Genomic DNA, 54,568 nt, shown 5'->3' on the forward strand with positions numbered 1-54,568 from the left:
AGGGGAATTATGCTTCGAATATAAGAAAAACTGGAAAAAAGTTACAAAAGAGGCTTGACAAAACCTAACATGGAAGGTGATGAGGTCGAACCCGTCAATTTTGTCCGGCTGGGTGAACGTGATGTTTTCGCTGACATTCTGCCGGCGGGGCTCTGCTATCTGAATTGCTCCATCAGCTCAACGGGATCGAAGTCGGTATGAATCGATGGCCGGGAAGAACAGAGCTTGGTTTTGATCCGCAACCATCTTCCCCATGCGACCAGCACGCCTGCGGAACTTCTATTCCATGCGCTGAATTTTCAGAAGAAGCTTCGGAGAGAACAAGCCGCGAAAAAGCTGTTGACAGGGGCTCCTGTGGTGGAGATTCTCAAACTTTCCGGCGGTCAGGACAATGCGGCTGCCGAAGTGTAAGTCCCGCCTCTGGCGCGAACTAGCGGCGGGACGCGCGGAACGCGGCGGGCGGTGTCCCGTAGAAGCGTTTGAATGTGCGGGAAAAGTGGAAGCGGTCCCGGACGCCGATCTCGGCGATGATCTCGTCGATGCCGAGATCGGTGGATTCAAGCAGCCGTGCCGCCTGGATGTAGCGCAGATTCAGCAGATACCGGTGCGGCGTGCATCCCGTGACTTCGCGAAAACGCCGGATGAACGCATTCGGGGCGAATCCGGTGCGCGCCGCCAATGCCGGAATATCGAGTTCGCGTGCCGTATGACTGCGCATCCAGTCGCAGACGCGCGTGATGCGGCGGTCCCGGTCTAGTTCGCACAGCGCCTCGGGGGGCAGCCGCGTGAGGGACACTGCGACAAGCGCAAGGGCCACAAGATCGAGCCGCCCGGAGTCCCGGTTGCCTGCGGCGAGCTGACTGGCCTCTTCCAGCAGTCCCCGGAGTTCCGGAGTCAGGTCGAGCCGGTTGAGTCTTGCATCAGGACTCCCGAAGAGCGAGGCGGCTTCAAAGTGGATGTAGAGCTGATTGACCGTCGCTCCATCCCAGAACGTATAGAGTTCCGGAAACGGCGGCAGCACGTAGAGCGCGTCAGGCAGGAGTTCGATCTTTCTTCCGTTCAGAATCACCCCCGCGCCCGGAGCGTCATTCCAGTACAGCCGCCAGAATCCGCCGCTCAGCAGAAAGCCGTTCCAGAATTCCCGGAGCGGGAGGATTCGCACCTCTTCGAGCTGAATCTGCCTGTCGGAAAATGACGGCATGTTTGTTTTATTCATATCTCATTCCACTTTATTCATCGAGCGAATGTTGCAAAAAGTCATGAAATATCGTAAAATATAATCGACCGCCCGATTTTTTTCAAACGGCAAAGGAGACGAAAAGATGGGAAAAGGCGATACGAGATGGTTCGTGCATGACCGGTTCGGGATGTTCATTCACTGGGGACTCTATTCGCTTCCGGCGCGGCATGAGTGGGTGCGCCATGCCGAACGGATTCCGAATGAGGCTTACGAGATCTACTTCGAGATGTTCAATCCCGATCTGTTCGATCCGAAAGCGTGGGCGAAGGCTGCGCGCGAGGCGGGGATGAAATATTTCGTCATCACGACCAAACACCACGAGGGGTTCTGCCTCTGGGATACGAAATACACCGATTACAAGGTGACGAACACGCCCGTCGGTCGTGACCTTCTGCGCGAGATCGTCGACGCATTCCGGGGGGAGGGGCTGAAAGTGGGATTCTACTATTCGCTGCTCGACTGGCATCATCCGGATTTCACGATCGACCGGATTCACCCGCTGCGGGATCTTCCGCCGGAGGAGATCGCGAAACTCAATTCGACACGGGACATGAAGCGGTATGCACAGTACATGCGCGACCAGGTGACGGAGCTGTTGACGAACTACGGCAAGGTGGAGATCATCTGGTTCGATTTCTCCTACCCCGGCGAGAACGGCAAGGGGCGCGACGACTGGGAGTCGGAGAAGCTGTACGAACTCGTCCACCGGCTTCAGCCCGGGATCATCGTCGACAACCGGCTCGATCTGCCCGGCTCCGGCGACATCGAGACGCCCGAACAGTTCACGCCCGACAAAGGCATGGTGGACGCGCAGGGGAATCCGGTGGTCTGGGAGGGGTGTCAGACGTTTTCGGGTTCATGGGGATATTTCCGCGACGAGATGAGCTGGAAGATTCCGCGCATGTGCATTGAGATGCTGATCAACCATGTTTCACGCGGCGGGAATCTGCTCATGAACGTCGGTCCGACCTCGCGCGGTTATATCGACCGCCGGGCGCTCGACCGGCTGGCGGCTTATGGGGAGTGGATGAAATACAATTCGCGTTCGATTTACGGCTGCGGGACGGCTCCGGCGGAGTTTCCGGCTCCGGCGGACTGCCGTTACACCTGGAATCCGGAGACGAAGCGGCTCTATCTGCACTGCCTCGTGTGGCCGTTCAAGCATGTTCATCTGGAGAATCTGGCGGGCAAGGTGAAATACGCGCAGCTGCTGGCCGACGGCAGTGAGATCCGAATCCGCGAAGAGAAGACGGATAACCTCAACAGCCATACGCCGCAGGGCGCTTTGACGCTGGAACTCCCGACGCTGCTGCCGGGGCAGGGGTGCGAAGTCCCGGTCATCGAACTGGTTCTGAAATAATCTTCGACACGCAATAAAAAGCGGCGGAGAACCCGGGAAATCCGGGCCTCCGCCGTTTTTTTCGTCCACTCAGGGACGGGCGGTTATTTTCGGAGCCGCTCCCGAATCCACGGGAATGAAGTTGACCCGGGTGCCGTTGTACAACTTGCCGTTGACTTCGCACGAGCCGTCGGCTGTCGTGTTCCAGACTGCGAGAATTTGCCGTCCGTCTTCCGTGCGGCGGAAGAGCAGAGCCCGAACTTGCGGCGCGGGGGAGAGATCCTTGAGAAATTCCGGATCCGAACCGAGTGCGGTCGTCATCTCCCGGTAGGCGAAAAACGCTTTCTTCGGGGAGAAATCCCGGCGGACGATTCCGAAATTATCCTCCCGCTCGGCCAGGTTGGTTCCCTTGTTGCGCAGATTGTAGACGAAGAGCTTCGAGACGCCTCCGGCGATGTATTCGAGGTAGTTGCGTTGAATCATATTCGCATGTTCCTCTTCGGACAGGCCGCTGTCGAACAGCAGCGTGCAGCCGAGGATCGCCCCTTTCCAGTCATGGAACGTGTAGAGCGCGAGTGCTTCACCGATCGGTTCGTTCCGGCCGTTCAGAGCCTGCACGATCGGAGTGTAGGTGTCGCCCGGCTGCAGATTTTTCGGTGAGAGGAAACGGGTCACGTAGACATCGCCGAGCTCTTTGATCCCTTCCTGCGTCATGCCGGGGACGGTTCGGATATGGAACGTGGATTGCGGCAGTCCCTTTTTCGTCCACCACGCCTCAAAACCGATGCGCAGGAACGGATGGAGTTCACCGGCGGCATCTTTCTGCCCCCAGGTGCCGTTCGGCTGCCGGTAATTTTTCACGTAATACGGAACCTGCCCGAATGCCAGAAGAATGCCTCCCTTTTCAACGTATTTGCGGGACGGTTCAAGATAGTCCTCTTCGATTCCGAGATTTTCGCATCCGATGTAGACCGGAACTTCCTGCGGATCGAGTTTGGAAAGTTCTTCCGGCGTGAGTTTCACATACTCGACGCCCGGCAGCCATTTTCGCGGCGCATCGACGATTTTGCCGGGGGTGCGCAGTCCGACTGGTACGCCGACTTTGAGCTTTGACTGCGGCTTCCGGCCGATTTTTTTTCATCGCCAGATCGATTGCGCGCAGGAACACATCCGGCTGCTGTTCCAGCAGACTCGAACGGAAGGTCGATGTTCCGAATTCGGTGATCCAGATCTCTTTCCCCTGATCGCCGTTTTCGGCGAGGAGCTGTTTGAATGCCTGGAACTGGGCGGCAACTCCGGGACTGGCATCCGGTCCCCAGCCGTATGGATGCGTGGCGATCGCATCGAAGTAATCTTTGCCGCCGTTCAGGTAGATGTCGCGCAGAAAGTCGACGTTCCAGCCGCAGAGGCCGCCGACGATGACAGTCGCTTCCGGATCGACTTTTTTGATCTCTTCAAAGGCGATCTTCAGCAGTGAAACATACTGGGCCGCATTCGGTGACGGTTTCCAGAAACCGCCATCCTGCTCATTCCAGATCTCATAGGCGTGGATTTTCCCCTTGTAGTGTTCCGCGACGGCGCGGATGTAGGCCCGCCACTCTTCCGGATGACGGTAGAGCGGGACCGCGTCGGAACGTTTTCCGGCCACTTCCCAGTCGTATCCCTCCAGAATCGGCAAAATCTCGATTCCGGCCGCTCCCATCTTGTCGACAAGATTGTCGTAACGGGTAAAATTGTATTTCCCCTTTTCCCCGGCGATGGCTCCGAAGCCGAAATCGGTGCGCATGCAGGTGATCCCGGCTTCTTTGCATCTTTTGATTTCCATCTCAAGGTCGGCGGGTTTGTTTGACCAGAGCGGATGGGACATGATGCCCCACGGGCTGCCGGCAATCAGGGTGACACTCTGCAGCAGGGCGCAGAAAGCGATGAGAAGGCGCGAATGATTCATGTTGCAATGGGTTCCTTATTTGAAAAATTGGCGGAATTTTCCGTCAGTGGATCGGCATGACGCCGTTCGCAGCGAACGAATAGGTGTCGTTCTGCAGTGTGGCATTCGCAGAGACCACCCGTCCGTCGTTCATGAGGAAGTTCTGGCGGACCGGGCGATGGGGACGACTCCCGTTGGTCTCCTCCATGCCGTGTCTCCACCGCCAGCCGACGTTGCGGTACCAGAGGTGCCCGTCTCCCATGATGGCGTTGGAAGTTTTGGTGATCTTGCGGGGAGGGAGATTCCGGCTCCAGGCGCCGCCGCCCGGATAGCTGGAGGGGTAGATCCGATTGTAATAATCGTAGCTGACTCCGACCTCGTAAACGAGAGTTGGAGTTTCGCCCTTCCAGAGTTTCTGAATGTTCTCCGGGTTGGTGGCCATGTCGGGGGGGCAGATCATCAGTTTCCAGGTGCCCATGTAGGGTTTCATGATTTTGATGGTGGGGGTGGCATTGTTCCCCCAGCATCCCCACTCGTATCCCCAATTCTCCACCATCTGGTAGTTTGGGCTGCCGGTCGTGGGATAGTAATCGTTGAAATCTCCGGCGTAACTGGCGAGAACTGTGCCCATTTGCTTGAGATTGTTGACACACCCGGTCTGTTTGGCCCGGTCGCGCGCCTGATTCAGTGCCGGCAGCAGCATCGAGGCGAGGATTGCGATGATCGCTATTACGATGAGCAATTCAATCAATGTGAATTTTCTAGAGTCGGAATTCATGTTCAGCCCTCCTGGTTTGCGGTTTTCTTACGATTGATGACCGAGTCCCGTTCGATGAGGCTCGGTCGAACTGAAATGTTGATGATTTCCCCGGGATTTTCCAGCAGATGGTCGATGGCGGCCGCCAACTGCGCCGCGCACTCCTGCTGCCGTCCGGAGATGGTGGTCAAATGCGGGGTGAAGAATTCGGCGTTGTGGTCGTTGCCGTATCCGATGATGCTGACATCCTCCGGAATCCGAATCCCGTTTTCAGCGAAAGCGGCCAACGCCCCCTGAGTGGATTCATCGCTCATCATAAAAAGCGCCGTGAAATTGCATCCGTGCTGAGCAAGATAGTCGCAGATGGCGTCGTGAGCGCATCGTATGGAGTAATCCCACGGGTGGACGACACACGGAATTTCCGTCACTCTTGCACCGAAAAGCCGGGCGACGCCGGTATAGCCGGCGATTCTGTTGATGATGTCTCCGTTGCGTGGTTCCGACGGCAGAACCGCCAGATTCTGATGGCCGTTCCGGATGAAATAGGCTGCGGCCAGCATCCCGCCGTATTCGCTGTCGGCGTGCAGAGAGTGCAAAGAGACGTCGGCCAGGTCGCTCCAGAGAAAGATCACCTCGGATGGGAGGGCCGCGTATTCAGCCAGTTCCCGCCGTTCGAGTGGATCTCCCGGGCGCACGACGATGTGCACATCTGCGGGAATCTGCGTGATTTTCCGCACCAGATTTTCCTGATATTCATAGAGAATGGTGGAAAAGACATATCGGTCGGCGCGTTTCTGAAACTCTTCTTTGAGACACTGTTGAATTTGTTTATTTCCCTCGCTCGGCCAATCCGGCATGAGCAGTGCCACATGCTTGCGGAGACGATTTTGTTTGACGTAGATTCCACTTTGAGGGCGGGTCTCGATGGCGCCCTTTTGTTCGAGCTGTGCGAGGGCTGCGTCGATGACCCGGCGGCTGACCCGGTATCTGAGCATGAGCTGGCGCACCGAATAAAAACGGCTCCCCGGTGAAAAGCTGACCAGTTCGTCATTCAACCGGTCGCAAAGTTCGCTGGATTGTTCTTTCAACTGCATTGTGTCTCTCTGAAACTGTGTCTGGTTCTGTTAATATTATATCTCATGTGCACAGTTGCAGCGAATGATGTGCACAGTTATTGAAAAAAAAACCTGTTGCCGTCGGCATCCCGGAGATCGGGCCGCCTGAATCTGACGGGCATTTCATCACATGCAACTTTTGTTTGAGACAAAGACGGTCATGGCCGTTTTTCCGCGTCGTGCTCCGTCGCTCGGACGGTTCCGGAGTTTCCGAATCGGTCAATTCGATTCCGGATTCAGAGACTCTGATTTGCAATCAGGCTCCTCCATGCTATCTTACTCTCATTGACAGTCAATATGGAGAAAAAGTCACTTTTTTTACGGAAAACCGGAACCGTTTATTCCTGCACATGACAAAATTAATCCAGACGCTAAGGCTTACATGCGTATCCGATTGATTGATATTTAGAGGTATAATGTGGATGATTTAAGTGATATCATTTTACGTCATATTGAAAAAAGAAAAACAGATAGTGACATAGAAATAAATCATTTTGAAAATAAGAGTATTCAAGTGATTTATTTTTATGATGTACCAGATTATTATGCGGATAAATGTCTTGCTGACGACGGATGACGTCCGGAAAATTGCGCACATTTGTTTTGAATGATTGCAGGTGATATCGGCTTTTACTCCAATCTTTCAATAAAATGTTGTCCAGGCGGGGGGAGAAGCGCATTCCTGTAATTTTGAATTGGTGTTAAGGCTATGCTCTTGTCATAGTTACAGTTATAAATGTGCCGAGATAATTGGAGTTCCGTATATTAGCAAATTTCATATAAATGGTAAAATTGTGACGGATATAAAAAAACTGGAAAATCAATAATCAAAAAAAAAGCCAGTTATAAACGAGCAATAAATACGGGAGAAATCAATTCAAAAGAATTGTATGATCGTCGAAAGTGTGCTGAGTCGCGAGAAAATGGTTTGAAGAGTGATTGAACCGGTGATCGGACATTGTAAAAGCGAACACCGGATGGAGCGCAATCAACTGTGCGGCAGCCGGATTCCATATCCGGAAACAGATGCGGGCATTTGCTCAGTTTTTATCCGATTTTCAAGCTTGCACTGGTTTGGAACGGGAAGTGCGCGAGAAGAAAAGAACCTTTCCTCAAAAGGTTTTTCCTTCCCGCATCCGATTTTTGCGTAATCGACTATTTTTCCGGGGCGAGGATTACGAATGCCGGGAGGCCCGGGATCTCACAGCGGTCGAGCAGGGTTTGCACCTGCGGGTCGCTCAGCTGTTCCGCCTGAAACTTCACGACGATATACCCTTTCAGCAGATTTTGCACCTCCGGATCGGGAAATACGTTGCGCTCCATATCCTTGCAGTTCTTGCACCAGGTCGCCCAGAAATCGATGAGCACGGGTTTCCCCGTCGCGCGCGATTCGACGAGACCCTGTTCGAGTTTCGCCATCTCCGCCTCCGGAGAGAAACTCCCCGGCAACAGCGTGAAACCGAGCCACCCGTACCAGAGCGCAGCGAGCAGAATGACCACGCCGAAAGCGTTCTTCACGTAAACCATGAATCGTCCGGGTTTCGGCAGCACGCCGAGTCCCGCTCCCGCCGCAGGCCACGGCAGCGCCATCCCGACCCCGAGCAGGAACGGCAGTCCGAGCGCAAAATAGTTCCCGCCGGAATAGAGCTCCGCCGAAAACAGCAGCACCCCGATCACGACCGGAGCTACACAGGCCCCCGCCAGCAGTGCCGCCACCGCCCCCATCACGAAAGCAACCGCGGTTTTCCCTCCTTTGAGCTGTTTCGGACTGATCCGGAATTTTCCGGAGAGATCGATGTTGAACACTCCGAACATCGCCGCCGCAAGAATCAGGAATACCACCGCGATCACGAAATTGAATATGCTCGAGGAGTTCAATTCCCCGAAGCGCGCGCCGGTCAGGATCACGACCACACCGAGCACGCCGTAGGCCGCCGCCATTCCGGTGCCGTAGGCGAGTCCGCGCCGGAATCCCATTCCGCGTCCCGCTCCGTCCGCGCCGATGATCGCAAGATTCACCGGGATCATCGGCAGCACGCACGGCGTCAGATTCAGCCCGAGTCCGCCGAGCAGCGCGAGCAGCATCACGAGCCAGATCCCGGCGGAGTCGAACATCCCGGAGGACTCTTCCGCTTCAGAGCCGCCCGGGGAATTCCCCGGCGCGAGAAAGTTCCGGAATTCCGCCGCGTTCATGAGCCCGACCGCCTTGCGCTCAATCGCAAATCCTTTGAGAATCTGGTTCCGGTCCGGTTCTTCCAGTTGGGGCCGGGCAGGGGGAGCCGCCGTTGCCGCCGGGGCGATCTCGAATGTTTTCGGCAAAAAACAGAGAGCCGGTTCCCCGTCGACCGCCTTGCGGCAGCCCTGATACCGGACACTGCCGGAGAAAGGGGGAGTCCCCCGGAATTTCCAGACCCATTCCCCGGCGGGATAGATCGCGACCTTGCCCATGAATTCGTCGTCGATCTCCTGCGACTGCGGGGAGGAGAGGGTTTCCACTTTGCCGCCATCGCGGCCGGAGATATTCAGCCGGAACGAGTTGTCCGCATAGAAATAGTGATCCGGAGCGACCGTGACCGTCAAGGTCAGTTCGTCTCCCGAGACCGAACTTTTCCAGTCGAACGGCTCCGGCGCGGCGGCAGTCCCGTTCAGTGCGGCGAAGAGCGTTGCCGTGAGCACGGCGGCGAAAAGGGTGATTTTCATCGTTTCGTTTCCTCTATTTGGAATCGAGAGCTGTTTTCAGCTGCCGGAGATAAGCTGCCAGATCGCCGCCGCCCTCGAATCCGCCGATTTTTTCGCCGGCGGCGTTGAGAATCAGAGTCGCGGGCAGGTCGGCAGGCTGATACTTCTCCAGCAGTTCGCTGTTCTGGCGGAGAATCGGGCGCGGCAGAAGCACCGAACGCGGAAAATCGATGCAGACCAGCACGGCTTTCCCCGCGGCGAATTCGTGCAGAGCTTTGTTTTCAAGCACGTCGGACTTGAATTTTCTGCTCTCCGGGCTCCAGTCCGAGCCGGTGAACACGAGGACGACCGGGAGTTTCTTCTCCGTCGCAAGTGCGAGAGCCTTGTCGAAGTTGTTCATCCAGCCGGCGGCGGGAATGTAATCCGCCTCTTTCGCCGGATTCAGAGCTGCTTTGAGCGTGGCGATGAAGTCTCCCTGGGGAGTGTAGCCGAGCCGGTCGATTTCGCGGCCGTCGGCATCGACCAGAAGCACGGTCGGAAATCCCTCGACCCGGTAGCGCGCCTGCCACTCCTCGTTCTGGCGGGCGAGGGATTCCGGGAGCTGCTGCTCCTGCGGAAAATCGAGATAGAGCAGAACCACTTTCCCCTTTGCAAAATCCCGGAAGCGCTGAGTCTGGAGCACTTTCTCGGAGAAGATCTTGCAGTACGGACACCAGTCCGATCCCGTGAAGTAGGCGAATACCGGCAGATTTTCTGCTTTCGCTTCCGCCAGTGCGGCTTTGGCGTCGGTGAACCAGTTTCCGTCCGGCGGCGACGCGAACAGCACAGTGCAGATTCCGAACAGCAAGACGGACAAGGCAGACAGTTTCTTCATGGCAGCTCCTGTAATTTTTCTGAACAGCTCGATCGTTCGGTTGACAATTTCTCCTGTACAAGCAAAATACAACGTTTCGGCCGCTCCGTCAATCCCCGGAGTCGTTTTATCGATCATTTTCCGAAAAAAAAGCGTTTTTTTCTCTTTCTCTCTTGACTTTTGGTGTCGGATTTGTCATAATAAAATCATATCGATATGCGATATGTTTTTTTAAGGATGCGGAATGATACAGACGAATTACAAACATCAACAGCTCTGCGAGCAGCTGCGGCGGGAGATTTCGTCCGGGGCGTTTGCGGGGAGGCGGTTCTACACCGTCAAGGCGATGATGGAGCGGTTTCAGGTGAGCCAGGCGACTTTGACGAAAGCGCTTCAGCCGCTGTATGATGAGGGGCTGATTTACAGTGTGAGCGGCAAGGGGACGTTTGTCTCCGGAAACACGGGGCGGAGCGGCGGGGAGAAAAGGGAAGTTCTGCCGACGGTCTACTGCATTGCCGCTTCCGAAGAGATGTTCGACCCGGCCCGGACTTCGCCGGACTGGTGTTTTACGCAGTTGATCCTCAAGGGGGTGGTCGCGGCTTCCCGCAGGCGCGGCATTCCGGTCAACATTGCGCCGATTTCCACGGGGATAGAGGCATTCCGGAATCTCGCTGACCGGGAGGACACGATGTTCATCTTTCTCAATTACGAATCCTGTGAACAGCTTGTGGAGTACGTGGTGCGGAAAGGTGCGGCTTATTCTCTCTACACGAACGAACCGTTCGGCCGCAAGTTGAATACGGTGTTCTGTGACGTGGGGAAAGCGACGGAGGACGCGACTTCGGTTCTGGCGGAGCAGGGGCATCGCGAGATTGCGTTTTTCGGAGACTATCCGGATTCGGCGCGGCACCGCGGCTACCGGCGGGCGCTGCGGCGGTACGGCTTGCCCTGCCGGGAGGAGTACGGCTGGTTCGTCTACCGCGGGTTGCCGGTGCCGGCCCGGGAAGAGGCGCTCAAACATCTGCCGGAGTGCCCGGAGGTGAGCGCGGTTGTGACCGCCACTGACTACCGGGCGATCGGGCTATTGCAGGCGCTCCGGGAGCAGGAGCGCAACTGTGCGGTCATCAGCATCGACAACATGTGGAAATATTACCCGTCCGCTCCGGCGCTGACCTCGATCGACATGCACCTGGAGCAGGCGGGCGAGGCGCTGTTTGAGGCGCTGATGCAGAAACATGAGGACGGACTGGACCGGCAGAGGACGATTCCGCACACCCTGGAGTATGGAAGTGAGCAGAATAAACAATTTTGATATTCAATGAGATAGAAAGGGAATCATCATGAAGTGCAATTTCACATCAGTTGAATTTCAAATGGTGAAAATAGTTCACTTTCCACTCATCGCTCGGCAGCGCATTCCAGCGCCCGGCAGAACAAGAGAGGGGTTCGGGGGAGAGAAAGCGGCAGGAAAGGCCGCGTCTCTCCCCGTACCAACCATCCATCAAACTCCTCATCGGCCAAGCATTGCCGCGCAACAGAGTCTCCGCTCGGCAAGCGGCGAAGTGGAGCAAAAACGCGAATGGGTCTTTCCGCAGAAAAGCGGGAAGAGCCGTTCGCGTTTTTGCGGCTCTTTCCCCTCGCGTCGGCCGACCGCAGCCGAGTCCGACTCCGACCCGTACGCGGCACCGGCACCCTGCCGGACGCCGGGGGTGCGGGGGGCGGCGGAAACGCCCCCCGCTGCCCACGACTCTGCAACGTTCAGGAAGGCGGAAACGCCCCGGCCTCCCACTAGACGGTAACAGTAAAACGACAGGAACAGTTCATAAGAATAAATACAGGTTGACCAGATGAAACGACACACACTGGGAATTCTGCTGGCGGTTCTCTGCCTCGCGACGGCGGGCGGAGCCGGGGAGCTGGAGCTGCCTGCTCCGGAGAAATGGGCGTCGATCGGGGAGGGAACCCGGTTGGAGGCGGCGGACGGGATCTGGCGGGTCGTGCCGGGAACGGGCCGGGAGACGAGTGTCTGGACGCGGCCGGTGGTGGCGTTTGAACCGGCGAAGTACCGGGTTCAATTCCGCTACCGGCTCGGGGAGGGGGAGCTTCACTTCATCATCAAACACGGCAACGACACCTATGCGCTGCTGGAGAAACGGCTTCCGGCGACGGGGGGCGAATGGCGAAAGTTCGAGGCGGAGATGGAGGAGAGTGTGCCGGGTGTGCACGGATCGGTCTGGTTTCATGTGGTGCGACCGACCGAGATCGCCGATCTCCGGCTGGAACGGATTCTCTCGGAGTCCGAGAGGGCGTCGGCGGAGCGGATCCGGGCCGTGCCGGTGCGTCAGGCGGAACCGGTTGCGCCGGAAGATTCTTCTCTGCCGGATTTGACTGGAACGTTTCTCATTGCGCAGGAGTGGCATTCGTGGTTTTACGCCTCGTCGGCGCCGGAGGGTGGGGATGATTTCTTTCTGACCTGGGGATATCACGACGGGCGCAGCGAATACTTCACGAGTTCGGGGCCGCTCTGGCGCCGGGCGGGGGCGGATCTGATTTATCCGTACCTCGGGTTCTATTCGTCCGGAAATCCGGAGGTGATCCGCTGGCAGCTGCGCTGCATGAAGAACAGCGGGCTGGACGGGGTGCTCATGCAGCTTTATCCCGATCCGGCGCTGGGGCGGAAATTCATGAATCTCGAACACTTTGAGCAGTGCCTCAAACAGGCGCAGGAGGAGGAATTCCGCCTCGGGATTCACGACGAAATCCAGTTTATGCCCGCATCGGCGAAGAAGATTGACGCATTTGTCGAGCGGGCGCTCTCGGTGCTCTCGCTGGCGAAACGCTATCCGGACGCATTTCTGCGGAGGAACGGGCGGATCGTCTATCAGTACGAGGCGTGGAATCTGCCCTACTCCCCTGAGGAGCATCAGCGGATCATGGAGACGGTCGAGAAAGCGTTCGGGGAGCCGGTTTACTGGATGGTGTGCGGCCCGGCGGAGAAGATGGTTCAGGTGGAAGGGCTCGCCTGTCTGAAACACCCGGCCAACGTCTGGACGCACTACCGGCAGGAGGGGACGAAAACCTACGGCACGGGCGGCGACCGGTGGGAGGCGGAGCGTTTTCCGCCGGACGAGGCGATCTTCTGGAAACGGTGGAGCGAGAGCGTGCGCAAGAGCGCCGAACTCGTCGCCGAGGCGAATAAAACCCGGAAAAACAAACTCGAGCACGCGGTCTGGATCTATCCGGGATTCAACAACGCGGGACGCTGGGCGAAAGTTCCGAGCGTGCTGCCGGAACGTTCGTTCGACCGGAGCGAATATTTTGTGCGGGCGATCCGCGCGGCGCTGGAAGCGGCGGGGCCGGAAGTCATCGTGAATCTCTCATCGTGGAACGACCGCGAGGAGAAGACCGCGCTTGAACCGTCGTGGAGCAACGAGTCTCCCGACCCGTTTGCGATGGTCCGGCTGCTGGCGCGGATGAAGCGCCGGGAGTTTCAGGAGCCGCCGCTGCCGCCGAAAGAGTATGTCGATCCGTGGATGTGGAGCGTGCTTTACGGGATCGACCGGACGCCGCCGCGGATTACGGGAATCCGGCTGCATGTTTCCGAGGCGAATCTCGCGGTGGACGCGGTCGACGACCTGAGCGGTCCGGTGCGGGTCGAGGCGAGTGCCGCGCCGCTGGCGGCGTCGGCGCGCGAAGTGCCGGTCAAACCGGGCGAGTCGATCCGGCTGACGCTCGCGGTGCCGAAACGGCCGGAGGGGTGCGGCGGCGTGTTCCTCGGAATCAAATACCGGGCGGCGGCAGGTACGTCGCTGGTCTGTTCGCTGAACTATCCCCGCCGGGTGGAACGGGGAATCTTCCGCGGGAACGGCGCGGCCGCGACCACGATTCCGGCCGGTCCGGTGCTGCACGGCCGGAGCGGGGCGCGCTGGCATGCCGTCCGGCTGCCGAACTTCCGGCTCGAACCGGATCGCTCCGGTGCGGTCGAAGTGACGTTCCGCCACCCCGGAAAAGCCGGAGAGGGGGAAGAGGCGGTCATCGAACAGCTCGCGATCTTCCCGGAGGAGATCGTGAACGAAACCTCGCGCGGTTTCGCGCTGCCGGGCGCGGGGAGAGAGGTGCGTACATTCGTGGTGGGATTCCCCGATAAACTTCTGCCGCGGAACTTCACGGGGATTCCGATTGCGCTTCAGGCCGTCGACGCGGAGGGGAATCGTTCTGCCATTCAGATTTTCGACCTGTCGGAACGGGAGATGAATTCCGCGCTCGGCGGGTGGAGCATCGAGTGCGACGAGGTGTGCTGGCGCTGAGCGGACCCGGCGGAGGCGGGAGGTTTTCGGGAAAGAGAACTTCTGTTGTTGCACAAAGCGGGAATGCGGGGTATATTCTCTGCAAACCATGGAAGCAAGGAGAGTTTGCCATGACGAATACACGCAGGGAATTACCCGAACCGGCTCCGCTCTGGCGGATTTTTGAAAACATCTGCAGCATCCCGCACCCGTCGGGACACGAAAAGGCACTGGCGGAAGCGCTTTCGGCGTTTGCGCGCGAACGGGGGCTCGCCGTGCGCAGCGATTCGTACGGGAATCTTCGCATCGACCGCCCGGCCTCTCCCGGATTCGAGGGGAGACCGGCGGTTATTCTGCAGGCGCATCTGGATATGGTGCCGCAGGCGGAGCGCGGGAGCGCGTTCGATTTCACGCGCGACCCGATTCCGACCGTGATCGAGGACGGCTGGATGCGTTCTGCAGCCGGAACCACGCTCGGGGCGGATGACGGCATCGGGGTCGCGGCGGCGCTCGCGCTTCTGACCGACGAGGGATTCCGGTCGGGGCCGCTCGCCGCGGTGTTCACGCTTTCCGAGGAGGTCGGACTCAACGGGGCGGTAGCGCTCGATCCGGCGTTTCTCAAGGGAGATTTTCTGCTGAACCTCGACTCCGAGGACGAGGGGGAACTCTTCATCGGCTGCGCGGGCGGCGCGCGGCTCGAAGCGGATCTGCCGATCGAGTCCGAAGCGGTTCCGCCGGGTGTCGCGGGGGCGCTCCTCGAGGTGAAAGGGCTCGCCGGGGGGCACTCCGGCTGCAACATCGCCGACCGGCGCGGCAATGCGGTGCGCTTTCTCGGGCTCGCGCTCAAAGCGGCGGGCGAGGCTGCGCGCGTCTCTTCGATGCGCGGCGGTTCGCTCGACAACGCGATTCCGCGCGAGGCGGAGGCGGTCGTCGTGCTGAAGCCGGAAGAGGTCGAGCCCGTCCGCAGCCGCCTGGCTGTGCTGGTTGAACAGCTGCAAAAGGAGTATGTTCTGCCGGAGACGTTTGCGATCGAACTGGCGGATGCTCCGCTCCCGGATACGGTCTGGACGGATGCGTTTCAGCGTCGGGTCGTGCTGGCGCTCGCAGAGTGCCCGGACGGCGTACTCGAGATGGATGCCCGGTTCGGGATTCCGCGCACGAGCACGAACCTGGCGGCGGTGCTGGAGCGGGACGGGATGCTGGTTCTGCGCACGAGTCAGCGCAGTCTGGTCGATGTGGAGCGGCGGGCGGCTACGGAACGGGTTGCGAAACACTTTCGCGGAGTCGGTGCGACGGTGAGAGTTGACAGCGAATATCCGGGCTGGACGCCCGCGCCGGAGTCGAAACTGCTGAGGACGGCGACGGCGCTCTACCGGGAGCTTTTCGGCGTCGATGCGAAAGTGAAAGTCATTCCCGCCGGACTCGAATGCGGGATTTTCGCGGGGAAGCGCCCGGGGCTCGATATGATTTCGTTCGGGCCGACGGTGGTCGATCCGCACAGTCCGTCCGAGCGGGTCGGACTCGAAAGCGTCGAGCGGTTCTATTCATTTCTCGGGGCGCTGATTTCCGCCCTGTGATCTCGAGCCGGAACGGATTTGGTGCGATTTCCGATATCTTCGGTCCGATTCCTGATGTTTCCAGTGGAAAAACCAGTTGCGATTTGACGGGTTTTGAGGTATAATTTACCGAGACTTCGTTTAATCGCAAGGAGACGGGCATGGAGATCGACGGCAGACTGAATATCTGGGGAGAGGGGCAGCTTTTCGCATATTCCGGAGTGGACGGCGAGACGGACTTTCGGAACGGGCTGGTGTTGCGGAGTCGGAAAGACGCGGCATTTGATCTCGTTCTGCCGGGCAGGGGAGTTCTGAAGTTATCGCCGCAGCCGCCGGAGCCGGAACGCTGTTTCCTCTCTTCAGACTGTTTCAAGATCGACGGAACGCGGGGTGTCATGCCCGACTGCCACCATCTGCTCATCGAGGGCGAGGCCGCCGTCGAACTTGCCGATGACACCTTGAAAACCCTACGGAAAGGCCGCCGGACGCTGATTGGAGAGGCACACCATTTCCGCCCCGATCTCATCGATGCGGATCTGGATGGAATATTTGCAGCGCGCCGGGCGTGGTTCGCGCCGCTGCCCGACTTCGGCGTCACTGACCCGGTGCGGCTGGGGGCGCTGGCGAAAGCGTATTCGCAGTTGAAAGGGCAGATCAACTCGCCATGTCCGGAGATTCCGTATTCCTGGACCACGCCGGACCGCTGGCCGCACCGCTGCATGTGGCTGTGGGATTCGGTCTTTCACGCGATCGGGCTGCGCCACTTCAATTTGGAGATCGCGCGTGAGAGTCTGCGTGCGGTGCTCTCGCAGCAGCTTCCCGACGGAATGATTCCGCATATGATGTCGCCGGAGGGCCACTCCGAGATCACGCAGCCGCCGATCCTGGCGTTCGGGGTGGCGATGATTCAGGAGGCGGCGCCCGATCCGGAGTTCGTGCGCGAGGTTTTCCCGAAGATCGAGCGCCATCTCGAATGGATTTTCGCGAATCGCGACAGCGATGGGAACGGACTGGTCGAATGGTTCATCGAAGCGAATCCGGTCTGCCGCAGCGGCGAGAGCGGCATGGATAACTCCCCCCGTTTCGACTCCGCCGTCCAGCTCGACGCGACCGATTTCAACAGCTATCTCTCGCTCGAATGCGAGACGATGGCGGCGTTCGCCGCTCAGCTCGGAATGAGCGAGCGCGCCGATTACTGGAAACGGCGTCATGCGGAACTCAACGAACGGATGAATCAGCTGCTCTGGAACGAAGAGCAGGGGATTTACATGGATCGCGACGTGAATACCGGAACGTTGACCGGCATTGTCGCTTCCTCTGGATTCCTGCCGCTTCTCTGCGGCGCGCCCTCGCCGGAACAGGCCGCCCGCCTCGTCGCAAACCTGAACGATCCGGCCCGGTTCGCCACTCCGCTGCGGGTTCCGTCGATCAGCCGCGACAATCCGGAAGCCTACTCCCGGGACCTCTGGCGCGGCCCGGTCTGGATCAACATCAACTACCTCATCGCCCGCGGACTTGAGCGCTGCGGATATCCGGAGGAGGCCCGTCGGCTGCTGGACGGGACCGTCGCAGTCGAGGAGCATTTTTACCAGCGGTACGGGACGTTTTTTGAATTCTATGACGACCGTTGCGAATTCGATCCGCCTCAGCTTCTGCGCAAAGGGAAATGCGCTCCGCAGGAGAGTCCCTGCCATCAGGTTCTCTTCGATTACGGCTGGTCAGCCACGCTTTACATCGATATGGTCGCACAGCTTTCGCGCCGAAGCTGAGGCGGAGAGAGGTTTACTCTTCCGCCGCCGTTCCGGAGGTGCGGACAATTTCCGCCGCCTCGGCCATCGTGCGGCGGCAGTGAGCGGCCAGCGTCGTCACGTCCGAACCGAGATTGATGAAGCGGAATCCCGCCTGAATCAGTTCTGCGAGGTTGTCCATGTTTCCGACCGTCGCCGCAAACTTCCCATGCTTCCGGGCGGTTTCCGAGACGAGATTCCGGACGCGCTTCACCTCGGGATGGTTGATTTCGCCCGGAACTCCGATCGACTGGCTGAAGTCGGCCGGCCCGAAGAAAATCGCATCGATTCCCGGCACTGCGCAGATTTCGTCGAGTTCCGCAAGCGCCTCGTGGTCCTCGATCTGGATCATGACGAAACGGTTCTCGTTGACGAACCGGATATACTCCGCGAACGGCAGCAGCGTGAAGCAGCCGTCGGCGTTGCCTCCGTCGGCCGGTCGCCGGCCGATCGGATGAAACCGCGTGTTCCGGACGATCTGCCGTGCCTCATCGGCCGACATCACATGCGGGACCAGCAACCCGGAGGCATTCATTTCCAACGGTTTGATGAGATCGCTGTACGAGCCGCGCTCGACCCGGACCATCACATCCGCACCGCCCGCGCGCGCCGCGAGCACCTGACGTTCGAGCGTCAGCCAGTCGTTCGGAACGTGTTCGTTGCAGAGCCAGACGCAGTCGAATCCCGCCAGCGCCGCGATTTCCACCGTGCGCGGGCAGCTCAGATTGGTTTTGAACGAGAGGGCGGTTTCACCGTTCCGGAGTTTGTCCAGCACGCGGCTTCGAGTCAGATTCAGCATGATTGTTTCCCCTTGTTTCGGTTGTCGAAAGCGGTTTTGGTTTCGGCCAGATAGTGTTCAATGTGACTGCCGAGGAGCTGCTGCAGCTTCGCCGCATCTCCGGTCCGCAACGTCGCGAGAATCGCCCGGTGTTCGCGCCCGGCCCGTTCCCGCGAGAGTTCCGTGCGCGGCTCCGGACGCAGTTTCCGGAAGAAATCCACCACCAGCGGAATCAGGCCGTCGAAGAGCGAGTTCCCCGGCAGCCGCAGCAGTTCCGCATGAAATTCGCTGTCCAGCTCAATGCGTCGATCATTCACCACCGTGCGGTCGAGTTCCGCCGCAAGCTTCTCGAGGCGTGCGAGCCGCTCAGGTGTCGCACCCGCGATCATGAAGCGCGCCGCCCCGGTCTCGATGGCGTAGCGCAGTTCCGCGAGTTCCGGCAGAACCGCCTCCTGTGCCGACTCGAGAAACGGCAGGTAATTCCCGTACGGATTCTCCGGCAGCAGCCTGGCGACCGCCGCCCCAGTCTTCGGTGCCGAGGTGATGATTCCAAGTGTCCGGTAGTGCTGCAGCGCTTCGCGCAGAATGTTGCGGCTGACTCCGAGCTGTTCGGCCAGCTCCGTCTCCGGAGGAAGCCGCATCCCCTCTTCAAGTTTGTTCTCCCGGATATACCGCCCGATCATCGCCACTGCCGCATCGCAGGCGGTCTGTTTCTTCACCGAACCAATTTGCATGGAGCGCTCCTGTGAATCCATTTTTCTTTAATTGTAGTACAATACTACAAATTACCGGTTTTGCAAGGGGGGATTTGCGGAAAAAACGAAAAACCGGGAGAAAGCGCGCTGCTCTCTCCCGGTTTTCCGGTGTGTGCGGGGAGTTATTCCCACTCGATGGTCCCCGGCGGTTTCGCGGTGATGTCGTAGACGACGCGGTTGACGCCGTCGACTTCACGGACGATCCGTTCCATCATGGTCTCGAGCAGTTCCCACGGCAGACGGACGACCTGCGCGGTCACGGCGTCGACGCTGTTGATCGAACGGATCGCGATCACATAGTCGTAGGAGCGCTGCCCGTTTTTGATGCCGACGGTCTTGACCGGAACGAAGATCGCGAAAGTCTGCCAGGTCTTGTGATACCATCCGGCCTTGGTGAGCTCCTCCGTGACGATCGCGTCGGCTTCGCGCAGCATGTGCAGCGTATTGCGCTCGATCGGGCCGACGTGGCGCACGCCGAGCGACGGGCCCGGGAACGGATGGCGGTCGATCAGCTCCGACGGCAGTCCGAGCAGACGCCCGACCTGACGCACCTCGTCCTTGAAGAGCCGTTCGACCGGTTCGACGAGTTTGAACTTCATGTTCTTCGGCAGTCCGCCGACGTTGTGATGGCTCTTGATGACGCCGTTCGGATTCCCGTCGAGTGGAATGCTCTCAAGAATATCCGGATAGATCGTCCCCTGTCCGAGGAACGGGGCGTTGATCTTCGCGGCCGCTTCGGCGAAGACTTCGATGAACTCCCTGCCGATGATCTTGCGTTTCTGCTCCGGATCGCCGACGCCCTTGAGTTTGTCGAGAAAGCGGTCCGAGGCGTCGATGTAGCAGAGATTCATGTCGAAATTGCGCGCGAACACCTCCTGAACGAGTTCCGGCTCGTTCTTGCGCAGCAGCCCGTGATTCACGAATACGCAGGTGAGCTGTTTGCCGATCGCCTTGTGAATCAGCGCCGCGACGACCGAGGAGTCGACGCCGCCCGAGAGTCCGAGCACGACCTTCGCATCGCCGACCTGGCGACGGATGTCCGCAACGGCTTCGTCGATGAACTTCTCCATCGTCCAGCTGCCGGTGCAGCCGCACTGGCAGCAGAATGCGACGGCCGCATCGACGTCATTGGCACCGGCCCCGGAGGTGAGGTCGAGGATCGGCAGATTCAGCGCCTCAAATTTTTCGCGTGCGCCGGGCCGCTCCGGGGTGCCGGCGTCGGCACAGAGGATCAGCCCGACCGGCTTCTCTTCCATCACCCGTTCCGCCGGAACGGTGCAGGGCATGACCATCGTGTAGATGTGACGGTCACGGATCGCACGGGCGAACTTCTGGATGCCCTCACATCCGAAATTCACCAGCACGATGGTTTCTGGGGTTTGCTTCATGGTGTCTCCTTTTCGTTGCGGATCCAATGGCGAAATATAGCTCCTCTTCGCCGCAAAGGCAAGTCCCCGCGACCGGTTTCCGCTGCGGGAAATGAAATTATTCTCCCATCCGGGGACAGGCCGAGAGATGATCGGTCCCGGCCGGGCGCAGTTCGGGGCGCTCCGCGCGGCAGGCCGCCGTCGCGTGCGGACAGCGCGGCGCGAACGCACAGCCGGCCGGGAGATTCCCCGCATCGGCGACCTCGCCGGGATTCGGCGGCAGCGTCCGGCGGTCCGGATCCGGAATCGGCGCCGACCCGAGCAGCAGCCGCGTGTACGGGTGAAGCGGACGCTCGAACAGCTCCTCCGTCGGTGCGAGTTCGACAATCCGTCCCGCATACATCACCGCCACCCGGTCGCAGATGTGGCGCACCACCCCGAGATCGTGCGCGACGAAAATGTAGGACAGCCCCATCTCCCGCTTCAGGTCGTCGAGCAGATTGATGACCTGCGCCTGGACCGAGACGTCGAGCGCCGAGACCGCCTCGTCCGCCACCACGAATTTCGGATTCATCACGAGCGCCCGCGCGATGCCGATCCGCTGCCGCTGCCCGCCGGAAAATGCGTGCGGATACCGGGTCTTGTATTCCGGCCGGAGACCGACTTTCACGAGAATTTCATCGACGCGCTTCTCGAGCGCTTTCCCTCTCGCGAGTCCGTGGATCACGAGCGGTTCCGCGACGATCCCGCCGACCGTCATACGCGGATTCAGACTCGAGAACGGATCCTGGAAGATCATCTGTGCCGCACGCCGCAGCGGGACGAGTTCCCGCGCCGTAAGTTCCCCGAAGTCAATGTACCGCCCGTCCCCCTCCGGATCGAAGTAGGCGTGCCCCGAGGTGAAGTCGAGCGCCCGCAGGATCGTCCGCACGGTGGTCGATTTTCCGCACCCCGATTCTCCGACCAGTCCAAGCGTCTCGTTGCGCCGCAGATCGAACGAAACATGGTCGACCGCTTTCACGTCGCCGATCCGCCGCCGGATCAATCCCTGACTGCGGATCGGGAAGTATTTGCACAGATCCCGGACCGCCAGCAGCGGCGGATTCGCGGCGGATCCGTTGAAGTCGTTGATGTTGTAAATGTTCATGCCGTCTCCGCCCCGTCTTTCTTCTTCAGCAGTTCCGCCATCTCCTCCGCGCGGAAGCAGCAGAGTCGCCGCCCGTCGGAAGTCGTCTGCTCCGGCGGCGGTTCTCCGCGATCGCACAATCCCTTTTCCGCAAAGTCGCAGCGCGGATGGAACGGACACCCCTCCGGCAGATCGAAGAGTCCCGGAACCGTGCCGCGGATCGACGGCAGCCGCTCGCGACGGCCGTGCAGCCCCGGCAGCGACTCGAGCAGTCCCCGGGTGTACGGATGGCGCGGCGACTTGATGATCTCGCGCACGCTGCCCTGTTCGACGATCCGCCCGAGATACATCACCGCGACGAAATCCGCCACCTGCGCCACCACCGCCAGATCGTGCGTGATGAGCAGCACGCTGCTGCCGGTCTCGCGCTGCAGGCTCTGCATAAGCGCGAGCACCTGCGCCTGAATCGTCACGTCGAGCGCCGTGGTCGGCTCGTCCGCGATCAGCAGTTCCGGGGAACTCAGCATCGCCATGGCGATCACGATCCGCTGCCGCATGCCGCCGGAAAGTTCAAACGGATACTGTGCGTAACGCCGTTCGGGGGCGGGAATTCCGACCCGCCCGAGCATCTCGATCACGCGCGCTTTCGCTTCGGCTTTCGTCGGTTTCCCGTGCGTGAAAAGCACCTCTTCGAGCTGGTTGCCGATCGTGTGGACGGGGGAGAGCGCCGTCATCGGCTCCTGAAAGATCATCGAAATCCGGTTGCCGCGGATGTCGAAGAGTTTCGGATCGTTCTCCCGCAGAGCGGCGAGATCGACCGAACTGCCGTCAGCGCTGTGAAACAGAATCCGGCCGCCGGTGATCTTCCCGGGTTTGCGGATCAGCCGCAGCACGGAGTAGCTTGTGACGCTCTTGCCGCAGCCCGATTCGCCGACGAGCGCGAGCACCTTGCCGCGCGGAATTGCGAAGCGCACTTTGTTTACGGCCCGGGCCTCCCCCTCGTCGGAGAAGAAACTGACCTGCAGATCTTCGATTTCCAGTACGTTCGGATTCATGTTGTCCCGCCTATTTTGATGCGTAGGGGTCGGCCGCGTCGCGCAGCCCGTCCCCGAGGAAGTTGAAACAGAGCACCGCGAACACCAGCATGAGCACCGGCGCGAGCAGCCACGGATAATCGATCACCGCCTTGACGTTCATGCAGTCCTGCAGCATGACCCCCCAGCTCACAACCGGCGGGCGCAGTCCCAGCCCGAGGAACGAGAGACTCGTCTCTCCGAGGATCATCCCCGGCACGGTCAGCGTCAGCGTCACGATGATGTGACTCGCGAATGCCGGCAGCAGATGGCGGAAGAGAATGCGCGGGTGACTCGCCCCGAGCAGCCGCGCCGCAACTGCGTAATCCTCTTCGCGCAGGCTCAGAATCTTGCCGCGCACGACCCGCGCAAGTCCCGTCCACGAGAGCAGACTCAATGTCACGGTGATCGCGAAGTAGGTCTCCAGCGGTCCCCAGTCCGACGGAACCGCCGCAGCGAGCGCGAGCCACATCGGCAGCTGCGGGAACGAGTTGATGATCTCGATCACGCGCTGGATCGCCGTATCGACCGCTCCGCCGCAGTACCCCGAAATCCCGCCGATCACCACGCCGAAGAGGAACGAGAGAAACACGCCGACCAGCCCGACCGAGAGCGAGATCGTCGACCCCTGGACGATCCGGCTCCAGATGTCGCAGCCGAACTTGTCCGCTCCGGCCAGAAAATAGACGTAACGCGCCTCATCGCCGGGCCGGAAATCGGGAATCCGCTCCGGATCGACTCCGAAAAAGTGACGTTCCGACGGGATGATCCCCCAGAGCCGGTACGGTTTCCCTTTCACGAAGAACCCCAGCGGGGCGTCGTTCTCCGGCGCGTCGACGTACCGGCTGTTCAGCGTGACCGGGTCGACGGCGCGCTTGAGTCCTCTGGCGTAAAGCCCTTTCTCCCAGTTGAACCCGAGCTTCTGCGGCGGGCAGTAGATGTAGTCGAGATTCCGCTCGTATTTGCCGTAAGGCGCGAAGAACGGCGAAAAAATCGCCATGACGTAGAGCCCCGCCAGCAGGAAACCCGCCGCAACCGCGAGCTTGTGTTTGCGGAACTTCAGCAGCGTGAGCTGCCGCTGATTCAGCATATCGTAGGTCAGCGCCGGACGGCGCGCAAAGAGTCGGAACGTCATCTGGTTTTCCCTCCCTCAAGCCGGATGCGCGGATCGACCATCATCAGCAGCAGGTCGCTCACGAGCGTCCCGAATACGCCGAGCAGGCTCAAGACCATCAGCATGGAACCGGCCATGTTCATATCCTGGCTGAAAAGCGCCGTGAGCATCAGCGGCCCGACCGTCGGCAGGCTCATCACGATCGCTACGATCGAACTGCCCGAAACCAGCGCCGGAAAGAGCGTCCCGATTCCGGAGATGAACGGATTGAGCGCGATCCGGACCGGATATTTGAAGAGCAGTTTCAGCGGCCGCACTCCTTTCGCGCGGGCGGTGGTGACATACGGTTTGCGCAGTTCGTCGAGCAGGTTCGCTCGCATGACCCGGATCATCCCGGCCGTGCCGGAGATCCCGACCACGACGATCGGCACCCAGATGTGGCAGCAGAGATCCGCGACCTTGCCCCAGCTCCATTCCGGCTGGATCGCGTACTCCGGCGAAAAGAGCCCCGAGATCCCCGTCAGCGCCATCAGAATCAGTGCCAGCAGAAACCCCGGAATGCACATCCCGAGAAATCCGAGTACGGAGATGATGTAATCCCCCGCCGAATATTGCCGGCAGGCCGAATAGATCCCGATCGGCAGCGCGAGACTCCAGGTCAGCAGCACCGTCCCGAGCGAGATGAGCACCGTCAGCAGAATCCGGTCCCCGACCATCGTGTTCACGCTTTTGGAGGTCTCCATCGAGTAACCCATCTCCCCCTGGAGCAGCCCCTTGTCTTTCGGATCGAACGTGAGAAAGTAGTGGAATCCCATCCAGCGGCAGTACCGTTTCCAGGCCGGATCGTCGAAGTGGAAGAGCGCGCGCAGGTCGTCGATCTGAGTGGCGATCTGTTCCGGTGACGCGCCGGACTCCTCAAGCTGCATGATCCGGTTGCTGAGGTAATCCCCCGGCGGCAGCTGGATGATCGTGAAAACGCAGACCGAGATCACCAGCAGCGTCGGAATCATAATGACCAGACGCCGCAGCACGAACGGGTGTTTCAGGATCAGCAGCACGACCGCAAGTCCCGCGATCGCCAGCCCGAAGAGCTGCATGAGACGCCCGACTGCCGAAACCGGCACCCCCGAGACCGGAGGAATCTCGTCGGGTTCCGTGAGCTGCAGGAACGTGTCGGCGTCGGCCACGTGCGACGGTTCGCGGAAGAAATAGGTCTCCGGGGCGGTGTTGCCCGGGGTCAGGAAACAGTATCCCTCGACCGCTTTTTCGGGTACGCCGAGCATGTTGTTCGAGACGACCACGAGTTTCGGCGGCGCGGAAGCGAGATTGATCGTCCAGATGTTTTCGGCCGCGATGTCGGTGATTTCGCGCATGAGTTCTTTCCGTCGTGCCGGATCCGTCGTGCGGATCGCCTGTTCATAGCACTCGATTGCGCGGTGCATCGGACTCGTCGGCGGAACCGGGATACTGCCGGGATTCTCCGCCTCTTTCGCTCCGTACATCCCGTTCAGTGAAAACCAGTTGCCCCATCCGATCGCATACGCGGACTCGTTCGTGGTCGCAACGAAACTGCGCGGCGAGAGCAGCGGAACGATCTCCGATTCGCTCGACCAGATGTAGAAGTCGAAGTTGCGCGACGACTTCCGCACCGTCAGCAGCGGCCGCGAACACTGCTGGTAGAGGCAGCGGATTCCGACCCGCGCCCAGTCGTCGGCCACAAACTGCGCCGGACCGATCCCGGTGAAATCCGTGAAGATCATATAGAACGTGAGCGGTTTCCCCTGCGGGTCGCAGCGGTATCCGTCCCTGCGCAGCGTCGGGTCGAGACCGAGCCGCCGCCAGACCGCGTCGAGTTTGCGGTTCGCCTCGTCCGGATCGAACTGCGTGAACGCATTCCGCAGTTTCTCCGAGGGATATTCGGAGTAGGGACCCGGATCGACCTGATACGGTTCGGCCAGTCCGGAATAAAACGCCTCGATCACCTGTTTCCGGTCGAGCGCGACCGACAGAGCCTGGCGGAACTCCCGGTCCGAAAAGAGCTCCGCCTTGAATCCGGACTGTCCGTCGTCCGGAGTCACTGCGCGGTTCACATTCGGGTAGATCAGCCATTCGCTGCGGGTGCCGGGAATCCAGCAGTTCACCCGGAATCCGTTCGCTTTCGAGCGCTCCATGAATTCCGTGTAGTTTTCAAAGCGGATGTAGCGGAACTGCATGTCCGCGCGGCCGCTCGACACCGCCAGCGGCAGCATCTGCGCATCGACGAAATCGATCTGCAGACGGTCGATGTACGGAAGTTGATTGCCCTGTTCGTCCACCGCGAAATAGTAGGGATTCCGCACGAATGAGACCGGCGACATGGTCGTGTAACGGCGCAGCACCCAGGGCGACAGCGTCGGCAGTGCCGGATTCATGTTCTGCATGAAACTGTAAAGCGATCGCGCGTTCGGCATGTTGTACTTCTTCATCTCGGCCGCGAGAAACGCCGGGTCGCCGTGATCGGGATGGTACTTCCTGAGATAATGGCGCGGGGCGAACACCGTCTGCGTCGCGAGCGTTTCGAGAAAATCCGCGCGCGGCTCCGGGAACGTCCAGCGCACCTTGTGTGTTCCGAGTTTTTCGAGCGTCGCGGGTTTGCCGCCGACGGTGAAGTGTTTGTAGACCCGGCCGCCGCCGAGGGATTTCGAGAGCATCATGTCGTTCCAGAAGTAGAGCACGTCGTCGGCGGTGAACGGCTCGCCGTCGCTCCAGCGGATGTCGCGCAGCTCGATCTCCCAGACCCGGCCGCCCTCTTTCTCCTCATACCCTTTGGCAATGTGCGGCACGATCGGGTAGCCGGCCGGGCCGAAGCGGAAGAGCCGGTCATAGAAGATCCGGTTGGTCGCGGCCATCGTGTCCGAACCGGATCCCGGGACGAACTGCACCCAGACTCCGCCGTAGTTGCCGACGCCGCCGGCGCCGCGCATCACGACCGGTTCCGGACCGGTCCGTTCGGCCACGGACGGCAGATCGACTTCATCGAGAATGGGGCTCTGTCCGCGCGGATACCAGGCCGGCAGTTTCCCGGCGCGGATCTGCTGCTCGATCCCGGCAGCGGTTGCGTCGGGGGAAATGCGGTGGAATTCGGCCGCGCTCCGGCGTTCGCTCTCCGGAATCTCCTGCGCGACGCGGCGTTCGACTCCGTCGAGATTTTCCGGCAGACGCCGCGCGCGCTCGGCGGCGGCGATTTCCGTGGGATCGTGCCGTTCGAGACTTTCCGGAGACGTATCGGGCGTCACGAGAAAGGAGAAGAAGAGCGTCACTCCGTAAAGCACAGCCAGCGCCGCGGCGACTCCGAGCAGGAGTTTCCACTTCGGGACGGGCCGGATGATCTTCTTTTCTCTCATATCAGCGCTGCAGTTTCTCCCGCAGGACGAACGGATCGGACAGACCCGATTCGAGCAGGGTTTCAAATGTGACGAAATTGACGTCGAGCATCTGCTCGAACGAGAGGTTGTTCCAGACCGTGCACTCGAGCGTCAGAGCGAGCGCTCCCGAGGCGAGTGAAAAGAGATTGTTCAGATTCACCTGTTTTCCCGGCGGGAAGCCGACGCCCGGATCCGGCCGCAAACCCGCCCGGAAGAGCGCGGTGTTGACCGCATCGCTGGCGCGCTGCCCGCGCTCGACGTGCGTGCGGTAGTTGAATTCCGACGGCGCAAGCAGCGCGGGCGCTCCCTCGCAGGAGTGGGCGTTCAGCACGAAGTCCACGCTGTACCGTTCGACGAGTCGCAGCAGCGCTTTCGCCTCGGCGGTGCGGATGTGGCCGGGGCAGGCGTCGTGCATGATGTTGAATCCATCCGCATTCGGATAGCCGCCCGGATAGGCGACCCGGTCGAGCGGCAGCGGAAAATACTCCTTGCTGCCGAGCCAGCCGATCAGCGATCCGTCGAGCCAGACCCCCTGCGAAACCCGCCGGAACTCCTCATACGGAACTCCATGCAGATGATCCGGCGAAATCGAGCGGCCGTCCATGTTCACACACGGCACGACGATGAGCCGGTAGTGCTGCAGAAGTTCGCAGAGTTTGTCGTGCTTTCTCCCGAGCAGGTCGTGTCCATGTTCGAGCAGCTCGATGAGATTCACGGCGAAAGCCACGCTTTCGGCTTCCGCACCGTGGATTCCCGCGCACCAGACCACCGTCGGCGGCAGACCCGCCCGGCGGAAGTAGCTTGAATTGCTCGTCGAAGAGGAGCCGGCGGACCAGTTCGTCTGCGGCGCCGGTTCACTGAAGTCTCCGTAGAATACCGCGTGAACCGGATAATTTCCCGGCGTCGTAGCGATGACTTCGTCGCGTCCGCGCTTGACCGATTCGCACGCGGCGGTGATTTCGCCGGGGCGGACCAGCCACCAGTCGGGGCGCGGTTCCGCATTCCGGACGACCCAGGGGGCGAATTTCGGTTTTTCCAGTTGTTTGACAGTGGCGATCATTTTCTGGCTCCTCCCGGAACGGTCCGGTATTCAGCTTCGATTTCCAGCTCTTCTCCCGCCTTGACCGGCAGTTTCACCGTCATGGGCTTGTCATGCCAGACTTTGGCGGGAGTCGCCAGAAGCGGTTTCCCGTTTACGTTCAATTTGGTAAATTCCACGTAATATATCACTCGTTTTCCCTCTTTGCGAATATCCGGTCCGCGCAGCAGAAACCGCACGACCCCATCGTTTTCGGCTTTCAGCTTGCACCGGCCGGCAGTGGGTTCCGGGGCCGCGGCGAACTGCATGACGCTGCCGCGACCCTGTGCGAACCAGCGCGGCTGTTCCCAGGCGACGACGTCGCCTTTTTCCGCGAGATTCACTTTCCCTGCGCTGTTCAGCGCGTCGATCCGCGCGAACTCTTCCGGGGAAACATGCCGTTTTTGCGCGCTGCCCGGCTTCTCCTGTTCGACGACCGGAGTCGGTTTCAAAAGCGGCTGATCGACCAGGACTTTCCCTTTCTCGCGGATCGTGATGTGCCCGCCGATCATGCCCTCACGGTTGAACCGCACGACACACTCGCGCCCGTCGGCGGTCGTGAATGCGGCGCCGTCCTCGTTCTCTGTACGGATGAGCCGGGTTTCGACCATCTCCGGAACTTCCTTGTCCGCCGCCTGCAATACGGTCAGAAAGCGGCACTTCTCCGTCGCGTCGGCGGGCGAGAGCTCGAGCCGGTAGCGTCCGAGCCAGTTCGGCTTCGAGAACGCCTGCTCGTGGTTGCGGATCTCCCAGTTCCGGCCGTTGCTCCAGAACTCCCTGCCGGGGCCGCCGATCACTTCGGCTTTTCCGTTTTCCGGCAGGAGCGTCCGGAGGAAGAGCGCCCCTCCGCCCGCTTCCCCGCGCCAGAGACCGGGGGCGAGTTCAACGGGCTCGTTCTGCGTGTGCAATAGAAAACTCTTTGTCTGATCCGGTTTCACGGAGGTCACGCGGTCGTAGATCACGAAATAGTCGGGCGCGACGTAGACGAACTGACGGACCGCCTCGCGGCACTTTTCGGGCGCGTAGCAGCGGGTCGCGTCGCCGGCGGTCACGGCGTGATAGGCGCTTTTTTCAAATCCGAGCGGCCGGGCGACGCCCATGCGGCTCTGACCGCCGTCGTTGAACACCTTTTCCGTGATGGCGGGCGCATTGCGCGGATACCAGTAGCCCGGCAGCGGTTCGTTCTCCGCCCGAATGAGGATCGTATTGTGCGCGACGCTCTGCGGATAGTAGACTTTGTGGTGTTTCGCCGAGCCGCGGGTGCCGCTGTCGAGCGCCTGAAATCCTTTTTTATAGAGGATGAAGCTGTTCTCGTCGTAGTGCTGGTGCTGGGTGAACTGCGCCCCCGCCTTGATTGCGGCATGGGTGTCGTTCTCCGTCGCGCCGGAGCGGACGACCATGAGTCCGAAAGTCGGAAAGTAGGCGGCAATATCGCCGCCGAGAACCTGTTCCGGAGATTCGGTATTCTTCTCCGCCGGATCGAATCCGGTCAGGATGAAAGAGCAGTACGGGTATTTCCGCAGCGCGAGGATCTTCCGGATGTGCGGCGGAATCTGTTCCATGATCGCGCGCGCCTGTTTCGCGCGTTCCGGCATGGATTTCCCGTAGAAGTGGATCGCCTGCGCGAGGTGCGTGTACATCATCCAGCTCGCGAGTTTGTTCGTCTCATGGAATGCGTCGCCCCAGCCGAAGTCGAGAAACCCGTCTTTTGTCGCGCTGTCCGGAATCGCCGCCCAGTTGAACCAGTTGCCGTAGTCGCGCATCTGCGTCCAGTGCTGCGTCCCGTCGATTCCCGCCGCGCTCTTGAGCGTGTGCAGGAAGTTGTAACTCGCCCACGGATATTCGCCGAAGCTGTAGCCGGTGCAGATCGAGGTGAGCAGTCCGCTGCCGCCGGAGATCCTGTCGCGCAGATCCATCATCGCGACGTTGAGTTCATACCCGTTTTTGAGCAGCTTTGCGGCGAGTTCGTCGTCGATGCCGTCACCGTAAGTCGCGAGTCCGGCGTAGTATTGCAGTCCGGGTTCGCCGTAGTTGCCGGACCCGGGACCGCCGCCGTTGCGCATGTAACCCGGATTCTGCATGTGCTCGACGTGCTTGAGCATCGGAGCGGCGAACGCCTCGCGTTCCTCGGGCGTGAGCTCATCATAAAGCCAGTCATAGGTGATGAATCCAGCCATGCGGGAGTTGTTGTACCACTCGGGCAGAATCCGGTAGCGGTCGCACCAGGCGGTGAACTCCACGAGCATCCGCAGGAACTGCCGGGCGCGGTCGAAGTAGGTGCGGTCTCCGGTCGCGAGATAGAGAATCGCGCTCTCGAGCGCTTCAACGCCGCCGGTGGTTTTGACGGCGTAGTTCCCGGCGTTCTGATCGTTCAGGATTTTTTTGAAGACGAGTTTCCCGTCTTTGACTTCGGCGACGTCGGTCTTGAATTCGAGCCGCGGCTCGGCCGGGAATGCGTCGATGCGCTGCTTCATCTCGTCGAGCAGCGGCTTGCAGACGGTATTTGCGCGTTCGCGGAACGCGGGGAGCGTCTCTTTTGTGAGGAACATGCGCGGATGATCCTCGCGGAGTTTCCCCGTGAACTCCTCAAACGTTGGCGCCGCTGCGAGAACCCCGCAGACGAGCGCGGAAGCGATGGTCAGTTGCAGTTTCATATTTGTCATCTTTCCAGTCCAGTTCAGTCGATGGTCGAGCCGAGCGAACTGTTATATCCCGCGCCGAGAGCGTAGGTGGTGTCCATATCCCGGTTTTGTCCGCCTGAATTGGTGAGGGTATTGCGGGGATCTTTCGGAACAGCTTTGAGTTCATTGAAAGTGTGGGATTCGACATGCCCGTCGGCGTAGACGAAGTTGCCGCGGCTGCCGGCCGGCGGTACCCGAGTTGGATTGCCGTCCATGTTGATGCGCGGATCTCCTCCATGGCGATAACTGGCAAAATAGATGGAATTGAACTGAAACACCTCGCAGCGGGAGTTGTCCCCCATCGAGAGCGCTTGTGACGGCGCATGCACTGCTGAAAGTTTGCGGAATTTCCCGCCACTGCCGCCCGTGAAATAACCGGCATGATAAAACGAGTTGACGCCGTAGTGCGACCCCTTGTAGGCGCTTTCGACGGTTTTGATGGTCTGTGAGGAGTCCGACGAGAAAGGCCGCGCCTCGCCGGGACAGACGAACGAACCTTTCGTCACGTTCGTCCCGTACCAGGTGATGCCGCCGTATCCCCGGTTGCTCGGTTTGCCGCCCGTATCGGTCTTGGAGTGGCCGGAGAGGTTCTGGATGAAAGTGAGCCCTTTCATATTCCCGGGCAGAATGTACTCCTGATTGTCGTTCGAGTACATGATCGAGGCAAGCCCGAGCTGCTTGAGCTGGTTCATGCATCCCGACGCTTTGGCGGTGGAACGCGCCCGATTCAGCGCCGGCAGCAGCATCGAAGCGAGGATCGCGATGATCGCAATTACAACGAGGAGCTCGATAAGCGTAAATGCCGCCTTTCCCGTCGCAGAGCCGTTGGCTTTGACCGTTGCGTGGTCGTGGGAGGCAGGGGGCGTGTCCGCCGCCCCCCGCACCCCCTGCGTCCGGCAAGGTGCCGGTGCCGCGTACGGGGCGGAGCCGGATGTGGCTGCGGTCGGCCGGTGCGGGGAGAAAGAGCCGCAAAAACACGAAGCAATCTTCCCGCTTTTCTGCGGAAAGATTGCTTCGCGTTTTTGCTCCACTTCGCCGCTTGCCGAGCGGAGACTCTGTTGCGCGGCGATGATCGGCCGATTGGTTGTTTGATGGAGGGTTGGTACGGGGAGAGACGCGCTCTTACGAGCCGCTTTCTCTCCCCCGAACCCCTCTCTTGACTGCCGGGTGCACGTAAGAGGAGAATGGTATACTTGATACGTTTTCATGACGAGGAGCTCGATCAAGGTAAGGGTTCGTCTCATCTTTCCATTCCTTCCTGTTGAGGGTTGCAGGTTTCTGATTAACTCCTATATAGGAGTATACCAGAAAAAGAGTCGTTTGTCAATAGCGGAAGCGATAATTTTTTAAAAAAAATCATTTTGCCGGCATGGAAACTCCGTTACAGGAGTGGTATAATATAGCAGGGAAAGGAGCGCTGTCATGCGGATGGATCGGAAACTCTGGGAACAGCTCCCCGTCTACCGGCGGCTGGAGAACGAGGTGAAGCGGTATATCGCCGTGCATCACCTGAAGCGGCACGATCGTCTTCCCTCGGAGTCGCAGCTGGCCGCCGAGTACGGCGCGAGCATCGGCACTGTCCGCAAGGCGCTGAACAACCTCGTCGCCGAACACATCATCTACCGCCGCCACGGGCAGGGGACGTTCGTTTCGCCGCGCAGCCGCAAGGGGCGGATTCTCATTGTACCGGGCGGTCCCGGGATCGTGAAATCGCTGACCGATGACTATTTCAGTTTTCTTTTCGGCGCGCTTGACGAGGCGAATACGGCGGATCTGCCGTGCGAACCGGCTCTCGTCGACTATGACGACTTCTTCCGCAATCTCGACGACGTGAAGATGATCTACCCGGAGACCGTCGGCGTGATCTTCTTCCGCGGCCATGAGAACCTTGTGAAAGCGCAGTCGTCGCTGGCGCGGCAGGAGCTGCCGATCCTCTTTTACGGTCCGAACATCTACGAGGAGAAACCGTTGCACTATTCGGCCGTCTACAGCAATGAATCAGCCGTGGCCGCTTTGCTGGCGGATTACTATGTTTCGCGCGGATTTCGCCGCGTGCTTTTGCTGCGTGAGGAAATGCCGATCACCAGAACCCGGAGGCGGTTGCTCGGGGTGGAGCTGTCGTTGCGAAACCTCGAATGGGAGGAGGCGGAGTGGGAGGAACTCCAGCTGAATCCGGAATCGTTGCGAAAGATGGTGGGGCGGTTCGATGTGATCAGCTGCGGGCGCGCCGAGAAGGCGATCGAGGTGATCCAGATGCTGGAGCGGGATCTCGGATTGCGTGTGCCGGATTCTGTCGCGGTTGCCGGCATCGACAACACGGCTCCCGCCTGGGCGTTGCGCCCGCGGCTGACGGTCGTCGACCTCTGCAACGCGGAGAACGGCCGACTCTGCATCCGCAAATTCAGTGAACTTGTGACGGGAAACGGGCGCAATTTCCATCTCGACGGCAAACTCGAACTCATCGCCCGCGAAAGCTGCTGACCCGGCTATCCCGGAAGAAGAGGGCACAAAAAAACTCCGCACGTTTCCATGCGGAGCGGAGAGAAGCCGATCAGGGGAGGAGTTCCCCCGGTTTATTTGTTGACGAATTCAAATTTTACTTTGTCTTTGCCCGTGCCGTTCACGGTGCAGAATGTGGTTTCTCCGGTCTGTTTGAAGAGGAGGAGTTCTTTGTTCAGCGGGAGAAGCATCGGCGGCACGTCGAGATGCTGCACGGAAACGAGACCGTCTTCTCCATTCTGCACGAAGAGAACAAAAAATCCGGCTTTGACCATATCCGGGTTCGGAGTCTCTTCGATTTTAACGAGATACCGGTAGCCTCTGCCCGACTGGCAGACGACGGAGCCGAAACTGTCGGTATTCATCACGAATTCCGGTACTGTCGACTGTTTCTGGAGTTCCACGCTCCCCCGATCGCCGGCTTTCACCAGGACGCGGGGCAGCGTGACGGGAGTTCCTGACTCCGAAACTGCTGTCGCCGAGACGATATATCCCGGTTTGGGATCGGATACTTTTTCAATTTTGACGATGCTTCCGGAGAGGGCTCCCGCGTTGTGGGCGGCACATCCGCCGACCAACAGCCCCATTGCTCCGATGATGACGGCACTCAGAAACAGTCTCATGATTTCCTCCGTTCGGTTACGAATTTTCGCGGAACAACCGCCGTTAAGAACGTAAGTTCCAATATAGCATAGATGTCCCGGATTGCAAATTTCCCGGAAACAATCCGCCCCCCGACAGCCCGAATAACTTAAAATTTACTTAAAAATAATTTGTAAGTTTATTTTCAGTATCTATTGACATTTGCTTGAGAATCAAGTATAATTTATACTGAAAAAATAAAAAAATGAGTTTAACATTTGGGAAAATAGAGAAATGGCAACACAGAGAAAACCCCGGAATTTGAATGATCTGGCCCGGCAGGCCAATGTGACCGCCGCAACCGTTTCCATGGCGTTGCGGGATTCGCCGCAGGTTTCGGTGCAGGTTCGGGAGAAGATCCGTCAGCTGGCCGCGGAGCAGGGGTTTACGCCCCGCGCCTACAACCGCCGCCCCCGGACGGAACGGCCGGTTCGGAAACAGGCGCACCTCGGACCGGTGGCGCTGCTGCTCTCGCAGGAGGGCAGCGGGAACAATCCGCTCTGGGGAATCCGCGAGGACCCGATCCTCGGTCCGGTTCTCCCGGTGATACTTGAGCGGTTCAACCGTTACGGCATTGATTATGCCTGCCTGGCTCCGGCCGAAGCGAAAGAGAACCCCGCATTGCTCAACGCCTACAACGGCGTTCTCTACCACAACGATCTCAAGGGCTGGACGCTGCCGGAGCAGGTCCCCGCGGTCCAGATTTTCGGCTGGGAGCGGATGCTGCCGCGCCAGGACCGGATCACGGCCAACGATGATCTGGTTGCGGAACTCGCGACCTCTCATCTGACCCGGAGCGGTGTGAAACGGGCCGTGATCATCTGGCGCGAGGATATGGTGCAGATTCCCGACCACCCGCGCATTGTGCGCTTCATTCAGCGGATGAAAGAGGCGGGAGTCCCGGTGACGCCGATGCCGTTTTCCCGCGAGGACAGCGGTGTCACGTCCCGTTTTCAGAAATTTCTCGAAAGCGGAGACGACCGGGTCGGTTTCTTCGCATTCAACGCCCTCTGCGGCGTGAAGCTGTACAGCACGCTCGACGGACTCGGACTCTGGGAAAAATACAGCCGGGAACAGGTCGTGATATGTGACAAATCATTGATGCTCAGTAATTTTTATCCACATCCGGCCGTGATCGATCTCGATTTGCCTGCGATGGCGGCGAAAGCGGTGGAGCTGCTGGTCTGGCGGCTCGCCAATCCCGATCTGCCCGGATCGCTGCTGCTGCAGGCTCCGCGGTTGATCGAGCCGGGATGCTGAACCAGCAGAGGGAAAAAAAAGGTTTCGTCATGAGAGTTCTCCGGAGACGTCTGCTTTTCACGGTTTTGCCGGTCGTCCTTGTGCTTGTCCTGCGCGCGGGCGGTGAACCGCCTGCAACCTCCATCCGCTTTTCCGGTTATCTGGGGCAGAGCGAACCCGGCAAACCGCTCGACTTCATCGGTGTGAATGGGTTGGCCGGAACAAAACGCGGCTGCTTCTTCTGGTATGCCTCGAAATTCTATCGCCTCGAGACGCCGGAGAAAATCCGCATGCTGTTCCGACAGGAGGGAGGCTGCCGGCAGCTGCTCAGCGATGGTGCCGATCTCTGGCTGGAGCGCCCCGATGGGAAACTCCTGAAGCTGAACCGGAGCGGTACGGCATTCGAGCCGTTTGCCGACCCCGGTGCTCCGCAGGGGCAGCCCGCGTTCGTCCCCGCGCACCTGGAGCGTTCCGGCTGGGGAAAACGGTTGAAACTCGCCGTCATCCGGGAGAATGCGGTGATCGGATACGATGTCGCCGGCAGAAGTGTCGGAAAGGTCCTGGATCTGCCGGAAGCCGGCAGCTTCAATGCGCTCGGGTTTCTGCCGGAGAGCGGGGAGCTGCTGGCGTCGACCGCGTATCCAGACTGCCGGATCTTCCGATTCCGGGCGGATGGAACACCTTTCGCATGGGCATTGCGGCGCCACTTGTTCACGATGATTCCGGCGGGACGGGCACTGTTCGGCGCCGATACGCACCTGCAGCAGATTCCGGAGGATTTCCGCACGAATTCGACCCGTCCGCTGACCCGGCGTGACGACATGTTCATCTTCGGCGTCGCTCCGATGCCGGGCGGCGGATATTACGTGGGAACTTCGCAGGGGATTCTGCGGTATCCGGAGGGGGCCGCCCTGCCGGACGCCCGGATCGGCGGCTTCCCCGGCTGTCGGGCGCTGGCGGTCAACGACGACGGTGTTCTGCTTGCCCTCTCATCAGCCGAGCGCGGAACTGTTTTTGCACTGGATGCGGGCGGAGAGTCAGATACGCCGTTTCTGAGTTCTTCCAACACCACTTCCGTGGGATTGTGGAACTCCCGCCGGTACCGGAATGGCGAGGCGCTCGCCGTGACTGCCGCGGGCGGTACGTTTTACCTGCTGAACCGCAGCAGAGAGCGCGTGGAGTTGTGGCGTTTCACCCCGGCGGACGGCCCCGCTCCCGGCGATGCGTGGAAGAAACTGCCGGATCCCCCGGCGGAAAGTATGGCGGTCGCCGCCTGGAATCGCGAGCTCTTCGTGCTCGCCGCCGGCCGCGTCTGGCAACTTGAGGGAGGCAAATTTGTACCCTTTCCCACCGATATTCCCGTCCGGCATCTGGCGGCGGCCGAGTCAGGGCTCTGCATCGCGGGGGAGGATCGTCTGATTTTCCTCAGAGCCGACATTCGCACCGGGACGTTTTCGCCGTACCGGGAAATCCCCGTCGCGAACGTAACTGCCGTGGCGGCCGAGGGGGATCGGATTCTGATTTCAAAGCCCGGTGCTCTGGAACTCTATTCGGCGGAGGACGGCAGTCTTGAAGCGCGCCTCTCCGTTTCCGACTATGCCGGCGGTCCGGTCGCTTTGTGCGGCAACTGGTTGTGGACGGCCGATGCCGCGAAGATGGCAATCGCCCGCTTCCGGGTGGAAAGGAGTGTCCGCTGATGAAATCCGCAATCCTGATTTTGACCGTCGCTGCGCTCTGTCTGACGGCGCGTGGCGTCTCTCTGAGCGCCGGCTGCGATGCGCGTCACGGCATCTATTTCCCGGGGCAGCGCGTCACGCTGATTTTCACCGCTCGTGAGCTCAGGCAGCCGCTGGAATTTTCCCTGCGGATCACCGATGAGTTCGACCGCGAACTGCACTCCGAGAGCCGCCCGGTCGAGCCGGATGCCGATGGGAACTGGCGCGTCTCGATCGAAGCACCCGCGCCGCGTCTCGGTTTTTACCGGGTCTACCCGAAACTCTCCGACGGTACGACGATTCCTGCCGTTTCGAGCCGTCCGGCGGGCTGCCTCACTTATGCGGTGATCGTCGATCCGGCCCGCAGACACCAGTATCCGCAGGAACGCTCGTTTTTCGGGCTGGTGGGGAATTCGGAGGATTTCTCTTTCCTGCCGATGCTGGGGATCAGCTGGAGTCAGGACGGGCGTCTGCCGGTCGGAGGACGCATCTGGTTTCTCCGGGAGCCGTCCGGTCCGGGCAAGCCCGGACAGACCCCGCCGCCCCCTCCGCCGGTCAATCCGGTGATCTCCATGAAGACTCCCGCCGGTGAGCTGCGCTGGAAACCTTACGGCTATTTTGATCTCGCCTACATGCCGCAGTGGATGCGCACGCCCGTTTATCATCGAGACGCTCCCGCTGCAGGGGAAAAGAAACGTTTTCTGAACGGTCCCTTCACTCCTGCCGGAGAGCGGGAATTCCGGCGGATCTGCCGCGAAGTCGCCGCCGCCCGCGCCGCGCTCACCCCGGCGGGGGAACGCAACTTCTACGAGTTCGGCTGGGAGCCGCATTATCCGTGGAACTGGACCGGTACGCCCGATGACATCGTGACCCGTTGCCGGATTGGAGCAGAGGAAGTGCGCGCGGCCGATCCGCACGCTTTTATCCTCGGACCGAACGGGGCCGGGCTTACGGCGGAGTATCTCCAGTATTACCGCGACCTCTTCGCGCGCGGCATCGGAGAATTCATCGACGGCATCTCGATCCATCCCTATCCCAAAGGGTATCCGCCCGAGAGTCGGAATATGGCCGAACTGATCCGGCTGTTGAAAGAGCTCAGCCGCAACAGCATCGGTCGCGAACTGCCGATCTATGCACTTGAACTCGGGTTTCTGTTTCCCGGGGATGCGGCGGGCGACCTCAAGCAGATGCGCGGTTTTCTGCGCAGCAATTTGATCCTGCTGGGGGAGGGAGTCCGAATCAACTATAACTTCATCCTCACGAATACCGGAGTGGAGATGGATTACAGCATGATTCACAACCTCGACCCGAAATTGCCCTGGGTGGCGCCCGCGTCGACACCGCGCGCCGTCATTCCGGCGCTCTCGGCACTGACCTGGTATCTGGAGGGAAGTCGGAGCGCGGGTTCGGTCGACGGACTCGGACTTACCGGAGCGGGATACGCCTATGAGCGCGACAGTCGGGTGACGCTGGCGGTGTGGGACTTCAGCGGAGATCCCCGCGAAGTCGAGATCCCGGTGGGACGGACGAGCCTCGTCGTCGCCGACCACATGGGCAACGAGCGTACGCTTCCGGCACCGGATGGAGTTCTGAAGCTCACATTGACCGAGGATGTCCAATATCTTCTCGACGTGTCTCCGGAGTTGTGGGGCAGCCGGGCGTTCCGGTTTCTCGACGTGGAAACGGCTTCCGGTTGTGCCGGGGAGTTTCTGGAAATATCCGGAACGGTGAAAGCGGATTCAAAACCGTTGTCCGGCGTATTGAAACTGAGCTGCGGCCCCGAACTCGGAAGTCACGGCAGCGAACTGCCGCTCAATCTCGCGCCGGGTGGAGAGTCGCCCTTCCGGTTCCGGCTTCCGGTACCGCGTGAAACCGAGCCCGGAGAGTATGAACTGAAACTCCGTCTGGAGTCAGCCGGGCGTCTCCGGTACGCGCTGAGTCCCCGGATTCGTATTGTGTCTCCGGTACGGCTGGAACAGATTGTCCCGGTTGTGTCGGAGGAGGGACGGTGTGCCTGGCGTCTGCGGCTTCATGAGTCGGCCGGCCGAGACTTTTCCGGAGAGATCTCCCTGCGTTTTCCCGGCATACCGGAATCCCGGATGACGCGGAATTTCGAGCTCGCCGCGGGAGACTCTTGTGAACTCATATTCTCCCGGCGCGATCTCGACTGGAATCCGCTGCGGGCACGCAAGGCGGAGATCTCCATTCTCGGGCGGAACGGTTGGCGCTCGATGACGGAGGTGTCGCTCTCGACATTTGCGATATCCCGTCTGCCCGGGAGTTCCAATGAGGCGTGGAGGCAGATCCAGCAGTATCCCGTTTCCGGCCTGAAGTCGGTCGTCGCTTCGCCGTCGGGTTACCGGGGGCGCGGAGACATTTCCGGAGAGGTCGGAGCGGCCTGGGATGAGCGGTATCTCTACTTGCGTTTTGTCGTCCGGGACGATGTGTTCTGTCAGCCTTACAACGGTATTGAGACGTGGCAGGGGGATTGTGTTCAGGTCGCATTTGCCGCCCGTGAGGTCGAGGGGTCGGCCAACCGGCTTGCGCACACCCGGCAGCTCGGATATTCAGAGTATACGCTGGCGCTCACTCCGCGCGGTCCGGAACTTTACCGAACCATCACGTTCGACGGGATCCGCTTCCCCAAAGCGCTGGCCGATTCGGATGTATTCCCGCTGAAAATTCGACGGCATTCGTCTGCCACGGGCGAGACGATCGAATATTGGGCGGCATTCCCGTGGGAGGCTCTGCCGGTAAAGCCGCAACCCGGCGCGCGGCTCGGCTGGAGTTTTACCATCAATGATCGGGATGCGGCAAATGTTTCGCCGCTCAACTGCACCCGTCTCGGTGCATTCGAGTTGAAAGAGCCCGCGCAGTTCGGCACATTGGTGCTTGATCCGCGCTATCCGGAACAGTCAGTGAAGTAAAAAGATCCTTTTCAAAAAACTTGTCATAACAGGAGGAACAGAGATGAAACGTCGTTTTACCATGTCTGGAATGCCGGTATTCCGGCCACTTGCTCACGCAGAACACGCTTGTTTGTCCTATTCGGCATTGTGCCGGGGGACGGAGGAAACGCCCCCCGCCTCCCGCAACCATGCGACGGTCAAGGCAGTATTTACGCTCATAGAGCTCCTCGTTGTAATTGCGATCATCGCGATTCTCGCCTCGATGCTGCTTCCGGCGTTGAGCTCCTCCCGGGCTCGCGCGCAGCAGATTCAGTGCGCGAGCAACATGAAACAGCTGGGATATTGCTATTTACAGTATGCGCTTGACAACGATGATATCCTCTGCATTGCCCAGTATACGAAAGATGCGGGGTACAACATGCGTGGGTTCAAATACGAGGACGATGTGTTCTGGACCTGGATCATGCGGGATTATCTGAACATCGAAGCGCGCGGCGGTGACGGTCACGCGGAGGGAACCCGTTATTCGCAGCTTTCGTTGAACGATCGCAGTGGATTTTTGAAATGTCCTGCCAACAAACAGGCGCTGCTGTTTTTGTTCGGATATTTTGAATACAGCATGATGCAGTATTGCGTGGGCGGTCGCGGCAGTGATTCGCCCAACAAGATCCAGCAGATTCGGAATCCGTCGAGTCGGATCTTTTTCGCGGAAGGGTATGAGAAGAACAATTCCGGTAATTTCGGCGACGGATTGTCCAGTCTCGGCAACTGTAATTTCGACGACTGGGCGTGGTATCGCCACCGGTCTGCGGTGAATGCCATCTTCGGGGACGGGCATGTCGAACTCTTCACGAGTGCCCGCTATCTGAGCGAATACAACGTTACCGGCGGCTGGGGGAAGAGCACCGTCATCGGAACCACCTGGCGCTGAGTTCCCGGACGGGGAACTGCGTACAGTGGTTTCCCGCCGGGTTTCAGCTGCAGCTTATGGCGACTTGAAAATAACAAGCCGGAAAATCCTCCGCCAGCCTTGACTTTGTGATAAGATTGTTCCATAGTATAGAAAAGACACAATGTAACTGGAGGAATTTTTGGAGCATTTAGGCTTTTTTGCTGTGACTCATGGTAAATTGGTGCAGGCGTGTACTGATTCATGAAAGCATCTTTCCGTCGAGAACGACTCTGAATATCGGAATTCCCGGTGCCGGTTCTATTCGCTTTCCGACCGGAAGATTTCGCCCGGTTCCCGGGGGGGCGACTCATCTTGCATTTGTCATACGGAAATCGTCTGCCCTCGTTCAAAATGTGAGAGGTGGAGCGGCTGTTTCCGCAGGGATGGGACAGGCGATTGTTCTGACGTTGAATTTCATGGAACTGGATGACACCAAGCCCGATCGGAAGCATAAAGGCGGTAACGACCGCCGGGAAACGGTGGATTTTTCTCTCGACTCCCTGATGCGCAGAATCCCCGGCGCTGCACATGGAGGGTCATAACAGGAGGTTTCAAAATCATTGGAAAAGATCATTTTTAAAACTCATCTGGATGTCGGTTTCACCGATTATGCGGCCCGCGTCGAAAGCCGTTATTTCCGGGATTTTCTGCGGCAGGCGGTTGCCACGGCCGACCATTTCCGCGAAAGCGGCAGCCCTTTCCGCTTCCGGTGGACGGTGGGGGCCTGGCTGATTCATGAGGCACTCGAACGGGCCGATTCCAGTGAACGGAAATTTCTGGAGGCGGCCATCGAACGCGGCGACCTGGTCTGGCATGCTCTGCCGTTCACGATGCACAGCGAAGCCGCCACGGCCGGACTGTTCCGGTACGCGCTGCGGTTTTCCGGCGATCTCGACCGCCGGTTCGGGCGGCATACCGTGGCGGCAAAATTGACCGATGTTCCCGGCCATACCCGCGGCATCGTCGCACCGCTGGCCGAAGCTGGCGTCAAATTGCTGCACATCGGAATCAATCCGGCGTCCGCCGCCTGCCGCGTCCCCCGCATTTTCCGCTGGAGAGACCGCCGCGGGAATGAGCTGCTCGTCGTCTATCAGCCCGATTACGGCACCCCGCTGGAAATTCCCGGGACGGAGATCGGATATCTGGTCTCCGTCAAAGGGGATAATCTGGGCGCGCAATCCGCCTCCGAGGTCGAGGCGCTGCTGCAGCTTCATCCCGGCGCGGTGTCGGCGACTTTCGACGATCTGGCCCGGGATCTTGAGCCGCTGCGCGAAACGCTGCCCGTCGTCGAGGCGGAACTCGGGGACAGCTGGATACACGGTATCGCTTCCGATCCGCGTAAATGCGCCGAATTCCGCGAACTGGCCCGGCTGCGCGAAGAACGACCCGCGATCGCGGAAAATCCCGTGTTCAACACCCGGCTTCTCCAGGTCGTCGAACACACCTGGGGGCTGGACGAAAAAACGCATTTCCCCGACCGCGACCATTGGGCGGCCGAAGAGATCGCTCCGCTGCTCGGACGAAAGCCGTGGCGGGCGTTTTCCGCCTCATGGCGGGAACAGAGGCGATATCTGACCTGTGCCGTGAACGCATTGCCTCCGGAGGTGCGGCAGCTCGCGGCGCGTCGTCTCCGGAATTTGCGTCCCCGCTTCTCCTCTTCGCGAAATTACACCTCCGAACGGGAGTTTGAGTGGGGCGGTTTTCACATCTGCATCGATCCGGAGACCGGCGCCTTGTCGACCCTTGAGACGGCAGAGGGAAAACTCGCGGACGGCCGCGGCGGCTGGTTCGGTTTTTCCGTTCAGAGTTTCGGTCAGGCCGAATTCCGCCGTTTTCGGGATAAATATCTGCGCTGTCAGCTGGATTGGGCGCTCTGCGATTTCGGCAAACCCGGCATGAAATTGAAACGCGGTCATCTGAACAGCGGATTCGAGCCCGCCGTGGCCGTTTCCCGGGTTCGTGATAAACTGCGTCTGGTCATCAGCGGACACCCCCGCGGCATCGGCGCACCGGAACTGGTCGAACTTGCGTTCGAGATCCCCGGGCGCGGTTCCCGGCTGGCCGCAGAACTGCGCTGGCGCGGCCGGTCGCCGGAACGACGGGCACACGCTTACTGGCTCGACTTCGTTCCGGCTCAACCCGCGGTCGGCATTTTCACCAAACTCGGCGAAACGATCGATCCGCGCGAAACGGTCTCCGGAGGCGGACGGATGCTGCACGCCATCGACGGAACCGTGCGTTTCCCGCAATGGTCCATCGAATCTCCCGATGCGCCGTTGTATGCGCCCGGTGAGCGCGCGCTGTGCGATTTCCCCGACCGGCTGCCCGATGGACGGGAGTTTCACTTCCTCCTTTACGACAATGTGTGGGGAACCAACTTCCCGATGTGGAATTGCGACGCAATGCGTTTCCGTTTTTACGTGAACGCCTCACCGGGTAAGTGAGCTGACAGAAAAGACGGGGGGCACTCCCTCGTCTTTTTTCACTCCCGAAGTTCCGCTCGAACGGGATTTCCCGGGAAAGAGCCGTTTCAGAAAAACGTCCACGGGGTGACGGTTTCTCCGGCATTGATCTTCCCGGCGATCCGCCCCGCGTCGAGAACCGCAAGGAGCCAGAAAATCCAGAACACCATCGGATGAATCGCAAAGACCAGAATCACCGTCACCAGCAGCAGAAGAGCTCCCTTGATGACCTGACCGTTGTACATCTGCCCGAGCCCGATCACCGGAAATGACAGCAGTTCCGCCAGCAGCGGCGATTTCTTCCGCGTCGGCTGCGGCGCAGGCGCAAACTGAGGCATTTGCGGCTGAGGCGGGGGAACAGACGATTCTGCCGGAGCCGGCGCTCCGCAGTTTGGACACTCGACCGCGCCGGGCGGCAGGGGGCTGTCGCAGTAAAGACAGTTCATTTTTCCTCTCTATTTTCCTGGAAACCGGGAATGTCCCCCCGCTGCGACGGCAGCCGCGGGCAGGACGTGCCGCTTTCCCGTTACCGCAGCTCCCGGATCAGGGCCTGGCGTTTGTTGTAAATCGCCAGCAGACGCCGGATTTGTTTTGCCGTGGCTTCCGCATCGGCCGCCTCCACGCTGCCGCGGAGCATCATGATGTTCGACTGCAGCTCCGCGTCTACCTCCTCCGAACCGCTGACGCTGTCGGAGGCGCAGGCCGCCGTGTCAAGCAGTTCCCGGCAGCTCTTGCCCAACTCCCGGTTGTCAGTGAAAAACTCCTCGTGATCGGAGTAGAGCGCCTGAAGATCGAGTTTGCTTTTCTTTCTGACCAGAAAACTGCCGCGATCGAGTCGATCCTGCGCAGCCGTGGCGTGATTCGCCCAGCCGAAACAGACATGCAGCACCAGCGCCGCGAACAGCCCGAGGAGTTCCAGCGAGAGCAGGAGAGTGGCGCTGGCATCCATCGCATAGGGGATCAGCATGAGCAGGCTGAATGCCATGTAGACGATACCGGTCATGACATTCCCGAGCCGGTAGAGATACGCCCGGTCGCCGTGATTTCCACCGATATCCATAAAGGAAAATCCCAGGCTGACTTCCGCCAGGAGGATCCCCAGCATGACATACCAGAACTCATATCCGCGCGCCGCACTCTCCACACTGAAGAATGCGATGGTCAGGGAAATCCCACACAGTAAGACGGTTAACACCGGCAAAAGAACTCTCGGACTGCTGAACATGGTGTATTCTCCCAGTTTTAATTCTGTTTACTTCCGCAATTCGGGCAGAATTTCGATTGAGGATCGACCTCTGCCCCGCATTCGGAACAGCACTTCTTCAGATGCGCTCCGCATTCGTTGCAGAATTTCGCCCCGCCAGGCAGAAGTTTGCCGCACTGAGGGCATTTGACCGGCATGGGTTTGCCGCAGGCGCGGCAGACGACCGCGTCCTCCGGGTTGTCCGCTCCGCATTCGGGGCAGCAGTAGAACACATCTCCGCAGTTCGGGCAGAATCTGGTCCCGGCCGGGCTCTGAGTTCCGCACTTGTCGCAGACGATCATCGAGGCAGCCGGTTTTCCCCCCAGGCTGTTGCCGCATTTCGGACAGAACGCGGCATCGGCGGCGACCTGTGCATTGCACTTCGGGCAGGGGATCGTGGACGCGACATTGATATTCTGCGCAAGTGAACCCATGGCGTTGCCCATCGGCATTCCCATGCCGACACCCATTCCCATTCCGAGTCCGGCAGCCATGACGCCGCCCCCGGCGCCCGGATTGCCGGCCGCGCTTTCGAGCGTATCGAACGAACGTTTCTGCTGATAGTTGAATCCGACGATGTCCATCTCGACTTTGGTCGCGAGGGCGTCCTTGAGCTTTCTGACCGCGGGATCGTTGTCATCCGTCGTGATGGAATTGACCGTGAAATTCACGGGACGGATGCCGTAATCTTTCAGAACTTCGGCAATATTGGCTTCCAGCGTATTGGAGATCTCATCGAGATACATCCCGATCTGCAGGACCGAAATCCCGTTGCGGACGACATATTTGGCAATCAGGTCCTTCGACTTGGTCAGGACGATGCCGCGGAAATATTCCGTGAGGGTTTTGGTGACGAATGCCGGGAGGGTTCCGACGAGTTTCAGCAGGAACTTCGAGGAGTCCTCCACCACCATGCCGTACTGCCCGAACGCGCGCAACGGCAACATGATGTGATATTTCGGATCCTCCACCTGAATGGGCGAACTGGTGCCCCAGCGGACGTCCAGCTTGAATGCTTTCTGGATGAACCAGACCTCCGCGGTGAACGGAGAGTTACCCGTAATTTTTTTGAGCAGCGTGGTCAATACCGGAAAATTCGCTGTGTTAAGCGTGTGTCTGCCCGAACCGATCGGGCCGATGATCTGCCCCTCTTTGAACAGAAACGCCTCCTGAGATTCCGAAACGATCAGCTGCGTTTTCGTCGAGAGCTCGCAACTGGGGAATTTCCAGGCGAAAACCCCGGGAGCAGCGTCCCATTTCACCACATCGATAACAGCCATATCCACTTCCCTCTGAATGTTGTTTGATCGTTATTTACTCGTTCGCTCGCTCACACTCACACTCTCTCCGGACCCGGCTTGCGGAAATAAGCTTTTCCGGTTTTTCCGTTCCGGATTCCGCTTCCCGATGGAAGAATTGCTCATAAAATATACTCGACTATAATATAGCATTTGATCGGATTATGACAAGCTGAAATGGTGAAAAATAACCTTTTTTTTATTTCGCAATTCCTGTGCAGGCGCGATTCCCGGCTCGCGGTCAATTTCCGCTTCCGGATTTGCTCCGATCGGTCGGATTCCGGTCGCATTGCCGCTGATTTTCCGGTATGACATGTTCGTTTTTTTTGCAGCTTCGGGAGCGAGGAAGATTCCCGGAAAGAAGCCGTTGTCAGGATGGATATCCCCGGCTTCCCGGAGATACAATCGTCGGCATCTGGCGTCGGACGGCTTCCCCGGCGACCCGGAAATCCGGAGAAAATGTTCGATTTTTACAGTGTGGTTGAAAAAATACAGCATTTCCGGGTTGTGTTGCCGCAGAGTCCGGAGTATAGTGTACCGTGTAACACGGGGCGGCGATTTTCCGGCCGCACCGGATAACCGACGGGCAGAGGGAGAGCGTTTTCTTGGAAAGTTTTGCGATTCATCGGCTGCTGGATGAACTGCTGGCAGCTCCGCCGCCTTTGACGGTGATCGCGGAAAGGGGGCGGGTCACGCTGCGATCGGAGTTCAATCCGCACATTCATGCCGGCTGGGAGTTGAAACTGCTTGCCGCGGGAGAACTCCATCTGGTTGTGCCTGGCATCCCGCACGAAACCACCGGAATCTGTCCGTTGAGTCTGGAAGCGGGGGCAGGGGTCTTGACGGTTCGTTCCTCGGGTCGTTACCTCCTCTTCAACCGTGTCGTGGACAGCCGGATCAATATTCTGCCGGAATTGTTCGCCCTGCTGGCGCGCACCCCGGCGGAGGAGGAGCGACTGCGCGGGCAGCTTCTTCGCACGTGTTTTGAGACGATCCGTTCTCAGATCGATCAACTCGAAGCTGCGCCGTCGGACTCCGGAGATCTGTACGCGCGTTCGATCGACTATCTGCGGCGAAACTATTACCGCCGAGAACTCGACGTAAGCGAGATCGCCGCTTTCGCCGGCGTCACGCCGCAGCATCTCAACCGGTTGTTCCGGCGCAACGGCGGCTTGAGCATCCGGAGGCAGCTCATCGCAATCCGACTCGAAAAGGCGCGTGAACTGCTCGAATCCGGAGAATATCTCGTCGCCGACGCGGCGCGCCTGACCGGATGGAGCTGCCCGTTCTATTTCTGCAATTCGTTCAAACGGCGGTATGGAGTTCCGCCCGTATCGGTGAGGGGATAAGTCGGGGGAGGGGGCGTCCCCCCAATGTCGTGTTTGCGGTTTTTCACTCAACTTGATTCTGCATAAGGAGGATGAATGATGGATTCCAGACGAATTGACGCCGTCCATGAAACCGTGTTCGAGGGGAGCCGGCCGTTCGGGTATTTCGGTTGGCCGACGGTCGCGAAACTCCCGGACGGAACGCTGGCCGTAGCCGCATCCGGTTTCCGCAGCAGTCACATCTGCCCGTTCGGAAAAACCGTGCTCTGGATGAGTTCCGATGAGGGGAGAAGCTGGAGCGATCCGGTTATTGTGAACGATTCCCCCGTCGATGACCGGGACGCCGGACTCTGCCCGCTGCCGGACGGGAGTCTGCTGGTGACTCACTTCGGTTCGGATACCCGCATCTACTATCCGACCGGCGCCGCCATGCCGGACCGTGCGGATTTCCGGCCGGTTCTCGACTCCTGGGAGGAGGATGTCGTTGCGCGCAACATCGGCAGTTTCCTGCGCCGCCGTCGGCCGGACGGACAGTTCGGTCCGCGAATTCCGGTCGCGGCAAGTTCGCCGCATGGTCCGACGCTGTTGCGTGACGGTTCCCTGCTTTACGTCGGCACCCGGTTCGGCGTCGCGCAGCCCGATGGTTCCCTCCGGTTTCGGATGGAGGATTTCTGCGGCGGAAACGAGGTCGTGCTCCGCAGCACGGACAACGGAGAACACTGGACGGAGCTTGCCGTGATCCCGGCACCGCTGCCCGGTACCCGCTTCTGCGAACCCCATTCGCTCGAACTGCCCGACGGCCGTATCATCTGTCAGCTCCGGCTGGAGGGGGAGGCGTATTTTTCAGTCTGGCAGAGCGAATCCTCCGACGGAGGGCGCACCTGGACGCCCGCCGTCCGGATCGCTCCCGGCAGCCCGCCGCATCTGATGCTGCACAGTTCGGGCGTTCTCATCTCCTCTTACGGCTGCCGCCGCGGCGGGTTCGGGCAGCGGGTCATGTTCAGTCGTGACGGCGGTCGGAGCTGGGATATCGACTGGATCCTGCGCGACGACGGACCTGCGGGCGATCTCGGCTATCCCTCCACGGTTGAATTGTCGGACGGGTCGCTGTACACGGTCTATTATCAGCAGCCCGCCCCCGGGGCGCAGTGTGCGGTGCTCGCCTCACGCTGGAGAGTGCCTGAGGCATAAAAGGCGGTCGGCTCACCGTCACCGGCCGGGACGGCGACCCATCCAGGTGTTGCGGATCGGGACAGAAGAATTTTTACGGAGCGGTTTCCCGGGTGGCGTTCGGGGTCGCTCCTCCCTGTGCGATCCGGAGGCGGCGTTCTTTCGACAAAGCTCTCATCAGGAAAAGCAGCAGAATCCCGTCTTTCCGCATATGCAACCCTTTCTGAAGATACGCTGCGGGAGGGGGGGACGGACCTGTCTGTGTCCGCTCCTGTTCCGACCGCAAAGTTTTCCTCTGCCTCTCTCGAAAGTGAATCGGATGATTCACTATTCTATAATATTATGGACAAAAATTGTGAAAAAGTCAAGAGCAAATCGATACTGAACTTGAAAATATTCGTATATGATCTGTTTTTCGCGCCTGCGATCCGGTTCGGCGGCATTCAGGCGTTGTTCTTTGCGGAATCCCGTATCGGGTCAGGTCTTCGACAATAGCCCGATTCGGGGTGCACTTGAGCCGGTCATGCCGCTTCATCAGCGGATCTCCTGAAATGTCCCTGCGCCGCCGGGGAACCGGAAAACCCGGTCCCCCGGTGTATCGATTAAAACCCCATTTTGTTCACGATATTCCCGAGCCCCTTGAAACTGCTCCCCGCATTCTTCCCGGCGATTTCCGACGCGAGCGCCTCGATGATTTCGGCGTTGCTGAGATTGGAATCCTCGAGATAGTAGAACTGCTGCCGCGTGTTCCGGAAGTCGCTCGGGGTCATCGTGTCGATGGAGAACAGCGCTTCGCGCTCTTTCCCGGAGAGTTCCGGCAGCCCGAACGGCCTGGTGAAGTAGGTCTTGTAGAAGATCTCCTTGCCCTCGTTGTTCAGGTAGTCGAAGTGGAGCCGGAAGCTGAACCGGCGCAGCGCCGCCTGATCGAGCCGCTGAATCAGGTTCGTTCCGACGATGAAAATCCCCCGGAAATGTTCCATTTCGGTCAGCAGCGTATTGACCTGGCTTACCTCCCAGCTGCGGATCGCGTTCTCCCGCGTGCTCAGAAGCGAATCGCCCTCGTCGATGAAGAGGATCTCCTGACTGAGTTCCGCCTCGGCGAACGCGGCGGCGATCCGCTGTTCGGTGGCTCCGACGTAGCAGTCGAGCAGGTCACTGGCGTTTTTGATGCAGAGTTTCCGGTCGAGCTGCTTGGCCAGATATTTCACAAACTCGGTTTTGCCTGAACCCGGAGCTCCGAAAAGCAGCAGATTCATGCGCGGCTGATCGCGTTCCTTCCCGATTTCGGAGATGCTGTTCAGGTATTTGCGGCACGCCTCGATCAGGCGCGGGAGTTTGATTCCGCTGCGGATGTTGAGCCCCTCGAGTGAATAGTCGCGGGCGGGCTCGAGCAGCTCCTCCGGAGCCTCCTGAATCCCCAGGAGCGAACAGTGCGCTTTGAGGAAAGTCATGAGCTCTTTCTCGAACGAACGGGACGGATCGGCTTTGCAGAGTGCGACCGCATTTTTCACCGAAATCGAGATCCCGCCGGGATTGACCGGATAACGACGGCTCAGCCGGGTCAGAAACTCTTCTCCGGGCCACGTCTGGCAGTTGTAGAATTTCAAGGCGTTCTCCCAGATATGACGGCGCGATCCTGCCGAGAGATCGTCGAAAAAGATGTTGTAGTCGAAACGGCGTCGGCTGCTCGGGTCGATCGCCTCCTGTTTGCTGTTGCAGATCCAGAGAATGACGTGGCGATTCTGATCGATGACGGTGTTGAGCTGTCCCTTGCTCTCGCCGTCACGTCCCGCGGCGATATTGCCTCCGAACAGGCGATAGAAAATTTCCCCGCCCATGCTGGTGTTTTCGACGAGTTTGTCGCACTCGTCGATGACGAGAATGCTGGTCGCGGGGTCGAGTTGCTTCTGTGCGACCGCGAGCGCAGCGTAACGGAACGCGGCGCTGTAACGCATATTGTGGCTGTCGTTATCGTTCTGGGCGATGAAGTAGAGTTCCTTGCCCATATCAGCGGCGAGACTTGCGGCGAAGCTGGTTTTGCCCGATCCCGGGACTCCGAAGAACAGCACCGAAAGTCCGGCGTCCGGCGATTTGGAGCGAATCATGTCTTTGAGTACGGCGCCGTTCTTCTCCGCGAGACGGCCGTGAAACTCCCAGGGAAGCACTTCACCGGAATATTTCGTCCAGAACCGTTCCGCCAGCGGTTTCGAGGAGATGCCGACCAGATAGGAGAGGAACGTCCGGTCCATGTCCATGTCCTCGTCGATGAGACCGTATTTGCGGATGTTATGGTCGTCGTTGAACAGTTCGGAGGCTTCGATCTCGGTGATATCCAGAATCCGGGCCATCGAACAGATTTTCTCGCCGGAATTGTAGTTGCCGACGTCAAAGTCTCCGAGGTTGATGAAGTTCGTTTCGGAGAGGAAAATGGTAATCAGCGCACGGATTTCAAGATCCGTGAGCGAAAAGAGTTCCTGCATTTCGTGGACCCGGGTCTCCAGAGCGGAGCGGCGACGATCGGTCTCCTCCAGAGCAGCTTTGTATTGTTTCGCTTTCCGCTGGTAGATCGAACTGGCTATCCGCCACATTTTCTTGCGGTGGACGATGTTTTTGCTCAGATAGGAGAGAATATCGTCCGGGTCATCCTCCCGGAGAATGGGCGGATTCCGATGGCGCGGCTGCTCCGCAAGAGCCTGGCGGTGTTCGGGCGAGATAATCCGGTCGTACAGGGAGGTAAGTTCTGCCACGGTCATGTATTGAGCCACAGCGCGGAACCAGTCGTTGTTGGAGCTGGTTTGTACGCCAATGGTCTTGAGGATATTCCCGATGTTGAGCACTGCATGATACGCCTTGAACAGGTCGACATCTTTTCCGAAGAGACGTTCCTGTTCGATGGCTGCTTCCTGATTTTCCGGCATAAGCAATTTTCCCCTGCTGGTTGTAAATTGATCGGTTTTCTCTGCGGTTGTGATGAATCCCAACAGAACCCAATAGAACTCCTGAAGATCGACATCTAATGTCCCGGACCCGACTTTGCTTCTTCTTTCCACTTCGTTTCCGGGTATTTGACTCCTGCCCCATTTTTATTTCTATTTTCGGGCGTCTTTATCTGCAATATAATACATTGAAATGAAAATGCAAGTGGTTTTTAAAATTTTTTAAATATTTTACTTTGAAATAGTTATAAAAAATATATTATAATTGATAATCATATAAATATGGTTTTTTAGTATTTTTATAAGTTTTGTATGAATTTTCTTTGGGCGGCTGCGGAAAACGACATGCCCCGGGAGGCGCGGGGAGGCGGCATGCCATTCCCTTGAAACTTCAAGCCGGAAAGAGTTGCGATTCAGGACTCAAACCGAAAAAAAACGGAAGATTTTCATTGCATAATTGCGAAAACCGGAGTATGTTAAACACTTGTATTGATGAGAAACGGTAACACAACCCCACGGTGAAACCCATATGAATTGTCTGCAACGCAAGTTCTCGGAGTCGCTGGTGATTTTCGACGGCGCGATCGGAACCGAGATCTATCGACGGAATTTTTTTGTAAATGCCTCATTTGAGCAACTTTCCGTCACAAATCCTGATGTGATCCTCGACATCCACCGCCGTTATCTGGAGGCGGGCGCCGAGGTGCTGACCACGAACACGTTCAACGCGAATGCGCGGAGGCTCGGGAAATTCGGTCTGGCCGATCAGACTGCCGCGATCAACCGCGCATCCGCCGAGCTCGCACGCCGCGCGATCGAAGAGGCCGGGCGAACCGGCGAGGTGCTCATCGCCGGTTCGGTCGGGCCGATCGGCGAACCGGAGTCCCCCGCCGACACGCGCAGCCGCGCCTCGCTGATTGTTGAACAGCTCGAAACCCTCGCGCCGGTGACGGATTTCATCATCTTTGAATCATTGCGGACCGTGATCGATCTCGCTTCCGCGCTCGAAGCGGTCAAGCAGTTCCCGGAACTGGTTTACGTGCTGAGTTTTGCCGTCGACCGCCACGCGGAGAATCACAGCGGCGAAGGGATCAGCGAATTCGAGAAACTCGTCGCGACGTTCCCGGGTCCGCGCCCGACCGCGATCGGATTGAACTGCGGCGGCGGGCCGGAGACGACGCTCGCCGAACTCGAAGTGCTCGTCAAGAAAACGAAACTGCCGATCGTCGTCCAGCCGAACGCGGGTCAGCCGCGCGGAGTCGACGGCCGCATGATCTACATGACCAGCGCCGAATATTTCAGCACTTACGCGAAACGGTACGCCAATCTCGGCGCGGCCGCCATCGGCGGCTGCTGCGGCATCACGCCCGGTCACATCCGCGAACTCGCGCGCACGATCAAGCCGCTCATGCGCGCCGAGAAACAGGAGTTGCCGAAGATCGAAGTCGCGGGGGAGGAGCTTCCTCCGCCCGTTCCCATTGCCGAACGTTCACGTCTCGGGGCGAAACTTGCGGCAGGCGAATTCGTCACCTCGGTCGAGATCACGCCGCCGCGCGGATTCGATCTTGCTGCCACGGTCGAGGGGGCGCGCAAATGCTTTGAGGCGGGGGTGGATGTCGTGAATCTGCCGGACGGTCCGCGCGCATCCGCACGTATCTCGCCCGTCGCCGCCGCGATTGCGATTCAGCAGCAGGTCGGCATCGAAGCGGTGCTGCACTGCTGCTGTCGCGACAAGAGCGTGATCGGACTCCAGGCGGATCTGCTCGGCTGTGCGGGGATGGGGATTCACAACATCCTCTTCATCACCGGAGATCCCCCGAAGCTCGGGGATTACCCGTTCAGTTCCGGCGTGTTCGACGTCGATTCGATCGGACTGGTGAAAATTCAGGCCCGCATGAATCGCGGCGTCGATCTCGGCGGAAAACCGCTGAATGCGCCGACCCGGGCGCTCATCGGCGTCGGCGCCGATCCGAGCGCGATCGACCTTGATCGGGAGTACCGCCGACTCTGTGAGAAAGTCGAGGCTGGTGCGGATTTCATCATCACGCAGCCGGTTTTTGCGCCCGAGGCGCTCTTCGCGTTCCTCGACCGTATCGAGCACCTTAAGACGCCGCTCATCGCCGGGATCTGGCCGCTTACGAGCTACCGCAACGCCGAGTTCATGAAAAACGAAGTGCCCGGCGTGGTTGTTCCGGACTCGATCATGCAGCGGATGGCCGCCTCCAGGAGCCGCGAAGAGCAGCGTGACACCGGCATCGAAATCGCGCGTGAGAGCGTCGAAGCGATCCGCAGCCGCGTTCAGGGGATTCAGGTCAGCGCGCCGTTCGGCAATGTCGGACTTGCGCTGCGGGTTCTGGAAAAGTGATCCGGCCATGCGGCTGCTTGTCTACAACATCGCCTATGGGACGGGTTGTCCCGGCGGTGAAGCCAGGCGATTGCTGAGCATTCACCGTTATCTGCGTGCGAGCCGCGCTCCGTTCCGGGGAATCACCGGACTTGTGAGGGAGCTGAATCCGGACGTCGTCGGGCTGGTGGAGGCCGATTCCGGCAGTTGGCGCACCGCCGGAATCAGCCATCCGGAGTTCGTGGCGAGAATGTTGTACGAAGTGACGGGGGAGCTTCCGGACGCGGGGTCGAAATACGGCCCGGATTCGATCCTCAGCCGCATTCCGTATTTGCGCAGCCAGACCAATGCGCTTCTGGGGCGGTCCGGCGCGGAAGTCAAAAGACACTATTTCCCGTGCGGCACGAAAAAGCTGATCCTTGAACGCGAATGCGACGGCATCACGGTCTTTCTCGTGCATCTCGGGCTGAGAGCGCGCACACGCGCGCGCCAGATCGCGTTTCTGCGTGAATTTCTACCGAAAGGGCGTCCGGTTGTCCTGACGGGAGATTTCAATACGTTCGGGGGGGAGCCGGAACTCGATGAACTCAAATCCGCCCTCGGACTCCGGAATGCGAATCCGACCGGAGCGGCGACCTATCCCGCATGGAAACCGCTGAAGCAGCTCGATTACATTCTGGTTTCTCCGCAGATCAGGGTCGACCGCTTTGAAGTTGTTCCGGTGCTCTACTCGGATCATCTGCCGCTCGTGGCGGATCTTTCGCTATAAAAAAAGATGACTCCCGGAAGAGAGTCATCTGGTCATTTCGGTGTTGTCTCCTGTTATTTTCCCGGCCCCTCCGAGAGGCGGTACTGGTACATTTCGGAGCTGACCTTGCGGGCCGCATCGACCATTTCGCGGTATGGTGTGTCGGTC

General features: G+C 59.5%; 42 protein-coding genes. 19 read left to right on the top strand and 23 right to left on the bottom strand.

The window, feature by feature from the left end:
- Window positions 1-225: 225 nt before the first annotated feature.
- Complete coding sequence (locus Q0J85_RS07480; RefSeq protein ID WP_294479839.1) at window positions 226-411, top strand: hypothetical protein; 186 nt, start codon at window positions 226-228, stop codon at window positions 409-411.
- Between the two features lie 19 nt (window positions 412-430).
- Here Q0J85_RS07480 and Q0J85_RS07485 read toward each other — a convergent pair whose 3' ends face one another.
- The gene (locus tag Q0J85_RS07485) at window positions 431-1,216 is read right to left on the bottom strand and encodes an AraC family transcriptional regulator (RefSeq protein WP_294479842.1); all 786 of its coding nucleotides are present in this window, start codon (window positions 1,214-1,216) and stop codon (window positions 431-433) included.
- Between the two features lie 106 nt (window positions 1,217-1,322).
- On the opposite strand from Q0J85_RS07485, the gene Q0J85_RS07490 reads away from it, so the two are divergent.
- Complete coding sequence (locus Q0J85_RS07490; RefSeq protein WP_294479844.1) at window positions 1,323-2,600, top strand: alpha-L-fucosidase; 1,278 nt, start codon at window positions 1,323-1,325, stop codon at window positions 2,598-2,600.
- Window positions 2,601-2,669: 69 nt separating this feature from the next.
- Here the strand turns inward: Q0J85_RS07490 and Q0J85_RS07495 are convergent, their stop codons facing one another.
- Genes Q0J85_RS07495 through Q0J85_RS07510 form a run of 4 tightly spaced genes read right to left on the bottom strand, consistent with a single transcriptional unit; the run spans window position 2,670 to window position 6,357 of the window.
- Window positions 2,670-3,602, bottom strand: coding sequence for a hypothetical protein (locus Q0J85_RS07495; protein WP_294479846.1), 933 nt, complete (start codon window positions 3,600-3,602; stop codon window positions 2,670-2,672).
- Complete coding sequence (locus tag Q0J85_RS07500) at window positions 3,505-4,527, bottom strand: cellulase family glycosylhydrolase (RefSeq protein WP_294479848.1); 1,023 nt, start codon at window positions 4,525-4,527, stop codon at window positions 3,505-3,507. The genes Q0J85_RS07495 and Q0J85_RS07500 overlap by 98 nt, the downstream gene beginning before the upstream one ends.
- A 43-nt stretch (window positions 4,528-4,570) precedes the next feature.
- A complete protein-coding gene (locus tag Q0J85_RS07505; protein WP_294479850.1) occupies window positions 4,571-5,284 on the bottom strand; it encodes a type II secretion system protein in 714 nt (237 codons plus the stop codon).
- 2 nt (window positions 5,285-5,286) lie between these two features.
- A complete protein-coding gene (locus tag Q0J85_RS07510) occupies window positions 5,287-6,357 on the bottom strand; it encodes a substrate-binding domain-containing protein (protein WP_294479855.1) in 1,071 nt (356 codons plus the stop codon).
- Between the two features lie 439 nt (window positions 6,358-6,796).
- Between Q0J85_RS07510 and Q0J85_RS07515 the strand changes: the two genes are divergently transcribed.
- Together Q0J85_RS07515 and Q0J85_RS07520 are read left to right on the top strand one after the other, a co-directional pair.
- Window positions 6,797-6,955, top strand: a complete 159-nt coding sequence (locus Q0J85_RS07515) for a hypothetical protein (protein WP_294479857.1) — start codon at window positions 6,797-6,799, stop codon at window positions 6,953-6,955.
- A gap of 358 nt (window positions 6,956-7,313) precedes the next feature.
- Window positions 7,314-7,529: a hypothetical protein gene (locus Q0J85_RS07520; protein WP_294479860.1), complete on the top strand. Its 216-nt coding sequence runs from the start codon at window positions 7,314-7,316 to the stop codon at window positions 7,527-7,529.
- A 4-nt stretch (window positions 7,530-7,533) separates the two neighbouring features.
- On the opposite strand, the gene Q0J85_RS07525 is transcribed toward Q0J85_RS07520, so the two are convergent.
- Together Q0J85_RS07525 and Q0J85_RS07530 are read right to left on the bottom strand one after the other, a co-directional pair.
- Window positions 7,534-9,078 (bottom strand): thioredoxin family protein, encoded by a 1,545-nt coding sequence (locus Q0J85_RS07525; protein ID WP_294479862.1) that lies wholly within the window; start codon window positions 9,076-9,078, stop codon window positions 7,534-7,536.
- A 13-nt stretch (window positions 9,079-9,091) separates the two neighbouring features.
- Window positions 9,092-9,931: a thioredoxin family protein gene (locus Q0J85_RS07530; RefSeq protein WP_294479864.1), complete on the bottom strand. Its 840-nt coding sequence runs from the start codon at window positions 9,929-9,931 to the stop codon at window positions 9,092-9,094.
- Between the two features lie 223 nt (window positions 9,932-10,154).
- Here Q0J85_RS07530 and Q0J85_RS07535 point away from each other — a divergent pair, with 223 nt between their 5' ends.
- The gene (locus tag Q0J85_RS07535; protein WP_294479866.1) at window positions 10,155-11,222 is read left to right on the top strand and encodes a GntR family transcriptional regulator; all 1,068 of its coding nucleotides are present in this window, start codon (window positions 10,155-10,157) and stop codon (window positions 11,220-11,222) included.
- A 46-nt stretch (window positions 11,223-11,268) separates the two neighbouring features.
- Here Q0J85_RS07535 and Q0J85_RS07540 read toward each other — a convergent pair whose 3' ends face one another.
- Window positions 11,269-11,412 (bottom strand): hypothetical protein, encoded by a 144-nt coding sequence (locus Q0J85_RS07540; protein ID WP_294479870.1) that lies wholly within the window; start codon window positions 11,410-11,412, stop codon window positions 11,269-11,271.
- A gap of 77 nt (window positions 11,413-11,489) precedes the next feature.
- Here Q0J85_RS07540 and Q0J85_RS07545 point away from each other — a divergent pair, with 77 nt between their 5' ends.
- The 4 genes from Q0J85_RS07545 to Q0J85_RS07560 all read left to right on the top strand — a co-directional run bounded on the left by Q0J85_RS07545 (window position 11,490) and on the right by Q0J85_RS07560 (window position 17,521).
- Window positions 11,490-11,702: a hypothetical protein gene (locus Q0J85_RS07545; RefSeq protein WP_294479872.1), complete on the top strand. Its 213-nt coding sequence runs from the start codon at window positions 11,490-11,492 to the stop codon at window positions 11,700-11,702.
- A 55-nt stretch (window positions 11,703-11,757) separates the two neighbouring features.
- On the top strand, window positions 11,758-14,217 hold the full coding sequence (locus Q0J85_RS07550) for a hypothetical protein (protein WP_294479876.1): 2,460 nt from the start codon (window positions 11,758-11,760) through the stop codon (window positions 14,215-14,217).
- A 110-nt stretch (window positions 14,218-14,327) separates the two neighbouring features.
- Complete coding sequence (pepD, locus tag Q0J85_RS07555) at window positions 14,328-15,773, top strand: beta-Ala-His dipeptidase (protein ID WP_294479878.1); 1,446 nt, start codon at window positions 14,328-14,330, stop codon at window positions 15,771-15,773.
- Between the two features lie 140 nt (window positions 15,774-15,913).
- Window positions 15,914-17,521 (top strand): trehalase family glycosidase, encoded by a 1,608-nt coding sequence (locus tag Q0J85_RS07560; RefSeq protein ID WP_294479879.1) that lies wholly within the window; start codon window positions 15,914-15,916, stop codon window positions 17,519-17,521.
- A gap of 13 nt (window positions 17,522-17,534) precedes the next feature.
- Here the strand turns inward: Q0J85_RS07560 and Q0J85_RS07565 are convergent, their stop codons facing one another.
- From Q0J85_RS07565 to Q0J85_RS07610, 10 genes are all read right to left on the bottom strand, one after another.
- Window positions 17,535-18,338, bottom strand: a complete 804-nt coding sequence (locus Q0J85_RS07565; RefSeq protein ID WP_294479881.1) for an aldolase/citrate lyase family protein — start codon at window positions 18,336-18,338, stop codon at window positions 17,535-17,537.
- Window positions 18,332-19,051 (bottom strand): FadR/GntR family transcriptional regulator, encoded by a 720-nt coding sequence (locus Q0J85_RS07570; RefSeq protein WP_294479883.1) that lies wholly within the window; start codon window positions 19,049-19,051, stop codon window positions 18,332-18,334. The genes Q0J85_RS07565 and Q0J85_RS07570 overlap by 7 nt, the downstream gene beginning before the upstream one ends.
- Window positions 19,052-19,194: 143 nt before the next feature.
- Window positions 19,195-20,460 (bottom strand): glutamine-hydrolyzing GMP synthase, encoded by a 1,266-nt coding sequence (gene guaA / locus Q0J85_RS07575; RefSeq protein ID WP_294479887.1) that lies wholly within the window; start codon window positions 20,458-20,460, stop codon window positions 19,195-19,197.
- A 97-nt stretch (window positions 20,461-20,557) separates the two neighbouring features.
- Window positions 20,558-21,586 carry an ABC transporter ATP-binding protein gene (locus Q0J85_RS07580; RefSeq protein WP_294479889.1) on the bottom strand — a complete coding sequence of 343 codons (1,029 nt, stop codon included), beginning with the start codon at window positions 21,584-21,586 and terminating at the stop codon, window positions 20,558-20,560.
- Entirely contained in the window at window positions 21,583-22,620 is a 1,038-nt protein-coding gene (locus tag Q0J85_RS07585) for an ABC transporter ATP-binding protein (RefSeq protein WP_294479894.1), read from the bottom strand. The genes Q0J85_RS07580 and Q0J85_RS07585 overlap by 4 nt, the downstream gene beginning before the upstream one ends.
- A gap of 10 nt (window positions 22,621-22,630) precedes the next feature.
- Window positions 22,631-23,773 (bottom strand): ABC transporter permease, encoded by a 1,143-nt coding sequence (locus Q0J85_RS07590; RefSeq protein ID WP_294479896.1) that lies wholly within the window; start codon window positions 23,771-23,773, stop codon window positions 22,631-22,633.
- On the bottom strand, window positions 23,770-27,135 hold the full coding sequence (locus tag Q0J85_RS07595) for an ABC transporter substrate-binding protein (protein ID WP_294479897.1): 3,366 nt from the start codon (window positions 27,133-27,135) through the stop codon (window positions 23,770-23,772). Before Q0J85_RS07595 ends, Q0J85_RS07590 begins: the two co-directional genes overlap by 4 nt.
- A gap of 1 nt (window position 27,136) precedes the next feature.
- Window positions 27,137-28,216 carry a M14 family zinc carboxypeptidase gene (locus Q0J85_RS07600; RefSeq protein WP_294479899.1) on the bottom strand — a complete coding sequence of 360 codons (1,080 nt, stop codon included), beginning with the start codon at window positions 28,214-28,216 and terminating at the stop codon, window positions 27,137-27,139.
- Entirely contained in the window at window positions 28,213-30,888 is a 2,676-nt protein-coding gene (locus tag Q0J85_RS07605) for a heparinase II/III family protein (protein WP_294479901.1), read from the bottom strand. The genes Q0J85_RS07600 and Q0J85_RS07605 overlap by 4 nt, the downstream gene beginning before the upstream one ends.
- A gap of 23 nt (window positions 30,889-30,911) precedes the next feature.
- Window positions 30,912-32,159 carry a type II secretion system protein gene (locus Q0J85_RS07610; RefSeq protein WP_294479905.1) on the bottom strand — a complete coding sequence of 416 codons (1,248 nt, stop codon included), beginning with the start codon at window positions 32,157-32,159 and terminating at the stop codon, window positions 30,912-30,914.
- Window positions 32,160-32,337: 178 nt separating this feature from the next.
- Between Q0J85_RS07610 and Q0J85_RS07615 the strand changes: the two genes are divergently transcribed.
- Window positions 32,338-33,396, top strand: a complete 1,059-nt coding sequence (locus Q0J85_RS07615; protein ID WP_294479907.1) for a GntR family transcriptional regulator — start codon at window positions 32,338-32,340, stop codon at window positions 33,394-33,396.
- Window positions 33,397-33,488: 92 nt separating this feature from the next.
- Here Q0J85_RS07615 and Q0J85_RS07620 read toward each other — a convergent pair whose 3' ends face one another.
- Window positions 33,489-34,037: a hypothetical protein gene (locus Q0J85_RS07620; protein WP_294479910.1), complete on the bottom strand. Its 549-nt coding sequence runs from the start codon at window positions 34,035-34,037 to the stop codon at window positions 33,489-33,491.
- Between the two features lie 253 nt (window positions 34,038-34,290).
- Between Q0J85_RS07620 and Q0J85_RS07625 the strand changes: the two genes are divergently transcribed.
- From Q0J85_RS07625 to Q0J85_RS07645, 5 genes are all read left to right on the top strand, one after another.
- Window positions 34,291-35,316 carry a LacI family DNA-binding transcriptional regulator gene (locus Q0J85_RS07625; protein WP_294479913.1) on the top strand — a complete coding sequence of 342 codons (1,026 nt, stop codon included), beginning with the start codon at window positions 34,291-34,293 and terminating at the stop codon, window positions 35,314-35,316.
- A gap of 29 nt (window positions 35,317-35,345) precedes the next feature.
- Window positions 35,346-36,992, top strand: coding sequence for a hypothetical protein (locus Q0J85_RS07630; protein WP_294479917.1), 1,647 nt, complete (start codon window positions 35,346-35,348; stop codon window positions 36,990-36,992).
- Window positions 36,992-39,937: a sugar-binding protein gene (locus Q0J85_RS07635; protein WP_294479919.1), complete on the top strand. Its 2,946-nt coding sequence runs from the start codon at window positions 36,992-36,994 to the stop codon at window positions 39,935-39,937. The genes Q0J85_RS07630 and Q0J85_RS07635 overlap by 1 nt, the downstream gene beginning before the upstream one ends.
- Before the next feature lie 43 nt (window positions 39,938-39,980).
- Window positions 39,981-40,850 carry a type II secretion system protein gene (locus tag Q0J85_RS07640; protein ID WP_294479922.1) on the top strand — a complete coding sequence of 290 codons (870 nt, stop codon included), beginning with the start codon at window positions 39,981-39,983 and terminating at the stop codon, window positions 40,848-40,850.
- A 581-nt stretch (window positions 40,851-41,431) separates the two neighbouring features.
- The gene (locus Q0J85_RS07645; RefSeq protein ID WP_294479924.1) at window positions 41,432-43,315 is read left to right on the top strand and encodes a DUF5054 domain-containing protein; all 1,884 of its coding nucleotides are present in this window, start codon (window positions 41,432-41,434) and stop codon (window positions 43,313-43,315) included.
- An 86-nt stretch (window positions 43,316-43,401) separates the two neighbouring features.
- Here the strand turns inward: Q0J85_RS07645 and Q0J85_RS07650 are convergent, their stop codons facing one another.
- The 3 genes from Q0J85_RS07650 to Q0J85_RS07660 all read right to left on the bottom strand — a co-directional run bounded on the left by Q0J85_RS07650 (window position 43,402) and on the right by Q0J85_RS07660 (window position 45,856).
- Complete coding sequence (locus Q0J85_RS07650) at window positions 43,402-43,779, bottom strand: hypothetical protein (RefSeq protein WP_294479926.1); 378 nt, start codon at window positions 43,777-43,779, stop codon at window positions 43,402-43,404.
- 80 nt (window positions 43,780-43,859) lie between these two features.
- Window positions 43,860-44,558, bottom strand: coding sequence for a hypothetical protein (locus Q0J85_RS07655; RefSeq protein WP_294479928.1), 699 nt, complete (start codon window positions 44,556-44,558; stop codon window positions 43,860-43,862).
- 17 nt (window positions 44,559-44,575) lie between these two features.
- On the bottom strand, window positions 44,576-45,856 hold the full coding sequence (locus tag Q0J85_RS07660) for an SPFH domain-containing protein (RefSeq protein WP_294479932.1): 1,281 nt from the start codon (window positions 45,854-45,856) through the stop codon (window positions 44,576-44,578).
- Window positions 45,857-46,479: 623 nt separating this feature from the next.
- Between Q0J85_RS07660 and Q0J85_RS07665 the strand changes: the two genes are divergently transcribed.
- The gene (locus Q0J85_RS07665) at window positions 46,480-47,223 is read left to right on the top strand and encodes an AraC family transcriptional regulator (RefSeq protein WP_294479935.1); all 744 of its coding nucleotides are present in this window, start codon (window positions 46,480-46,482) and stop codon (window positions 47,221-47,223) included.
- A gap of 75 nt (window positions 47,224-47,298) precedes the next feature.
- Complete coding sequence (locus Q0J85_RS07670; protein ID WP_294479936.1) at window positions 47,299-48,393, top strand: sialidase family protein; 1,095 nt, start codon at window positions 47,299-47,301, stop codon at window positions 48,391-48,393.
- Between the two features lie 581 nt (window positions 48,394-48,974).
- Here Q0J85_RS07670 and Q0J85_RS07675 read toward each other — a convergent pair.
- On the bottom strand, window positions 48,975-51,290 hold the full coding sequence (locus tag Q0J85_RS07675; protein ID WP_294479940.1) for an ATP-binding protein: 2,316 nt from the start codon (window positions 51,288-51,290) through the stop codon (window positions 48,975-48,977).
- Between the two features lie 547 nt (window positions 51,291-51,837).
- On the opposite strand from Q0J85_RS07675, the gene Q0J85_RS07680 reads away from it, so the two are divergent.
- Together Q0J85_RS07680 and Q0J85_RS07685 are read left to right on the top strand one after the other, a co-directional pair.
- Window positions 51,838-53,673 (top strand): bifunctional homocysteine S-methyltransferase/methylenetetrahydrofolate reductase, encoded by a 1,836-nt coding sequence (locus Q0J85_RS07680; RefSeq protein ID WP_294479942.1) that lies wholly within the window; start codon window positions 51,838-51,840, stop codon window positions 53,671-53,673.
- A gap of 7 nt (window positions 53,674-53,680) precedes the next feature.
- Window positions 53,681-54,421 (top strand): endonuclease/exonuclease/phosphatase family protein, encoded by a 741-nt coding sequence (locus tag Q0J85_RS07685; RefSeq protein WP_294479944.1) that lies wholly within the window; start codon window positions 53,681-53,683, stop codon window positions 54,419-54,421.
- The last annotated feature ends 147 nt before the right edge of the window (window positions 54,422-54,568 follow it).

Origin of the sequence: uncultured Victivallis sp. (genome assembly GCA_944389935.1) — a bacterium.
In the GTDB taxonomy this organism is placed as follows: Bacteria; Verrucomicrobiota; Lentisphaeria; order Victivallales; family Victivallaceae; genus Victivallis.

Coding starts and splice junctions, on each gene's coding strand:
- Q0J85_RS07525 (WP_294479862.1), bottom strand. CDS start 9,078: ATGAAAATCACCCTTTTCGCCGCCGTGCTCACGGCAACGCTCTTCGCC.
- Q0J85_RS07490 (WP_294479844.1), top strand. CDS start 1,323: ATGGGAAAAGGCGATACGAGATGGTTCGTGCATGACCGGTTCGGGATG.
- Q0J85_RS07615 (WP_294479907.1), top strand. CDS start 32,338: ATGCGGATGGATCGGAAACTCTGGGAACAGCTCCCCGTCTACCGGCGG.
- Q0J85_RS07585 (WP_294479894.1), bottom strand. CDS start 22,620: ATGAATCCGAACGTACTGGAAATCGAAGATCTGCAGGTCAGTTTCTTC.
- Q0J85_RS07675 (WP_294479940.1), bottom strand. CDS start 51,290: ATGCCGGAAAATCAGGAAGCAGCCATCGAACAGGAACGTCTCTTCGGA.
- Q0J85_RS07640 (WP_294479922.1), top strand. CDS start 39,981: ATGAAACGTCGTTTTACCATGTCTGGAATGCCGGTATTCCGGCCACTT.
- Q0J85_RS07560 (WP_294479879.1), top strand. CDS start 15,914: ATGGAGATCGACGGCAGACTGAATATCTGGGGAGAGGGGCAGCTTTTC.
- Q0J85_RS07565 (WP_294479881.1), bottom strand. CDS start 18,338: ATGCTGAATCTGACTCGAAGCCGCGTGCTGGACAAACTCCGGAACGGT.
- Q0J85_RS07485 (WP_294479842.1), bottom strand. CDS start 1,216: ATGAATAAAACAAACATGCCGTCATTTTCCGACAGGCAGATTCAGCTC.
- Q0J85_RS07655 (WP_294479928.1), bottom strand. CDS start 44,558: ATGTTCAGCAGTCCGAGAGTTCTTTTGCCGGTGTTAACCGTCTTACTG.
- Q0J85_RS07670 (WP_294479936.1), top strand. CDS start 47,299: ATGATGGATTCCAGACGAATTGACGCCGTCCATGAAACCGTGTTCGAG.
- Q0J85_RS07500 (WP_294479848.1), bottom strand. CDS start 4,527: ATGAATCATTCGCGCCTTCTCATCGCTTTCTGCGCCCTGCTGCAGAGT.
- Q0J85_RS07600 (WP_294479899.1), bottom strand. CDS start 28,216: ATGATCGCCACTGTCAAACAACTGGAAAAACCGAAATTCGCCCCCTGG.
- Q0J85_RS07625 (WP_294479913.1), top strand. CDS start 34,291: ATGGCAACACAGAGAAAACCCCGGAATTTGAATGATCTGGCCCGGCAG.
- Q0J85_RS07605 (WP_294479901.1), bottom strand. CDS start 30,888: ATGAAACTGCAACTGACCATCGCTTCCGCGCTCGTCTGCGGGGTTCTC.
- Q0J85_RS07505 (WP_294479850.1), bottom strand. CDS start 5,284: ATGAATTCCGACTCTAGAAAATTCACATTGATTGAATTGCTCATCGTA.
- Q0J85_RS07530 (WP_294479864.1), bottom strand. CDS start 9,931: ATGAAGAAACTGTCTGCCTTGTCCGTCTTGCTGTTCGGAATCTGCACT.
- Q0J85_RS07545 (WP_294479872.1), top strand. CDS start 11,490: ATGGGTCTTTCCGCAGAAAAGCGGGAAGAGCCGTTCGCGTTTTTGCGG.
- Q0J85_RS07610 (WP_294479905.1), bottom strand. CDS start 32,159: ATGAGACGAACCCTTACCTTGATCGAGCTCCTCGTCATGAAAACGTAT.
- Q0J85_RS07510 (WP_294479855.1), bottom strand. CDS start 6,357: ATGCAGTTGAAAGAACAATCCAGCGAACTTTGCGACCGGTTGAATGAC.
- pepD (WP_294479878.1), top strand. CDS start 14,328: ATGACGAATACACGCAGGGAATTACCCGAACCGGCTCCGCTCTGGCGG.
- Q0J85_RS07635 (WP_294479919.1), top strand. CDS start 36,992: ATGAAATCCGCAATCCTGATTTTGACCGTCGCTGCGCTCTGTCTGACG.
- Q0J85_RS07570 (WP_294479883.1), bottom strand. CDS start 19,051: ATGCAAATTGGTTCGGTGAAGAAACAGACCGCCTGCGATGCGGCAGTG.
- Q0J85_RS07630 (WP_294479917.1), top strand. CDS start 35,346: ATGAGAGTTCTCCGGAGACGTCTGCTTTTCACGGTTTTGCCGGTCGTC.
- Q0J85_RS07680 (WP_294479942.1), top strand. CDS start 51,838: ATGAATTGTCTGCAACGCAAGTTCTCGGAGTCGCTGGTGATTTTCGAC.
- Q0J85_RS07660 (WP_294479932.1), bottom strand. CDS start 45,856: ATGGCTGTTATCGATGTGGTGAAATGGGACGCTGCTCCCGGGGTTTTC.
- Q0J85_RS07620 (WP_294479910.1), bottom strand. CDS start 34,037: ATGAGACTGTTTCTGAGTGCCGTCATCATCGGAGCAATGGGGCTGTTG.
- Q0J85_RS07595 (WP_294479897.1), bottom strand. CDS start 27,135: ATGAGAGAAAAGAAGATCATCCGGCCCGTCCCGAAGTGGAAACTCCTG.
- Q0J85_RS07590 (WP_294479896.1), bottom strand. CDS start 23,773: ATGACGTTCCGACTCTTTGCGCGCCGTCCGGCGCTGACCTACGATATG.
- Q0J85_RS07650 (WP_294479926.1), bottom strand. CDS start 43,779: ATGAACTGTCTTTACTGCGACAGCCCCCTGCCGCCCGGCGCGGTCGAG.
- Q0J85_RS07685 (WP_294479944.1), top strand. CDS start 53,681: ATGCGGCTGCTTGTCTACAACATCGCCTATGGGACGGGTTGTCCCGGC.
- guaA (WP_294479887.1), bottom strand. CDS start 20,460: ATGAAGCAAACCCCAGAAACCATCGTGCTGGTGAATTTCGGATGTGAG.
- Q0J85_RS07550 (WP_294479876.1), top strand. CDS start 11,758: ATGAAACGACACACACTGGGAATTCTGCTGGCGGTTCTCTGCCTCGCG.
- Q0J85_RS07580 (WP_294479889.1), bottom strand. CDS start 21,586: ATGAACATTTACAACATCAACGACTTCAACGGATCCGCCGCGAATCCG.
- Q0J85_RS07540 (WP_294479870.1), bottom strand. CDS start 11,412: ATGGATGGTTGGTACGGGGAGAGACGCGGCCTTTCCTGCCGCTTTCTC.
- Q0J85_RS07535 (WP_294479866.1), top strand. CDS start 10,155: ATGATACAGACGAATTACAAACATCAACAGCTCTGCGAGCAGCTGCGG.